This is a genomic window from Acinetobacter sp. BY419 (genome assembly GCF_019038395.1).
Lineage (GTDB): Bacteria > Pseudomonadota > Gammaproteobacteria > Pseudomonadales > Moraxellaceae > Acinetobacter.
This window is the reverse complement of the sequence record NZ_JAGFXZ010000025.1, coordinates 1-50,557: the sequence shown is the minus strand read 5'-3', so window position 1 is coordinate 50,557 and position 50,557 is coordinate 1. Positions and strand designations below refer to the sequence as shown.

Genomic DNA, 50,557 nt, shown 5'->3' with positions numbered 1-50,557 from the left:
TGTCTCCATCGGATAAGGGCCAGATCATTCCTGATAATAAACGATAAGAATTTAAACGCAATAAAAAAGCCCTGAACGAAAGATCAGGGCTTTTTTAGAATCTGGAGCGGGAAAGGAGACTCGAACTCCCGACCCCAACCTTGGCAAGGTTATGCTCTACCAACTGAGCTATTCCCGCGGAGTCTATAAAGTTTTTTAAATGAAAAAACTAAATGAAAAAATTTTGAGCGGGAAAGGAGACTCGAACTCCCGACCCCAACCTTGGCAAGGTTATGCTCTACCAACTGAGCTATTCCCGCATGCCGTGTATAATACAGCATGCAAAAATGTGGTCAACACCTTTGTTAAAAATCTTGCATCAATTGCATAAAATAAAAGCAAAATACTTTAGATTAGACAATAAATAGCCAATATTCATCTGGAAATTAATGAAACTTCGCCATAATCAACGGATTGCACTCATACAGATTACCAAAACCTTTAGCAGAACAAGGTATACTGAAACCATATTTTTGAAGATTGGAGTCAGGCCATGAGCTTAGAACAACAACTGAAAGACCGTTTGGCGCAATTATCCCCAACCCATTTGGAAGTGGTCAATGAATCTTCTGGTCATGGCGGTTATTTCCCGGGTAAAGAATCGCATTTTAAAACTGTCATTGTGAGTCCGGCTTTTGCAGGTTTACGTCCGGTCCAGCGTCATCAGAAAGTTTATGCTGCTGCGGGAGATCTGCTGTCGAAAGACAAGATTCATGCGCTGGCTATTCATGCATTTTTGCCTGAAGAATGGACAGGACAGGACACGAGCAGTCCTGCTTGTGCACATGCACCAAAAAACTAAGAGGAAATGATGGAAACCCAGCTTTTAGTCAAGATTATTCATATGTCGGCAGCAGGAGTGGTCATCGTTGCCATTCTTGCCCGTGCATTGACTTTGTTTGTAGGCACACAAGGAAATTTACCTAATCCGGTGGCGCGTACAGCGCTAGTGGCTTTACAGCATCTGGCCATCACGGTGATCGCACTGACCGGTATTGTGGCGCTCGTCCTCAAAGACTTTGATGTGCAGCCCTGGTTCTATGCCAAAGTCATTTTATTTCTGGTGATGGTGTCCTCTCTAGGCAAGGCGTATAAGAAAGATGATTCGATCTTGCTGACACAGCGTCGGGCTGGCTTATTTATTGCTATGGTTTCATTGGTGTCTATTCTGGTATTGGTGATGATCAAGCCGAATTTTGGCTAAAAGCAGACTGGCTATGACGATCAGCACAGCCAGTACATCTGAATAATTAAAAAATACAAATGTAGTAAAAGTAATTAGAAATGAGGAGGGGAGATGCGTACACGTGTAGTATTTAATCAAAAAGGTGGGGTAGGCAAGTCCAGTATTACCGTTAATCTGGCAGCCATCAGCGCACATCAGGGATTAAAAACCTTGTTGATTGACCTGGATCCGCAGGCCAATTCTAGCCAGTATGTGTTGGGCGATGATGCGACTTATTCCAGTGACAAGCCGGCACTTGAACCGAATATCGAAAACTATTTTGAAGATGTACTGGGTAATCAGCAAAGCAAGGGACTACTTGGCAATGCCATTGGCTCAATTTTAAAAAGTCGTAGCAAAGGTCTGGAGAGCTATGTCCATCAGTCTCCCTTTAAGCATCTGGATGTGATTCCGGCCAGTCCAACGCTGGGGACACTGGCGCATGCACTGGAGTCCAAGCATAAGATCTACAAGTTAAGAGATGCCCTGCAACAACTGTCAGGACATTATGACCGGGTGTTTATTGATACACCGCCTGCATTTAATTTCTTTACCCTCTCCGCACTCATTGCGGCGAATCGCGTGCTAATTCCATTTGACTGCGATGTATTTTCCAAACGCGCTCTACAGACTCTGATTGAAAATGTCATTGAAACCCAGGATGACCATAATGAAGGTCTGGAAATTGAAGGAATTGTTGTCAATCAGTTTCAGGCACAGGCCAAATTACCGCGTGAAGTGGTACAGCAACTCAAAGATGAAGGACTGCCGGTACTCGGCAGTATGCTGCCGCCATCGATTTTAATGAAAGAATCTCATCAGAAAAATCAGCCGCTGATTCATTTGGCTACTGATCATAAATTGACTCAGGCCTATCAATCGTTGTTCAATGAGATAGAGCAGAATTAAGATCGAGTGAGCTATGAAACTTGTGAAAATAAGCCTGAGTATTGCTGCACTTGCATTACTGAGTGCCTGTGCAACGACGGTAAAACCGACCTATGTGTCACCCACCCTGTATCAGACCTTAGACTGCCAGCAGTTGCAAGGTGAATACAACCGCATTCAGCAATATATCGACAATGGCGTTGAACCACCAAAACGTACCGGCGTGGGTGTAGGTGTTGGCCTTGGCGGTGGCTGGGGCAGTCGTGGCGGCTGGGGTATTGGTCCGAGTGTTTCAGTCAATATGGGACAAGCCTCCGATACCAAAAGAACTGAACTGGCACGGCTTTTAGGTGAGCAGGAGGCGATTGTTCAGGCTGCGACTTATAAGCGCTGTCCGATTGTGGTTCGGCAGGCGGCGCCTAATTAAATTATTCAACATAAAACGAATAAATGCTGACTTTAAGTCGGCATTTTTTATCGCTTTTACTCAGAATTTCGTGGTTTAAATCAAGATAAATCTCACTGGAAAATGACCTTAGGATAGAGAAATCTAAAATTTATAAGCTTGTTATGACCCTCATATATTGATTAAGCTAGAACATAGGCCCGGAATAGTTCATCGCGATGATTGAAAATTGGTTATTTGTTTTAGGACTTATTGCTGTGCTGATGGTTCCAGGGCCGGCCAATGCCTTGGTAGCTAGTTCCGCTTATCAGCAGGGCCGGCCCAAAACCAGTCTTTATCTTCCTGCCATTCTGATGGGCTATTTTTATGCCATTAATGTCTGGGCTTTGTTGATTCATCTGGCTTCACCGATCTGGCCAAATTTTAAAGGTGTGGTCTATGTACTGAGCACCATCTGTGTGGGCTGGATGACCTTGCATTTATACAAGGCCCAACAGTTAGAGCGCTATAATAAGAACCATCCCCAGATTCGTCCCTGGCAAATGTTTAGGGCTACATTAAAAAATCCTAAAGCAGCCCTGTTAGCCTCCGGAATTTTACCCATGGAAACCTGGCAAAGTCCGACCAACTTCGTGCTGGTTTTTGCTGCCTTTAGCTTGAGTACCATTCCTGTAGGGATTTTCTGGATGGTCTTTGGTCAGGCAATTTTGAGCAGTCATTCTGAAAAAATAAAAGCCGGCCTCATTTATAAAGGCGCGGCTCTGTTTGTCCTGCTTTGTCTGATCCCACTCCTGATAAAGCTATGGGATTAAATACGCAGGCTATAAAAAATATTAAGCTGTTTTACTTTTTTTAAGCTTTTGTTGAATAAAGCCAATTACACCTGGCAATACACTTAAAATAATGATACCGAAAATCAGATAGGTAAAGTTGTCTTTAACAATTGGCATATTGCCAAACATATAGCCCAGAATTACAAATGAGCTAATCCAGGCAAATGCTCCGACCACATTATAGGTCAGGAAATATTTGTAATTCATGCTGCCAGCACCGGCTACAAAGGGTGCAAAGGTACGGGCAAAAGGAATAAAACGCGCAAAAATAATGGTTTTACCCCCATGTCTGGCAAAGAATTGCTGAGTCGCCAATAAATGTTTTTGATTGATAAAGCGCGATTCAATCTCGAACACCCGAGGTCCAATATATTTACCAATGTGATAATTCAAGGTATCACCCAGCACTGCCGCAACAAATAGGAGCGGAATCAAAACCCAGGGATCCATCGCCCCTGTAGACGCTGCCAAAGCACCTGCTGCAAATAACAAGCTGTCACCGGGCAGGAATGGCATCACCACCAAACCTGTTTCCACAAAGATAATCAGGAAAAGAATGGCATAAATCCAGATCCCGTAATTGGTGATAAATTCAAGCAAGTGATCATCAACATGCAAGATAAAATCAATCAGTTCCATGAGCCCAGTACAAGCAAAAGTGTGCTCAAATCCTAACAGCGATCACCTCTAAAGTCAGTAATAAAAGTCGACTATTTTGCGGCTTATTTTTCTGCTTTCGGGCTAATCCTGTCATTTTAAAAATGGATGTATCAGCGTATCAGCAGATTTTTATTGGAGCTTTCTGAGCAGACTACACAAGGTCATCATGGTGTTACATAACTTCTGCGGCGTCTGCTCCAGCTTTCTGTTTAGATCATGGAATCATTATAAAAATAGAGGGTCAAAACACATGAAAAAATATATTTTTGCGACACTAGTTCTGGCAGTTGCCAGTCCGGCACTTTGGGCTAAATCCGATCAGGCAGTTCTGGCAGAAGCCAAAAAGAATGTGGTCAGTATTGCTCAGGCACACAAAATGAAAGATGAAACCGGCGTGACCTTAACGGGCCAGATCGTCAAACAGCGTGCAGCGCAAAGTGATGAATTTGAATTAAAAGATAAAACCGGCAGCATCATGATTGATGTAGATGACGACCACTGGAAAAGATTAAAACTCAAAGCAGGCGACCGGGTGAAAGTCTGGGGTGAGGTCGATACGCACCGCAATAAACCCACCGATATTGAAGTGATTCAGATTGAACACCTGAAATAAACCATTCATTTGGCTGGAACAGGAAAGCAGCGGAAGCCTGCTCTCCTGTGAACCAGCCAAAAATGAGGGCATTATTTTCTGAAATTCTTAACTGATTTCTTAACTGTTTAATATTTAAACCAATTGGAATAGTGTGCTTAAACACAAGAAAAATGCTAGAATACGGCGCTTATCTTTCGTTTGCCTTTCATAGTTGTTCGTCATGACTACCAATACTCAAATTACTGAAGATCGTATCCTGATTCTGGATTTCGGTTCTCAATATAGTCAGCTCATCGCACGTCGTGTTCGTGAAGCTGGTGTATATTCTGAAATGTATGCCTATGATATGTCTGAAGAAGACATTCGTGCATTTAATCCAAACGGTATCATCTTGTCTGGTGGACCTGAGAGCGTTCACCTTGAAGGCAGCCCGCGTGCGCCGCAAGTGGTATTCGAACTTGGTGTGCCGGTACTGGGTATTTGTTATGGCCTGCAAACCATGTGCGAACAGCTTGGCGGTAAAGTTGAGCCAGGTACTGTGCATGAGTTTGGCTATGCAGAAGTGGATATTGTCGTACGTGACAAGCTGATCGGTAATTTACAGGACCGTGAAAACCAGTTGCATGTCTGGATGAGCCATGGCGACAAGGTTGCCCGTATTCCAGAAGGCTTCCAGGTCACTGCACAAACTCCAAGCTGTCCAATTGCGATGGTGTCTGACGAAACTCGCCGTTTCTATGGCATTCAGTTTCATCCTGAAGTGACACATACTTCTAAAGGCGCAGAATTACTGTCGAACTTCGTTCATCAAATTTGTGGTTGTCGCGGTCTGTGGACACCAGAACACATTATTGATCTACGTGTAGAACAGCTTCGCAAACAAATTGGTGATGAAAAAGTATTACTCGGTCTTTCAGGTGGTGTGGATTCATCTGTCGTTGCAGCGCTGTTGCATAAAGCAATTGGTGATCAGCTGACTTGTGTATTTGTAGACAATGGTCTGCTTCGTTTGAACGAAGGCGATCAAGTGATGCAAATGTTTGCTGACAACATGGGTATCCGTGTTATTCGTGCTGCTGCAGAAGAGCGTTTCCTGACTGCACTTGCAGGTGAGGTTGATCCTGAAGCAAAACGTAAGATTATTGGCCGTGAATTTATTGCAGTCTTCGCTGAAGAAGCACGTAAATTAGATGGCGTAAAATTCCTGGCTCAAGGTACGATTTATCCAGACGTGATTGAATCTGCTGCAAGCAAACAGGGCAAGGCGCATGTGATTAAATCGCACCATAATGTGGGCGGTTTACCAGCAGACTTGGCGTTTGAACTGGTTGAACCATTACGTGACTTGTTTAAAGATGAAGTACGTAAATTGGGTACCACTTTAGGTTTACCACACAGTATGATTTACCGTCATCCATTCCCGGGCCCAGGTCTTGGTGTGCGTATCTTGGGTGAAGTGAAAAAAGAATATGCAGACATTTTACGTCTTGCAGATGACATTTTTATGCAGGAACTACGTGCCAGCGGTTGGTATGATAAGACTGCACAAGCATTTGCGGTATTCCAGCCGGTGAAATCAGTGGGTGTAGTCGGTGATGGCCGTCGTTATGCATGGGTGATTGCACTGCGTGCGGTAGAAACCGTGGACTTTATGACGGCTCGTTTCGCGCATCTTCCTTATGATTTAGTCGATAAAATCTCGACTCGTATCATGAATGAAATTGCTGAAGTCTCTCGCGTTGTGTATGACGTATCGTCTAAACCACCAGCAACGATTGAATGGGAGTAAAACTGGGCTTTCAAGCAGCACTGCTGCTTGCCAGTTTTACGCCAAAGGCTATGCCTGCGGCAGTTTAGGATTTCGGATAGTACCTCTGTCCGCCTAAATTACGCTAAGCGCTATGCGCGCGGCAGTTTCGTAGAAAAAACTAAGCTTTTCAAGTAAAAAGGACGCAAAAGCGTCCTTTTTATATATCTACTATTTCTAAATTGTCATAATTTTCTAATTGCCCATAGCGCATTTTTTGAATTTTAAGATGACTTAATGCAGGTTTATTTTTAATTTTTCGAGAGACTTCTTCTATCGTTTTTATGGGGGTATCCCAACCAAATGTTAATGTTTTAAACGCTTCGAAAGGAATTTTTTTTAGAAAAATATTTCCATTTCTTTGATCATGCTGCTGTAAATTGAAAATAATACGATGCTCATTTTCAGTCGACCATTTTGAGTTCTTAGTAAAAAATAATCTTGTCATCAAGTCACTTAGATTAATCTCATTAAGAAGATGATTCTGTACATCTAAAGGTGACTTATATGTATCTTTTAATTTAATACCATTTATACGAATACAACCTTCATAATAGGTAATTGAAGCTCGTTTTTCACTAGAATATATGACTTTTCTAGTAGGGTGTTTTTGAAAAAATTGATGTTGTTTATTAAGTTCTAAAGCTATACCTTTACCATGCTGCCCATATTTAATCCACATATCATGATTTGTTAGAGAGTCACTTAATGAAAAGATTCCAATCATACGGTTCATATGGTCTAACAATAAATTATTTATAATTTCAATTATTTGAATCGCTTGAGATCGGTCGTATTCATCTGTTGTTTCATAATCGACAAAGCCCCTCAGAGAGGGAAACATTTCGACTGTATATCTCATACCTGTAGGTAGAAGAAAGTTTTTTAGCAGAAAATTATCATCAGGAATGGTGCCATCATTTAGCCAAGAAGTTTGATATTTTTTTCGAGCGTATTCAAAATCAGCTTCTGAAAATCTATTATAAAATGGAGCAAATCTTGCTTCACCTGGAGGGTCATTTAAGTATTGAGGTTGAGTAATACGGAATAAACTATTATCTAAAAAGCCTAGGTGTTCTGCACTCATATATTTAATTAGCATGGATATTTTCTAAAAATTCATTAATTAATTAGTTTGTATTTTATTCGAATATTTTCTGTTCAAGGAGATTTTCCATATTTATAAAATCGACCAAGACCGTTTTGATGAAGATAATTTTTAACAAGTAATCTAAGCCTGCTTAACTTGTCAGGACTTCTGCATCTCTATAGCTACTCCTGATCCGGATCAGGAGCCGGGTAAAAACACTCTATTCTTTTATTTAATATTTTAAAAGTAGAGCAATTAAATTAATTTTATAAGATGGATGCCTGATCAAGGCATTCTAAGGATGATCCTTACTTAAAGTGCAGGCCAGGATAGATTATTGCTTTAATTTGTCGCTGACGGAGCAGGTTGATTATCTGGCTTGAATACACTCCATAGGTTTTCTGTCGCAGGCTTGGACTTGTCCAGTATGTCGGGATGGTAGACTTCAATCCGGTTTCGACCAGACTTCTTGGCCTGATATAAGGCTATATCGGCTTGTTTGATCAGATCTTCCAGAGTTTGGGTATGTGATTCCAGTTCTGCAACCCCAACCGAAATGGTGAACCGGATGGCATGATTGGAGTTAACGTACATAGACTGCTTTTGAATCGCACAACGGATTCGTTCTGCAATGACCAGGCTGTCTTGCAGCTGAGTATCTTCCAGAAGGGCAATAAACTCTTCTCCACCAAAACGTGCCAGTACATCGCTATGCCGCATTTCTTTACGGGTCACTTCCGCAATCAGTTGTAGCACCCGATCACCGACATCATGCCCATAGCTATCATTAATATTTTTAAAATGATCAACATCAAACATCAGCAGACAGCTACTGGCATGTTTCGGCCATTGATGAATAGAGCGTTCCGCCATATCGACAAAATGGCGACGGTTGTATAGCTGGGTCAAATCATCGGTATGCGCCAGATTCTTTAAGGTTTGATAGTTCCATTCATCGAGCAGGGAGCGCAAAAAAGAGCGCCGTACATTCAGCGTATTATTCCAGTTAATATAAATGCTAAAAAACCAGAGTGGGCTAAACACCACACTAAAAATAAAGGCCTGAGATGCACTCATTAACTGGGTCACCCCCAGCATGATAAACAGGGCAATCAAGATGGAACAATAGACCGCGACTTTAAACTGGGTCTGTATACACAGATTGGCGATCAGAATAAAGATGGCAGAGGCATAAATATAGGTAGCAACATGGGGACTGCCTGAAAGCACGAGCAAGCCAATCCAGGCAGCTGCAGCCACAGTGGTGGCGATCGGTAGGATTCTGTCCAGGATTAGAATATTTTTATATTTTTTAAATAAGTAATAACAGCAAAACATGGCCCCCAGAACCAGGATGACGCGCATCAGACCGGAAATAAAAAACATGTCTGGAATAATCAGAATATCGGCAAAGAAATACAGCAAAAAGGCAATTTGTGCCAGATAGTTAATTTGACGCAAATTAGCATGACTATGCGTATAGACATAATCGTGAAAATATTGCTGAAATGGAGCAGGAATACGGGCATGGGGATCCGTCAGCGCCTGTTCAATCAGCTGACGGTTCTGCAGATCACATTCAGATAATTTCAGCGATTTATCGGTCGTCGAATTTTGAAAAGATACATTCGTCGTTGAATATATATTCTCATTCTTAGAAGACATGTCCTAGTCCAGTATTATTTTTATAGGTGCCTATTATGCCGTTATTGGGTAAAAAATAACCTCCCTAAAATTGGGTATCCAGGAGGTTTTTAAGGCTAAATCGTAACAAAAATTATGTTTTGTAAATATAAAAGTCTTTGAAATACATGAAAAATCATCTTATTCATTGGGGCTTTTGCTGTGATTACTTCGTTTCACGTGAAACATGGGTTAATGAGATTTTTTTGTTATAAGTTCTTTTAATTTTATGCAAGCTATCTGTCCAGCTCATGATTTTCTTATGGTAACTCAAGTTTAGGCAATGCGAATATAGATATCCTCCGCCTTGCAGGGTTGAAACAGGTCAGAGTATGCGCGCATTTTATACGTATCTAAATATTTCCAGAGATAGATTTTGTACATAGACCCTGTACATTGTCCTGAACAGAGGGACATCCTGAATCGGTCAAAGGCAGGGCTGTCTCAAATCACTCAAGAAGTAGAATGAAAATGCCGAGGTAAGCTCAGACATGTCGAGTAATAGTGATATTGAACTGTCCAATTCTGATGATTGTGAAAAGTATGTAAACCAGTTTATTCAGGAGGTTCCTTTACGCCGTGCAGAAATCGGGCAGGGTACCGTGATTAAACGGGCCTTGCCGAGCCGGCATAAACGCATGATTGGCGCTTGGTGTTTTCTGGATCATGCGGGTCCAGCCAGTTTCCCGCAAGGAGATGGTCTGGATATCGGACCACATCCACACATTGGCTTGCAGACCTTTACCTGGATGATAGAAGGCAGCATGATGCACAATGACAGTCTGGGAAATCAGCAGCTCATTCGCCCCAAGCAGGTCAATCTGATGACTTCAGGTTATGGCATTTCACATACCGAAGTATCTCCAGAGAATGAAACCCAGATGCATGCAGCGCAGTTATGGATTGCCTTGCCGGATGACAAGATTAATATGGCGCCGGGTTTTGAGCATTATCCTGAATTGCCTGTATTGAACGAGCAAGGCATCGAATTTACTGTGCTGGTTGGAGAATATTTAAAAACAAGATCACCAGTTAAAGTACATAGCGAACTTCTAGGCGTGGACCTGTATGCAGCTCAAAGTACCAGTGCACGTTTGGCTCTGAATCCAAAATTTGAATATGGCTTTATGATGCTTGAGGGTACAGCCAGCATCAATGGGCATGAACTGAATGAAGATAACATGCTGATCCTTGAGCCGGGGTTAGAGCAGGTCAGTGCTGATATCCATGCCGGGAGTCGTGTGTTAATGATTGGTGGAGCACCATTTGAAAGCCCGATTTTACTGTGGTGGAATTTGGTAGGACGTACCACTGAGGAACTGAAACTGGCCCGGGAACAGTGGAGCGAAGGTCATGAACGCTTTGGTTTTATTCCAGCCTATGATGGGCCACGTTTAGAGGCTCCTGCATTTCCCGAGCGGATGCGTGCTTCCAGATAAATGATCAAAATGACAGGGGTGGATGGAGTCCTGTCTGATTTGATCTAAAAATGGCGAATCTACAACATCGGGAACATATCACTACAGTCATCAAAAACTGAGCTAAATTCCACTGCTTTTTGCTATGCTCCGTGAGCAAGAACAATAAAATCATGAGTCTAATATGCGTGTTTTACATCATCTCGAACAATCAAGATCGTTTCGTATCCTCTGGGCAATGGAAGAATTAGGACTGGATTACGAGGTTAAATACTATAAACGTCAGCCCAATCTCTCTGCGCCACCGGACTTAAAACAGATCCACCCATTGGGCAAGGCACCGATTCTGGTCGATCAGGGCCAGGTACTGGCGGAATCTGCGGCGATCCTGGAATATTTACAGGAAACCTATGATGAAAAACATCAGTTTCGCCCAGAAGATCCTGCCGACAAGGCTCAGTACCGTTACTGGATGCATTATGCAGAAGGCTCGTTGATGCCGCTGCTGGTGATGCAACTGGTGATGACCAATGTACCTAAACAGACCCCTTTGCTGATTCGGCCTGTCGCTAAAAAAATCTGTGATGGGGTAAAGAAACAGTTTGTACAGAGCCGTTTAAAAGACCATATCCAGTTTCTGGAAAGCTATTTGAGCGAGCATGATTATTTTGCCGGACATTTCAGTTTTGCCGATATTCAGATGAGTTTTCCTCTGGAGGCCATGCAGAGCCGGACTGGTCAAAGCTATCCGGCGATTCAGGCTTATCTGAAACGGGTATCGCAACGTGCAGCCTATGCGCGTGCGTTGACTAGAGAAAAACAGATCAGCTCTTAAAAGAAAAGGTACTGATGACACCTTTTTGATAACAGAATTAGTCCGGAAAGCTGAGACGTTCTTTGGGGAAAATCACCTTAAAGGTAGAACCCTGGTTTTCCTTGGACTCAATTTCCAGATGGGCCTGATGCTGCATCAGGACATGTTTGACAATGGCAAGTCCCAAACCGGTACCGCCAGTACGCCGGCTGCGGTCTGAATCGATTCGGTAGAAACGCTCGGTCAGACGTGGCAGGTGTTTGGGATCAATCCCGATGCCGTTATCTTGCACCACAAAATAGGCAGACTCGCCATCATCATGCCAGCCGATGGTGATGATACCGCCTTTAGGCGTGTACTTGATGGCATTGGTAATCAGATTGCTAAAGGCGCTGGCCAGTTCCATATCTGAACCGATCAGATCGCAATGACTGTCAATGTCCAGATTCAAGGTATGACCATAATCAATGTTATAGGCCTGTGCATCATCAAACAGCTGATTCATCAGACTCGGCATTTCAATGATCTGGTTTTTGGCAATATTCTTATCATTTTCCAGACGTGACAGCAGCAGCAGGTCATTGACCAGTGCATTCATGCGTCGGGTCTGCGACTGCATCTGATCAAAGGCGCGTTTCCAGCGTGGATTGATATCTTCTTGGTCGGTAAAGGTTTCAATATAGCCACTGAGCACGGTCAACGGGGTTCGCAGCTCGTGCGAAATATTATCGACAAAATCCTTACGCATCTGTTCCAGATTGTGCATCCGGGTGACATCATAAGCGACCAGTACCCGGCTTTCTCCACCAAAACGGGTCATTTTGACCTGTACATAATGGTCTTCAAACAGCGAAGAGCGCATTTTTAGGCCATCCGGTGCTTCGTCTATATGATGATAGTATTCGATAAAGCTGGGTTGGCGCAACAAGGTCAGGATATTGCGTTGACGATCGTCACTGGAGATTCCGAGCAAACGTTCAGCCGCCGGATTCCACCATTCAATCTGCTGGTTTTCATCAATTAAAACCACTGCTTCTTGCAAGGCCACCAGTGAAGATTGCGCACGGTCAATCAGTTCGACCATTTCTGCCTGAACAATCCGTTCCTGACGCTGGGCACGATAGACATTAAATAACAGTGCGCCCCAAATCCCGCCAATATTCGGTGGAACATCATAAGGGCGATTGGAAATCCATTCATTGACCAAATATAAGGAACGCATCTGGGTCGCAAAGAATGCCACGAAGGCAATCACGATACAAATCCAGAAATACCCAATCCCAAAACCGATCAAGCTGGCGATAATCAGGAAAAAAGCCAGCAGGCGTAAATCCTGCTTGGCAAAATCCCATAAACTGCTGTAACGGATTCTTTTATGTTCGCGTGCCAGTTCAGGGACAGGATAGGGTTCATACATAAAACAAGATTTACCTTAAAAGATATTAACCTAAAGCGACATCTGAACGCGTCGAGAAGCGATAACCCGTTCCACGAACAGTCTGTACGAAACGGTCTACACCATAGGGTTCCAGCACTTTACGCAAACGGCGGATATGCACATCGATGGTCCGGTCCTCAATATAAACATTACCGCCCCACACCTGATCCAGCAATTGCGCACGGGTATAGGCACGTTCCGGGTGGGTCATAAAGAATGCCAGTAAACGGTATTCGGTTGGCCCCATTTCCAGAATATTATTGCCAAAATTAACCCGCTGGCTGACCGGATCCAGAATCAGTCCGTTGGCATCAATGGTTTTTTCACCACTCAGGGCATTGGCACGGCGAAGTACTGCTTTGATCCGGGAGACCAGTTCCCGGGTCGAGAATGGCTTGGTCATGTAGTCATCGGCACCGGCATCCAGACCTTGGACTTTGTGGTCCTCTTCACCGCGCGCTGTGAGCATGATCACCGGAATTTCTGACAGGCTTTCATCACGTTTCAGACGACGACACAGATCCACACCGCTGACACCACCGGGCATCATCCAGTCCAGCAAAATCAGTGCCGGACGCTGATCCACAATCATCTGATGCGCCTGCTTGGCATCTTCTGCCTGTAAGCACTGAAAACCGGCCATATCCAGAGAGGTATGGATCATTTCCCGAATCGGGAGTTCGTCATCGACGATTAATATGTAGTCATCTTTCACAACGCAATACCCTATTTCATGTAAACGGTGAACCGTTTTATATTTATGACAGGCTTATTACAAAGACTAATTATGACAGTATCATTGCAGAAAGGGAAAATACGCTGAAATTCGCAAAGATTTGTGACAAATTTAGCAAAGAAATTTGTTAGAAAATCATAAATTAATTTTACTTGGTTTCATATCGAAGCAGAAATTTTTAATTTGCTACAAAATATGGAAAAACCTGTTAAGCACACGATTTAAAAGCTATTTTTTGTCGGAAAATGACTCTAATAATGCCAAAAAAACCACACTGCAGGATGATAAAACTTCCTCAAGCGAATGCTTAAAACCGCTCATCACCCAACGAATGGCAATTTGGGTGACATAACCATTTAAACCGGTCGAAACCAGTGAAATTTCCTGCTCACTGCGATTTAACTGCGGCATCATCAACATGACAAAGGCGTGAATCATGCGGTCGAAACGTAACATGGTTTCATGAATGGTGGCCTGATTATGTAGTTCCTGCACCAGCATGGCATCGATATAAATGATGCGTGCCATACGCGGATTATCACGCAAGGTAGTGAGTAGGGCAGTCAAACCAGCTTCGATCATTTTTTTCGGATCGGTGGATGCCTGCATCATGGCCTGCATGACATTCTGTTGCAGTTCATCAATCAATTTTAAGAAAATGGTCTGAAATAGATGTTCGCTTTTCTTGAAAGACTCATAAAAATAACGTTCAGTCAGCTTGGCCTCATTGCAGATGTCTTTGACAGTGACTGAAAAAAAACCGTGACTGCCATAGGCTTCAATCCCAGCTTCAATCAGTTTTTCACGTCGTGCCTGCTGACGCTCAGCCATCGACAAGCCTTTAAATTGACGTTCTTTGGTCTTGGGTACCACGGGTTTTTGTTCTGAAGCGATTGAATCTGTCATAAGGCCTGGCTGCTCATCTGCACGGAGATTTTGAATATCTTAACAATAAATCCCGCTTTGACCTATGCCGAAGATCGACACTAAAAATTGGCCTCTAAGGACATGGGATAATTATTGACAATCTATATTGTCAAAACTATATTGAAGAGCTGTGCTAACTCCTCAAACAACAGAATAAGATCCTGCTGTCATGGAATGGCAGTTCTCTATACAAGGAAAATAAATGAAAAATTTCAACAATAAAGTGGCTGCGATTACTGGTGCAGGTTCAGGCATTGGCCAGCAACTGGCAGTATTACTGGCCAAGCAGGGTTGTCATCTGGCACTGAGTGATATTAATGAACAGGGTCTGGCACAAACGGTTGAGTTGCTTAAAGAGAGTGATGTCCGTGTGACCATTCAGAGAGTAAACGTGGCTGAACTGGAACAGGTACGTAACTGGGCGGCACAGGTTGAACAGGAGCATGGCAGTGTCAATATGATCTTTAATAATGCCGGGGTCGCGCTAGGGTCAACCGTTGAGGGTGCATCTTATGAAGAACTGGAATGGATTGTCGGAATCAATTTCTGGGGTGTGGTGTATGGGACAAAAGAATTCCTGCCATTGATCAAGAAAACCGGCGATGGTCATGTGATTAATATTTCCAGCCTGTTTGGTTTAACCGCTCAACCGACCCAGTCTGCCTATAATGCGACCAAGTTTGCAGTGCGCGGCTTTACAGAATCCCTGCGTCAGGAACTGGATCTGGAAAACTGCGGGGTCAGTGCGCTCTGTGTACATCCGGGTGGGATCCGAACCAATATTGCCAATGCCGCCAAAATGAATAACAGCCTGCTTACTCTAGGTATGAATCCGGAAAAATCAGCGCGTAATTTTAATAAACTGTTGCGTTGTCCACCGGTAGAAGCCGCCCGTCAAATACTGGAAGCCGTACAGAAAGACAAACGCCGTTTATTAATTGGTAACGATGCCAAAGCTGTCGATTTGATTCAGCGGATCTTGCCAAGTGGTTATCAGCATGTCACCGCACTGGCCACCCAATTTGGCAAAAAGAAGAAAAAATCTGCTTGAAAAATTGCAAAACAGACCCGCGGAAGCGGGTTATTAATTTCTATTACGGATCAGAAGGAGCTACTGTAATGCCATAGGTATCTAAAATAATGAATCTAAACCAATACGTTAATAGTCTTTTTCTTCCAGACAAACTGATAATACAGGCCCTGCAAAATACACATGCTGACAAAGGCCAACGCATAGGCATACCAGATGCCTTTCAGGCCCCACCACCGGCTAAACAGATAAGCGGCGGGAACTTCAATGCAGAGAATGGCAAAAATATTGATCAGCATCGGCGCGGTCACCGTACCGCTTGAACGCATCATCGAAGCAAAAATAGCGCTGGCACCAAAGAACAGAATTGACCACAGCACAATGAACAGCAGTTGTTGACCGAGCACCACCACCTGCGGATCTGTAATAAACAGCGCCATCAGATATTTGGAAAACAGATAAGCCAGAATTACCAGACTACCGGTAAACAGGATATTCATACTCAGTGCAGTCCGGGTAACCTTATTGAGCAGATCTGATTTGCCTGCACCAATCGCTTGTGCCCCAAACACTGAAGCTGCAATCGCAATCGACAAGGCGGGAAACTGGATATAGTTTAATACCTGATTGACTGCACCATAAGCAGCCGTCGCTTCTGCGCCATAGCGGTTGACCAGTCCGACTATCACTAGGCCAGCCATGGAAGTGGTGACCATTTGTATACCGGTCGGTACACCCAGCCTAAGGATCATTTTGCTCAACTGCGGCTGATGACGAATATGTTTTAATAAGGCCCAGTCCACCTTGAGCGGATGCTGCCTATGATTCAAGTACAGGATTAAAAACAGCAGGACCGCCAGATTTCCTAGAATGGTAGCAATCGCCGGCGAGATAATGCCCATTTTGGGAAAGCCAAAATAACCGCCAATCAAGACGGGTGTCACCACCAAACCCACCCCAATAGTGAGTGCGGAAGCAAACAGGGGGGTAGTACTGTCCCCGACACCACGCAGGATTGAGGTGTAAATAATATAGATAAAAATTAGGGGGCTACCGGCCAGCATCCACTGCACATAGGGTAAGGATAAATGCATCACATCCGGATCTGTGCCGAGTGCCAAGAGAATATCTTCAGCAAAAATCACCCCAAAAAGCGCAATCACGCTACCACCAATCAAGGTCATGAATACAGTTGAACCGACCACACGGCGCACTTTATCTATATTTTTTCCGCCCCAGGCCTGTCCAATCAAGACGGTAGAGCCGGCAGATAAACCAATCACGAAAGCCATCAGACAAAACAGGATTGGAAAAAATACTGCAACAGCAGCAATCGCATTGACTCCTAGCATTTGCCCCACAAAAACTGTATTGATCGTGCCGGAGAGGCTTTGCAGGATATTAGTCACAATTAATGGCAACAGAAAAACCAGAAAGGCTTTCCATAAATTCTGTTGGTGAATCAGTGAGTGGTGTGCCATGCGACATCCTGTGATTGACTTGTTATCTATTTATTGATGTAACTATTATTCGGCAGATTGTAGAGAAATGCCTTAGCTTTTAAGTAAATAAGGCATTTATTTTATAAGAGTTTTAGTTAAAAGCTGACTTAAACCTTTGAAAGAATTTGACCTGCCTGTATCAAGGTTTGTTCTTTTTTTGCAAAGCAGAACCTGAGCAGACGTAAATCGGCAGGTGGTTGCTGGTAAAACACAAAGACCGGAATCGCGACAATCCCATGTCGTTCTGCCAGAAAGTGACACATGGACAAATCATCGAGCTCAGGTCGAATCTCCGAATAGTCTAGGTTTTGAAAATAAGTGCCTTGAGAGGGTACCCATTTAAAGCGTGATGTTTTAATGGATGAGTTGAATAAATCCCGTTTGTTTTGATAGAACTGCGACAGTTCGCGTATATGCTCAGGATGCAGTTGCATATATTCTGCCAAGGCGACCTGAACAGGGGTCACACCGCAGAAACTGGCAAACTGATAAATCTGTCTGAATATTTTCATTAGGGCGGGTGCAGCAATACAAAATCCGGTTTTCCAGCCGGTGACATGGAAAGTTTTACCAAAGGAACCAATCACGAAGCTACGCTCGCGAAGTTCTGGAAATGACCAGGCCGAATAGTGCTGAAGGCCGTCAAAAACCAGATGTTCATAGACTTCATCAGACAATACTACAATATTACGCTCGCGAATCAGCTCGATCAGTTGCTGCCAGTCGGCCTTGGACCAGACACTACCACTCGGATTATGCGGGGTATTCACTACAATCATGCGGGTACGGTCATTTATGGCATCTTTGACCTGATTCCAATCCACAGAAAAATCAGGATGCTGCAAAGCAATATGCACTGGCGTTGCTCCGACCAGTTGTACCGCAGGGCCATAACTGTCATAGCTAGGATCAAAAATAATCACTTCTTCACCGGCGCGCACTGTAGCCTGAATTGCACAAAAAATCGCAATCGTCGCCCCAGGCGTAATCGTGATTTCCTCTACAGGATCAATATTCAGCTGATCACGCTGTTGATACAGATCTGCGATCAGACCTCGCAAGACTGGCAGGCCATCTCCTGGGGCATACTGGTTAAATCCACCCTGACTGGCCCGGTTTAAAGCTTCAATCAATGCTGGTGGAGCAGGAAAGTCCGGAAACCCTTGAGAAAGATTCAAGGCGTCCAGTTTTTGTGCCAAGGCTGACATGGTACTAAAAATTGTCACGCCCAAATCAGGTAGTTTAGAGGGAAATTCCAGCATGTCCTTGGCCTTGAAGAATGGGATCTGAATTAGTGTAGCAGCAAGTTCCAGGCGAGATAATCAGAAAAATATGAAATATTGAGCACAATTTTGATTCGGGTTTGCATGATGCTATTCAATATTTGCAGTGGGGTGACTGTAAATTAAAGGCCTAATTATGTGAAATGCATCGTGAACTGGACGAAATGGGTAACTTTTCTTAAAATTTGCCGCACAATAATAAAGCTTAAAACTATAACTATAAAATGCCAAAACATATCCATATGCTGCTGGAGCAGCTCGGACTTAAGCTGCAGCATCGTGCGCTACATCTACAGTTTTCACATCCTGCTTTAAATCATCAGGTCTTGATTCAGCGGATTGAGGGCCAGCATCAGATCAATCAGGGCCTGCAGGCAGAACTGATCTGTCTTTCCACTCATGCTCATATCGCCTTGAAACAGTTTATCGGCTGTCGGGTAGCCGTTGATCAGGTCACAGACCGTGGTGAACTATTCCGGACTACAGGTATCATTACTGCAGCCAGTCAGGGGCAAAGTGATGGTGCTTTAACCCTGTATAAACTGACACTGAATGATGCGACAGCGCTCTGGCATAAGCGCCGTAATAGTCGGGTCTTCATGAACAAGACGGTGCGCGAGATCAGTGAAATTCTGTTTAGTGAATGGCAAAATAGAAGTGCGTTATTCGCGGCCAGTCTCAGCCTGGATTTGACAGGGCTCAGCCGGGACTATGATGTGCGGCCTTTTGTGATGCAGTCCAATGAATCGGATTATGATTTTCTGACGCGTTTATGGCGTAGTGAAGGGATTAACTGGCTGATTGATGAAAAGCAATTAACGGTTCCTTTATCAGCCAACGATATTCAAGCTCAGCTTTTAAAGTTGGTGGATCATTCCCAATATTTTTCAGCTTTAGAACGCCGTTCTATTCGGTTTCATCGCAGTCATGCCACCGAACAGTTGGATACACTGACCAGTCTGATTGCAGTACGTCATCTCAATCCGACCAGTACCCAGACCCAACGCTGGCACGCCCAGCAGCTTGCTCAGGATCAAAGCCAGCCATTATGGAGTAATCATCCGCAAAGTGGCGTTCAGGAAAATGCTTCTCTTCACCTTGAAGATGCCTGGAGTATCAGTCCGGCCTGGACCAGTGACTTAAATAGCGAGGATCAGGCGACGGCATCAAGTACGGCACAACTGGATCGACTCAATCAGCAGCTCAATGATTATCATGCTTTGCAGTCCAAATACTTTAAAGTCAGCAGTAGCGTGCGTGATGCTCAGGTCGGGTATTGGTTTGAATTGCAACAACATCCTGAAATTGATCAGCATCCGGCCCATGAGCGTGAATTTCTGATTTTAGCTAAGCGTTTTTATAACCAGAATAATTTACCCAAAGATATTTTACTGCAGCTGAACAGTTTGCTCAGTCAGAGTGACTGGCAATTATCGGAAGAGCGTCAAGCCAATGAGCTCTATATCGTGCGCCGTGATATTCCGGTCGTCCCTGAATATCAGCCTTTCATGCATCGGCCTGCAGCATATCCGCAGCGAGCTCGAGTAGTCGGGCCTGCGGGTGAAACGATTCATGTTGATGCATGGGGGAGGGTGAAAGTTCGCTTTCTATTTACCCGAACTGAGGATCATCAGCATGATGGGGGTGCAGGTAGCAATGATAATGACAGTGATTCTGCCTGGCTGGATGTATTGACTCCTTGGGCCGGTGAGGGTTATGGAGTCAGGTTGCATCCAAGAATTGGCGAAATTGTGGTGATTGATTTCTTTGCAGGAGATATTGATCGGCCCTTTGTGCTTGGACGGATTCATGAAGCGGAACGACATCCGGCCATGTTTGATGCCAAGGGAGAACTGCCCGCGACCAAAAAACTTAGCGGTATCCGTTCTCAGGAAATCGAGGGTGAGGGCTTTAACCAATTGCGTTTCGATGATACCCCTGACCAGATTAGTGTGCAGTTACAAAGTAGTCATGCAGCCAGTCAGCTTAATCTGGGAAATTTAAGTCATCCTAAAGAATGTGAAAGCAGCGAAGGTCGAGGTGAAGGTTTTGAGCTAAGGACAGATCAGTGGGGTGCAATACGAGCAGGAAAAGGCTTGCTGATTTCTACCTATCAGCAAGATTCAGCGGCAGGCAATCACCTGGATGCTTGTCCAGCCAAAGAACAGATTGAAGCGAGGCTCAATAATAGTAGAGCTTTGAGTGATATTGCTGAAAAACAGCAGACTGATCCGCTGGAATTTTTTGATAGTCTAAAAAACTTTCTGAAGCAGATTGAAGCTGAAGACCAAGCTAAGGCTGCCGCATTTAAACAGGCAGTGATGATCTTAACCGCACCCCAGTCAATTGCACTGAGTACAAATGAAAATATCCATTTATCAGCTGATCAGCAAATCAATCAGAGTGCCGGGGAGAATATTCATTTTTCCACACAGAAGTCTTTAGTTGCTCATGCACAGGACCGGATCAGTTTGTTCGCTGCTCAAGAGGGCGCAAGTCTTTATGCCGCTAAAGGCAAAATTGAAATACAGGCGCAGGATGACGCAATTGAAGCGATCGCCCGCAAGGTGATTAAGCTCATTTCGACTGAAGACAAGATCGAGATCACCAGTCCGAAAGAGATTATGCTGACTGCGGGAGGATCTCAAATAAAAATAAATAGTAGTGGGGTAATGGTCACGACTGGGGGGAAATTTGAATGTAAGGCGGGACAGCATTTATTTGCCAAAGGTCAAAATATAATTGAACAGAAAATAAGCCTTCCCAAAATGAAGACGTTATTTAGTAATAAAATTAATTATCAATGGACTAACTATTCTAAAGGAGAAAAAGAAATTTTTATTGTAGATAAGCTGGATGGAAAATTAATTAAAACCAATAAGTTTTTATTAAATGAAAATAATCAATTAAGTACACTGCGATTTTATACATCTCAACAAACAGATTTTGTAGCTTTGGGATTTAACTCTTTACAAACTCACCTTATTCAAGAGTTAGGTAATGAGAATATTGATGAACTACTGAGCGAAATAGAAGAAAGTGATTTAGAGGATGATGTGTATACTGAAGAGGATGTCGAGTGATGAGCAATTTAGTTACTATAACCTCAAAAATTTATGATGCTTCAGGAACATATGTCATTAATTTAAAAGTAAAATCGCGCTATAAAGGTTCATCTAGAGAAAACATAAATAAAACAGATAAAGATGGTCTATTTATATTTCAAGGTTCACCAAATCGAACTGTGGAAATTTTAGCAAAGCCACCGAATGTTAAAGATTATATAGTTATTAAAACTATTGATTCATCAATAATTTCTTCTAGAAAACATCCTGTGAAAGTATTTTTGCCCAAAAGTATAGAGGAATATCAACAAGAGAAAGCTCATCCTGATTCAAAAGGAACAGTAACGACTTTATTTAAAATTATAGATTGTGAAGATAAAATCTTAATAAATTTTCCGGTAAAATCTCGCCCTAAAGGAAAACAAAGTTCATTTGAGCGTCATACAAATGAGCAGGGCATTGTAGAAGTTTTATCTTCCCCTAATCGGGATATAGAAATTTTAGTTTTGACTTCGAATGATGGTTCTGTTTTGAAAGGGTCTATTAACTCTGAAAATGGCTCTCAAATACCAAAAATAATTAAACTAGATGAACCCTATGAAAGCTTTAAAAGTGAATCAACTGTACAGATTGTAGACAGAGAGGGGAATAATTATATTATTGAAAATACTAAAGTTGAAATATTCTATTTAGAAAGTGACCGAAAGGAGATTATAAAAACTTCTAATGGAAAATTCTCATTTCAAAGTATAATTGGAGAGAAAATTCAGCTCACAGTATTTAAACCAGATGGGACACCTTTAAAATCTGAAAATTATCTAGCTAAAAAAATAAAAGGAAATGCCCTAAAATTAGAATTAGATGTAGATATAATTAATGATAGTACTAAACAAAATAAACCGACCCTAGATAAGAATATAAAAGAATTTTGTAAAGCAGAATGTATTGTAGAAACATATACATTTGAAACTTCTTTAGGAGCAATGGTTATTTCAAAAGAATCTCTTGATTCAATTTTAAAATGGGAGAAATACGAATCTAAGCCTTATGTACCTAGTAAGGGAAAAGATGGTAAAAGCGGTGTTACATTAGGATATGGTTACGATTTGGGTCATCAAAATATAGAACAAATTAAAAAAGATTTAGCTTCTTATTATACTTCGAGTCAAATTCAACGTTTATTAAAAGCTCAAGGGAAAAAAGGTTTGGCAGCACAAACATTAGTAAATAGCCTGTCTGATATTATTATAAATAAAGATAAAGCTTACCAGATGGTAATGATAGTAAAAAAAAGGTATGCGGAAGATACATTAAAAATTTATCGAGATATTTTAAAATATCATCCTCATTGCCAAGGAGCTATTTTATCTCTTGTGTATAATAGATATATAGGTTTAAAAGGAGATCGTCGTAAAGAAATGAAAGAAATTCAAAATGATCTTAAAAATAATGGAAAAAAAGTTCCTTCATTGCTAAGAAGTATGAAACGACTATGGACTACAAAAGCTAATAGGGGGTTACAGGCTAGACGGGAAGATGAAGCAAAAATTTTTGAAAAAGGATTAAAATGTGAATGCTATAAGTAAACTATTTATTCTGAATATTTTGTTCATCTCTTTAAATTCTTATGCAGTTTCACCTGAAGAATTTTTGTATAAGGATGCCTTGAAAATACAGTGTAAAGAAGGAAGCCCTATGCAAGAAGATTTAATGTATTGTGTTTCAAGAAGTTATTTAGAGTCAGATAAGAAATTAAATATAGAATATAAAAAAAGAATGAAAATATTAAAAGGAATTAAAAAAGAAAGATTACTAGTAAGTCAGAGATTATGGTTAAAGAATAGAAAAAATAAATGCGCTTCTGAATATACAGCTGCAGAGGGGGGGCGTGAAGCACCGATTTATTTAATAGATTGTTATGCTCAAGAAAATTATAAAAGAGTTAAATTTATAAAAAATTATAAATAATTTAAAAAATAGAAAGCAGCTAGAAAATAGCTGCTTTTTTATTTTATCCTTCCAAAATCTCTTCCAGCAATTCCTCACTTGGCGCAAAGTAATAGGCACCATCCAGAGGTGTTACGAAATGCAATAGACGGTCATGAATCCCATCGCCAGAGGTACCAAACATACGTTCTAACATAGCGTCAATAATAGTAAGGTCTTTGGTATAGGCAATAAAGAATAGACCTTGGTCACCACGCCCATCCCCATAAGGTAGAGAATGACGCAGAATTTCCATTTCTTCGCCTTCTTCATCTTCCACTACAGTTCGCGCCACGTGTGCATTTGCTGGTTTGACCTCATCATCCAGTTCAATCGATTCAAGCTTGGTACGACCCATAACCTGTTCCTGAGTATCAACTTTTAGCTTCTTCCATTTTTCCAGGTTATGCGCATAACGCTGTGCAAAAATAAATGAACCATCTTGGAAAATGCCGGCATCTTCACCGAGTAAGGCCACCTCAGCACGGTCATCCGGGAATTGCGGATTTTCAGTTCCATCAATAAAACCGGTAATGTCACGACCATCAAAATAACGGAAGCAAATCCGTTCATCTAGAACTTCAACCTGCTCCTGAATGCCTTCAAAAAACGCCTGGCTGAGCGCAAAACAGATATCAGTACGGGCACTGGCAATATGAATTAACACATCTGCAGGAACAACCGGCATTTCAAATGAACCTTGAATGGGTTCAAGCTGTTTAAAGCCTGTCGGGCTTTGTGAATAAAGTCTTGACCAAAGCTCAGGGCCAAAAGCCACAGCTGTTTTAATTTGTGCTTGAGGATGCTGGGTAATCAGACGATCACGAGACGTAAAAAGATGTTCGAGTTGTTCTTTTAATTTTTCAATACTCAAATCTTTAAGACGTAAAACAATAAAGCGAGCATGATCTGAAGGAAGGGGCAAGATTACCGATTGGGCTGTCATTCATGGCTCCTGTAAGAATAGATTCTGTTATTTAATAAACATATTGTGCCTGAAGCTATGCAGAGTGAATAGTGCGATACCTTATGTTTAAGCAAGTTTTTAGCCTGATTTTATTGGAAAATTCATATAAAATTGGATAAGTTCTGCTGAGTTAAATGTCCATGTCCTATCAAATGTGGTTTGCCTATATGCTGGCCTGCTGGGTGATTAGTGTGTCGCCGGGCGCTGGGGCAATTGCCTCCATGTCGAGTGGTCTGAATTATGGTTTTCGGCATGGCTACTGGAATGCACTGGGTCTGCAATTGGCATTACTGGTGCAGATCGCAGTGGTGGCAGCCGGAGTGGGAGTGCTTTTTTCAACAACGCCATGGGCATTTTTAGCAGTGAAATGGTTTGGTGTCGGCTATTTATTGTATTTGGCTACCTTGCAGTGGAAAGCACCCGCACAATCCATCGAAATTAAACATGAATTGGCGCGTAAATCGGCAGGAAAACTGGTATTGCATGGTTTCCTGGTCAATATGAGTAATCCCAAAGCCATCGTATTTTTACTGGCTGTCTTGCCACAGTTTCTGGACTTATCCAAACCGCAATGGATTCAATATCTGATGATGGCTGCAACGATGGTCACGATTGATCTGATCGTCATGGCCGGTTATACCGGACTGGCTGCTAAAGTTTTAAGACTGCTAAGATCGCCAAAACAACAAAAAGTCATGAACCGTACTTTTGCAGGCTTATTTGCAGGAGCTGCATTTTTACTGAGTTTGGTACATCAGTAATAATACTTGAATAAATTTAAAGAGGTTATTTATTAATCTTTAAGCCTATTTCATCTAATTTGACAACATGAAAACAACACTAAGCAAAGCATCATGTCAACGCCGTTATGGATCGTTATCTATGTTTTACACTGCATCGTGACCAAGTGGATTATCTCTTGGGGTGGGGCAGCATATATTCAGGGCTGGAAAACATGGTTTATATTTAGTACATCCCAATCAGAAGAGTGGACGAAAGATCAGGTCATCATGATTCTTTTGGATTGCTTTTAGCATTTTATTTTTAATTGGACTGTTTAATCCCGAATTTCGATTTTATAAATTAAAAAATAGTCTTTAAGAATTCATCTTCCGTCATCACAATAATGCCATGTTGTTTAAATAATACAGCGGTAACACCATCACCCTGAATTTGATGTCCTAAAAATGAGCCATCATAAATTAAGCCACTGCCACACGAGGGGCTTTTGACTTTTAAAATGGCGTGCGTTGCTTGAAAGTCTTGAGCAACTTTTAAAGCTTGATATGCACCTTGTATAAAAGGTTCAGAAACATCGTTTTCGAGTATATTGATGACCAATGCTTTTTTTAGAAGTACCTCTGAACCTGAACCATCTTGAATTTCAGCGGGTAGGCGAGGAATAGACAGTCCGCCTGATACTTCAGGACAGAGACTGATATATTGATTTGGAATTAAATTTTCCAGTAGTTCTTTGACTACGCAATCCCTGCCATCGTATCGAACTTTTTGACCGAGTAAACAGGCACTGATAAAGTATCGTTCACTCGTCATGACTTAACTCAATTTCTTAAATTTCTGTAGGATAAATATCACGGCAAATAAAACTGCCATGGTCAGCACAATAGTTAAGCCAGTTGACGTATTGAGGCCTGCACTTGACCACAAGCCGACAGTTACGCCAATTTGTGCAATCACAAAAGCCCAGATCACCATCTGTTTTGGGGAGTGTGCCAGCAGTCGTGCCGTCAAGGCCGGGATCACCAGTAAGGCTCCCATTAATAGTGAACCCACTGCTTTCAGGGCAAGCACGGTAAATAGTGCCAATAACAACATGAAGATCAGGCGCTGCCATTTGGCATTTACACCTTCACTGACTGCCATATCCGGATCAATTGCGATTTGAATCTGCGCCTGCCAGCTCTTATACAGGACGGCTAAAGCCAGAATAATCACAATGGTGAAAGTCGGTAAGTCGGTCCAGGAAATCGTGAGTAAATCACCAAATAAATAGCTGAGCAGTTCAGGTCTTAAACTTGGTAAATGCTGAATAAATAACAATCCTGAGCAGAGCAGGGTCGCTGAACATAGCGCAAGCAAGGCATCATTGGGTAAGCGCGGGTCGTGCAGTACCCATAAAATTCCCACCAATAATAAAGCAATAAAGGTGACGCCCATCCACAGCGGTAAACTTAAGGCGCCTGCAATGGCCACACCAAGTAAAGTACCGTGTGCCATGGTGTCGGCAAAAAATGACATACGCCGCCAGAGCATGAGACAGCCCAGCGGTGCCGTCAGAAATACCAATAGCGTACCCATGATCCATGCAGGTAAAAGGAGTTGTAACCAATCCATCATGGTTTAAGCTTCCGGCTCGGGGTGAATATGGGGGCGTGAATCATGCTGGCAGGGTGTAGCAGAATCACCATGCGCACAATGATCATGATGATGCTGATAAAACACCCGGTTAGTGCCAAATATCGCCTGATATTCTGGATGCTGCTGCACACTTTCCGGCAGGCCACTACAACAGATATGTTTGTTCAGACACACGACTCGGGTCGTACCTTGCATTACCCATTGCAGATCATGTGAAACCATCAGTACGGCACAGCCATATTTTTCCGGCAAGTTGCGTACATATTCATATAGTTCAGCTTCGGATTGAATATCCAGACCTTGCATCGGTTCATCGAGAACCAGAATGTCCGGCTGGCGTAACAATGCACGGGCCAGTAGTACCCGCTGACGTTCGCCGCCAGACAATTGCTGAACCTTGGAGTCCTGCAGTTTGCTAATTCCGGTATCACGAATAATTTCAGTTTTAATCTTGGACGGACATTTTTCCAGTGCTAATAAATCTTTTACCCGTAGCGGTAAGCTATGCGACGGATTGAACTTCTGTGGCACATAAGAGAATTTGAGTTTGCGCGCAGTTTTGATTTCACCTGATTGTGGTTTCAAAATACCGAGCATGACTTTTATAAGGGTGGATTTACCTGCGCCGTTGGGGCCAATCAGCGTGACAATTTCTTTCTCCTGTAGCGAGAAATCAATGGCTTTTAAGATGTCGCGCTCATCGATGTTGACCCAGATCTTGGAGAGCTGAATCAGGGGAGAGGCACTTAAGCTTTGTTGCGGCACTGCTGACAGATTCCTGAAATTTCGATAATGCTGTGATGTGCAGTGAAGTCGTCCGAACTTGACAATGCATCAAGTTGATCAAGGAGGCTCTGAGCCGAGGCTTCTTTGACTGCTTTACATTCGGTACAGATTAAAAAAGCCGCCTGATGACCCTCGCGTGGATGACAGCAGGGAATATAGGCATTGATCGAAGTCAGGCGATGAATCAGACCTTTGCTTAGTAAAAAATCCAGAGTCCGATATACCGTTGGTGGTGCCGCAGGACGATCACTGGCATTTTTCATTTTTGCCAGCAAATCATAGGCACCCATTGGGCCATTCGCATTCAGAATGAGTTCCAGCACTTCTTTACGCAAAGGCGTAAGGCGTGCGCCGCTTGCTGCACAAAGACTTTCCGCTTCAGCAAGACGTTGTGCGACATTCGGATGGTCGTGCACGCCGTGCAATGCGTTGTGGTGTTCGTGCGAACAGGAACCCATAGTTCACCTCAAGTGCGAAACTGAAAATTAATAGATTTCAAATCTTAACATGAAGCGTTCTGAGTTTCGATTGGGCATAGGTATTTTTGTATTTTTGTTATATTATAACACTTCCTGATTTTATCGTTCTTAAGTGATTTCTGCTCATGTTCCGTCTCCTTGCAATAAGTCTGCTGGCGTTGTTCAGCACACTCAGTTGGTCACAAAGTCTGGTGGTTTCTACTCAGCCGATCTATCTGATTGCCAAGAAAATTACGCAGGGCGTGGAACAGCCGACATTATTACTGGCCAATCAAAGTGGTCACGATGTGAGTCTGACCCCGGCGCATCGTAAAATCATTCAGGATGCAGGACTGGTGATCTGGCTGGGTCAGGCACATGAAGCCCCACTGGCCAAAGTGCTGAATGAGAGTAATAAAGGCATCGCTATTTTAGAATCAGGTATCTTGACCACTCTGCCGATGCGTAATCCGCGTGGCGAGGCCTTAAAAAATACGGTAGACACGCATGTCTGGCTCGATCCGAATAATGCAGTGCGTATTGGCTTCTTTATTGCGGCGCTGCGTTCGCAACAGTTACCAGAGAATCGTGAGCTGTACTGGAAAAATGCCCGTGACTTCGCACAAAACATGTTTGCTACGGCCCAGCGTTATAGTTCCACCACTAATAAAGCTAAGCCTTACTGGTCTTATCACGATGCCTACCAGTATCTGGAACGCCCATTAAATTTAAAGTTCATGGGAGCGCTAACAGATGATCCGCATGTCTCGCCCACTGTGGCCCAAATCAAGTTTTTACAGGATCATCGTCCACAGCGCAAAATGTGTCTGTTGGCCGAAGGTCATGCCAGTAAAAATCAGTACCGTAAACTTAATCCGGTAGTATTCCAGCATGTCGATGAAAGCATGAGCGGGGCAGGGGACTTTGTGCAAGCCTGGCAGCAATTAGCAGCCCAAACCCAGAAATGCGTGTTAAATGCACGCTAATGATTTAAAAAATAGACAGATTTTGATTAGTTAAACAGCAATGGGCCGATTTAAAAAAACACGACTAAGGTAGGGAAAAGATTGCATGTTTAGGGGTGTAACTCTATAATGCCTGCGATTAAAAATAATCACCTGTTAAACTTGTCAAGCATGATTGCTGTGAGTGAATAAATAATGAGCCGAACTAGTCGCTTGATTGACCGACGATTAGCGAAAGCTTTGGTCCTCCTGCAAGCTTGTATGATCCCTGTTTCAGCCTTGATCGGCTGGGTCGTGAAAGACTCAACCGCAGCCTTGAGTGCAGCATTAGGTGCATTTGTATGTTGGCTCGCGACTTGTTATTTTTCGTGGCAATCGTTTCGAGCAGCAGGAGCCCGCGCGTCTAAACAAGTTCTTTCGAACATGTATAAAGGCTTGATGGGAAAGTTTGCTATCGTGATTGTTAGTTTCATTTTAATTTTTAGCAATGTCGAGCCGTTGTCAGCGGTGGCGTTGTTTTGTGGTTTTATACTTGTTCAAGCCATGTCGTGGGTCGCTCCGTTTTGGGCGTCACGTCTACAAAAATGAGTATAAGCGCAACAAGAAATTGAAAAGTTTTTCAGGAGCAGGCGAGATATCAAGCAGCACGCGATATTCGTTTGTTCTATTAGTTTTTTGACATTGACCAGGTGTGATTTATGGCTGCTGAAGAACATGCCCTTACTTCGACCGAGTATATCAAGCATCACTTGACCAACATGACTTATGGCAAGATGCCTGACGGTACATGGAAATTGGCCGAGAGCGGTGCTGAAGCTCAACAGATGGGGTTCACTGCTATTCACTTGGATTCAATGGGTTGGTCTATCGGACTTGGTCTGATTTTCTGTTTGCTGTTCTGGTTGGTTGCGAAAGCGGCTAATGCTGGTGTTCCTACCAAGTTCCAGTCAGCGATTGAAATGATTATCGAGTTTGTGGATTCAAGTGTACGTGATACCTTCCACGGGAAGTCTCGATTAATTGCACCCTTGGCATTAACCATTTTCGTGTGGATTTTCCTCATGAACTTGATGGATTTAATCCCTGTTGACTTTATTCCTTATGTAGCTCAACACGCGATTGCTTCTATGCTGGGTGTAGACCCTCATCAGGTTTACTTTAAAATTGTTCCGACTACAGATCCAAACATTACCCTAGGTATGTCTATTTCTGTATTCTTCTTAATTATTTTCTATAGTATTCGTGAGAAAGGGATTGGTGGCTTTGTTGGTGAGTTAGCACTTAACCCATTTAACCCAAGTAACCCAGTTGCTAAAGTGCTTTTGATTCCATTCAACTTATTGTTGGAATTGACTACTTTCTTGGCGCGACCGGTTTCATTGGCTCTACGACTGTTCGGTAACATGTATGCGGGTGAGTTAATCTTCATTCTTATCGCGTTATTACCGTTCTGGATCCAGTGGGCGTTGTCTGTGCCTTGGGCGATTTTCCACATTTTGATTATTACGCTACAAGCATTCATTTTCATGATGTTGACGATTGTGTACATGAGTATGGCAAGCGAAAAGCATTAATGGTATTGCCTGACTGTCATACGGATGGTTGGGCACACAATTTTTTAACTTAAATTTGGTATAAACCTAACCTCTGAGGAATTATCATGGAACTCACTTTAGGTCTAGTTGCAATTGCATCTGCTATCTTGATCGCTTTCGGTGCTTTAGGTACTGCGATTGGTTTTGGTCTTCTAGGCGGCCGTTTCCTTGAAGCTGTAGCTCGTCAACCAGAATTAGCTCCACAACTTCAAACTCGTATGTTCTTAATCGCGGGTCTTCTTGATGCTGTGCCTATGATCGGTGTTGGTATTGGCTTGTTCTTCATCTTCGCTAATCCATTTGTAGGTTAATCAGCTTAATTCCGAAATTCATTATTTGAGGAATTTGCAATGAATATCAACCTCACATTGTTTGGCCAAGCGATTGCATTTGCGATTTTTGTCGCATTCTGTATGAAGTTTGTATGGCCACCACTAATCAATGCGATTAGTGAACGTCAGCGTCGTATCGCTGATGGCTTAAATGCTGCTGAAAAAGCGAAGGCTGACCTTGCAGATGCGCAAGCACAAGTGAAAGCTGAGTTAGATGCGGCAAAAGCACAAGCGGCTCAATTGATTGAACAAGCGAACCGTCGTGGTGCACAATTGATCGAAGAAGCGCGTACTCAGGCAGCTGCTGAAGGTGAGCGTATTCGTCAACAGGCTAAAGAAGCTGTTGATACCGAAATCAATTCTGCTCGCGAAGAATTACGTCAACAAGTGGCTGCTCTTGCAGTGACTGGTGCTGAGAAAATTCTTAGCCAGCAAGTTGATGCAGAAGCTCACAATGCCATGCTGATTCAGCTGGCTGCTAAACTTTAAGAGAGGCGGATTATGGCTGAACTCTTGACGTTGGCACGCCCTTACGCAAAAGCAGCATTTGCTTACGCTTCTGAGCAGGGTGCAACTGACTCTTGGTCAACTGCACTTGAATTGCTCAGTGCTGCGGTGCAAGACGAAGCATTTTCAGCTTATCTAAATCGCCCAGAGCTTACACCTGCTGAGCAGGTGTCTCTTTTTGCTAAAGTTTTAGGTGAAGACCAAACTGCAGCAGTGTCTAATTTCTTGGCATTGCTTGCTGAAAACAACCGTTTGGAACTTCTTCCTGAAATTGCTGCAGAATATGAACAGCTCAAATCACAGAATAACAATACTGTGGATGTTGTGATTGAATCAGCATTCCCATTGACTTCTGTCCAAGAACAATTGCTTGCAGATGCGTTGAAAAAACGCTTTAACGCAGCAGTGAATGTTTCTGTGGAAGTGAAACCAGAGCTTATTGCTGGTGTAGTTATTCGTGCAGGCGACCAAGTGATAGATGATTCTGCACTTAATAAGCTTGAAAAAATGCGTACTCGTCTTCTTGCTTAATAAATAAGAAGACTGAACTTTAAAAAGATTGAGGTATAGCGCAATGCAACAACTGAATCCATCCGAGATCAGTGCGCTCATTAAACAGCGTATCGGCGATCTGGACACCAGCGCAACCGCTAAGAACGAAGGAACCATTGTTATGGTTTCCGACGGTATTGTGCGTATTCACGGCTTAGCTGACGCTATGTACGGTGAAATGATCGAATTCGACGGCGGCCTTTACGGTATGGCACTGAACCTAGAACAGGATTCAGTGGGCGTCGTTGTTTTAGGTAACTACTTGAACCTTCAAGAAGGTCAAAAAGCGCGTTGCACAGGTCGTGTATTAGAAGTTCCGGTTGGTCCAGAACTTTTAGGCCGTGTAGTAGATGCTTTGGGTAGCCCGATTGATGGTAAAGGCCCGATCGATGCTAAATTAACTGATGCTGTTGAAAAAGTAGCACCAGGCGTAATTTGGCGTCAATCAGTGGATCAACCTGTACAAACTGGTTATAAATCAGTAGATACAATGATCCCAGTCGGCCGTGGTCAGCGTGAGTTGATCATTGGTGACCGTCAAACTGGTAAAACAGCAATGGCGATCGATGCGATCATCGCTCAGAAAAACTCTGGCATTAAATGTGTATACGTAGCAATCGGTCAAAAACAATCGACTATCGCTAACGTAGTACGCAAGCTGGAAGAAACTGGCGCTATGGCGTATACCACTGTTGTCGCAGCAGGTGCATCTGATCCAGCAGCAATGCTGTATTTGGCTCCGTACTCTGGCTGTACAATGGGTGAATACTACCGTGACCGTGGTGAAGACGCGTTAATCATTTATGATGACTTGTCTAAGCAAGCTGTTGCGTATCGTCAAATTTCATTGCTTTTACGCCGTCCACCAGGTCGTGAAGCGTATCCAGGTGACGTGTTCTATCTACATTCACGTCTACTTGAACGTGCTTCTCGTGTATCTGCTGCCTACGTTGAGAAATTCACTAACGGTGAAGTTAAAGGCCAAACTGGTTCATTAACTGCATTGCCGATTATTGAAACTCAAGCGGGTGACGTATCTGCATTCGTACCAACCAACGTAATTTCGATTACTGATGGTCAGATCTTCCTTGAAACATCATTATTCAACGCAGGTATTCGTCCTGCTGTGAACGCGGGTATCTCTGTATCTCGTGTTGGTGGTTCAGCGCAAACCAAGATCATCAAGAAATTGTCTGGTGGTATCCGTACTGCTTTGGCGCAATACCGTGAATTGGCAGCATTTGCTCAGTTCGCTTCTGACCTTGACGAAGCAACTCGTAAGCAACTTGAACATGGTCAACGTGTAACTGAGTTAATGAAGCAAAAACAATATGCTCCATACTCAATTGCTGACCAGGCTGTTTCAGTTTATGCATCTAACGAAGGCTACATGGCTGACGTAGACGTTAAGAAAATCGTAGACTTTGATGCTGCGTTGATTTCTTACTTCCGTTCAGAACATGCTGCGTTAATGCAACAAATCGATGCCTCTGGTGATTACAACAAAGACATCGAAGCTGCAATCAAAGCAGGTATTGAAAGCTTTAAAGCGACTCAAACTTACTAATTTCAACCTCTGTTGAATTTAGTGTCGGTTTGGTTCACGGAATCAACCTTCGGAAGCTCGCAAGGGCTTTCGAATACTAGGTTAAGCGTATGGCAAATTTAAAAGAAATTCGCGCCAAAGTAGCTAGTATCAAGAGCACGCAAAAGATTACTCGAGCGATGCAAATGGTAGCAGCTTCTAAGATGCGTCGTGCGCAAGAGCGCATGGCTCAAGGCCGTCCGTATGCCGAAAATATGCACCGTGTAATTGCTCATTTGGTCCAAGCGAATCCTGAATACAAACACCGTTATATGGTTGAACGTCCTGTAAAGCGCGTTGGCTATATCATTGTTTCTTCAGATCGTGGCCTTGCTGGTGGTTTGAACATTAACCTGTTCAAGAAAGTGGTTAAACACGTTCAACAGCAACAAGAGCAGTCAATTGAAGTTCAATTTGCTTTAATTGGTCAAAAAGCGGTTTCGTTTTTTAAAAACTACGGCGGTAAAGTACTGGGTGCAACGACGCAAGTCGGCGATACTCCAAGTCTTGAGCAGTTATCTGGTTCTGTACAGGTGATGTTGGATGCTTATGATAAAGGCGAGTTAGATCGTATTTATCTGGTGTCAAACGGCTTTGTCAATGCCATGACTCAAAATCAAAAGATCGAACAACTTGTTCCTTTGGCTGCTGCTGAAGAAGACAAGACTCTTAACCGTCAATACGGTTGGGATTATATCTACGAGCCTGAAGCTGAAGAGCTTTTAAATGGTTTGTTGGTTCGCTATATCGAGTCTGTGGTGTATCAAGGCGTGATTGAAAACATCGCGTGTGAGCAGTCTGCACGTATGGTCGCTATGAAAGCAGCGACAGACAACGCAGGCGAGATCATTAAGAGCCTACAACTTATTTATAACAAGCTGCGTCAAGCCGCGATTACTCAGGAAATTTCTGAGATCGTTGGTGGTGCCGCTGCCGTTTAACATATATTTTGAATTGAGGAGACAGCAATGAATAGCGGTCGTATCATTCAGATCATCGGCGCGGTTATCGACGTCGAGTTTGAACGCAATAGCGTTCCTAAGATCTATGACGCTCTCCAAGTAGATGGTACTGAAACTACTTTAGAAGTTCAGCAACAGCTTGGTGATGGCGTAGTTCGTACTATTGCAATGGGTTCTACTGAAGGCCTTAAGCGTGGTTTGAACGTAGTTAACACTGGTGCGCCGATTTCTGTACCTGTAGGTACAGCGACTCTAGGCCGTATCATGGACGTTCTTGGTCGCCCAATCGACGAAGCTGGTCCTGTTGCGACTGAAGCACGTTTACCGATTCACCGCGCAGCGCCTTCTTATGCTGAACAAGCGGCTTCTACTGATCTTTTGGAAACTGGTATTAAAGTCATCGACTTACTATGCCCGTTTGCGAAAGGTGGTAAAGTTGGTCTGTTCGGTGGTGCCGGTGTTGGTAAAACTGTAAACATGATGGAATTGATCAACAACATCGCGAAAGCTCACTCAGGTTTATCTGTGTTTGCTGGTGTTGGTGAGCGTACTCGTGAAGGTAATGACTTCTATCACGAAATGAAAGATTCTAACGTTCTAGACAAAGTAGCAATGGTCTACGGTCAGATGAACGAGCCACCGGGTAACCGTTTACGCGTAGCGTTGACTGGTTTGACCATGGCTGAATATTTCCGTGACGAGAAAGACGAAAACGGTAAAGGCCGTGACGTACTATTGTTCGTAGATAACATCTATCGTTATACACTAGCGGGTACTGAAGTATCAGCACTTCTAGGCCGTATGCCATCTGCAGTAGGTTACCAGCCTACACTTGCAGAAGAGATGGGTGTTCTTCAAGAACGTATTACATCGACTAAGTCTGGTTCTATTACGTCTATCCAAGCGGTATACGTACCTGCCGATGACTTAACAGATCCATCGCCTGCGACAACGTTTGCTCACTTAGACGCAACTGTTGTATTGAGCCGTGATATCGCATCATCTGGTATTTACCCAGCGATCGATCCACTAGACTCAACTTCACGCCAACTTGATCCATTAGTAGTTGGTGCTGAGCATTACGAAATTGCTCGTTCAGTTCAAAACGTTCTTCAACGTTATAAAGAATTGAAAGACATTATCGCAATTCTTGGTATGGACGAGCTTGCTGAAGAAGATAAACTGGTTGTTTACCGTGCGCGTAAAATCCAGCGTTTCTTCTCTCAACCGTTCCACGTAGCTGAAGTATTTACTGGTGCTCCTGGTAAATTAGTATCTCTTAAAGAAACGATTCGTGGCTTTAAAGGTCTTCTCGCTGGTGAATACGATCATATCCCAGAACAAGCGTTCTACATGGTTGGTGGTATTGACGAAGTTATTGCTAAAGCCGAGAAACTTTAATTAGCGACTCTAATTTAGGAGATTCTCATGGCGACTATGCAATGTGATGTTGTAAGTGTTCAGGAGTCTTTGTACTCAGGCACTGTAACGATGCTAATTGCAAAAGGTGCTGGCGGTGAGTTGGGTATTATGCCTGGCCATGCTCCGCTGGTAACTTTGCTCCAACCTGGCGCAATCCGCGTTATTTTGGAAAACGGTACAGAAGAGTTGATCTATGTATCTGGTGGTGTTCTAGAAGTTCAACCGCACGTTGTTACGGTTCTTGCAGATACTGCAATCCGTGCTGACAACTTAGATGAAGCTGCAATTCTTGAAGCGCGTAAACACGCTGAAAGCTTGCTTGCCAATCAAAAGAGCGATTTGGATTCTGCTGCTGCATTGGCTGCTCTTGCAGAAACTGCTGCACAGCTGGAAACGATCCGAAAAATCAAAAACCGCGCTCAATAAGAGACGGTTCGAGATTGAAAAGACCACCCGAAAGGGTGGTTTTTTTATGGGAGAAAATTCTTAATATTATTTGTCAAAGAAACAAAGCTATCTGATGTGGTTACGACAGTGCTAATAATTAATAAATATTCTTTCCAGATAGTGCTTTGAGCATCTTTTAAAAAATCTTCGTAATTCTTGTTAGTAAAAGCATGCCCAATTGATTCATCAAGTATTTCGATTAAACCCTCATTACCATAAATTTGATAATGATCAATTGCTTCAATAATTTTACGAAGTTGCTTAATTAGAAATGCCCTTACATTTGGTGCCAAATCATTATTTACAATAAATTCTTCTATCAAAGCTTCGGATTTTTGTTTAATAGAAATCATTTGATCTTTATCTAAATTTTTTTGATTCCCATGTATTATGTTCCAAAGACGAATTTGTGACCCTATAAAGTTTTTAACATGAGGAAATAATGAATTAACGTCTAGTGTAAATAGGTCAATATTTTCTGAAAGAGGAAAATTTAGAATTTTGATAACGTCATTAGCCCAAGAATGATCAAGTTCTGGTTGATCTATTTCTATAACATCTGAGAGTTTATATACATGATTTGATAAATGTATTCGTAATTTATTTATTTCATGATCGCTTATATTATTTAAATTAAATGCCTCAACAAAGAAACTACTAATTGAACGATGTTTATTGTTAATATTTTGGGCCTTATCTAAAAAATTATAAATGATTTGAGGTGTATTCATTTTTACTAAGTATATCTGACAGCTATTAGGATAATTTTACATTCAAAGTTTTCTAAAACAATGAATTAATAGAAAAAAGCTCTGTTTCCTATAATCTTTATATTAAATATTTCATCAAAGCCTTCATCTAAATTTGGAACTTAAAGTTCTTATAGGTTGTTCGAGCGCTCACTTCAGCAACATTAGCTTTATTAGCATTTATTGTAAAACGTACAATTTGTACCACTCGATATAACGTTTACCCACTCTCAGTAATGTTTTGAACCAATCTGTAAGCAGATGCACGCCATAAAAAAATCAATGATAAGTTAAATGATACGTACAAATATAAGCTCGTTTGAGTCCAAGTTAGCAGGTCGAGAACAAGCAAAACTTATAATTTGAAGAAAGGGAAAATCATGGCGTATCAATCAATTAACCCATTTACCAATCAAAAATTAAAAGATTATCCATCTCATAGCGACCAAGATATTCAAAAAGCACTCGATAGTGCAGAACAGATTTTAAAATCAGAATGGTCAAAGCAGGCTGATTTAAGAGTCGACGTATTAAAGAACATGGCCACGCTTTTAAGAGAGAAAAAGCCTGAACTGGCCAAGCTCATGACTCAAGATATGGGCAAACTGATTAAGCAGAGTGAAGGTGAAATCGAAACCTGCGCCAAAATTGCAGAATATTATGCCGATCATGCCAAAGAATTTTTAGCGCCAGCCTCTTATGAAACCGATCTCGGTGAAGCCTGGGTGGAGCATCATCCACTGGGTATTATCATGGCGGTTGAACCGTGGAATTTCCCGTTTTATCAGCTGATGCGGGTTTTTGCCCCCAACTGTGCAATTGGTAATCCGGTTCTGGCAAAACATGCGGGCATTGTGCCGCAATGTGCCGAAGCGTTTGAAAAGCTGGTATTAGAAGCTGGCGCACCCAAAGGTGTCTGGACCAATCTGTTTATTAGTTCCGATCAGGTTAAAGATGTAATCGCAGATAAGCGTGTGCGTGGTGTGGCATTGACTGGTTCAGAAGGTGCAGGTAGTGTGGTGGCTGAACAGGCAGGGAAACATCTTAAAAAATCTACACTGGAACTGGGTGGTAATGATGTGTTCATCGTACTCGATGATGCAGATCTGGAACGTGCGATTAAGTTGGGCTGTCAGGCGCGGGTCAATAATGCCGGCCAAGTCTGTACGGCGGCAAAACGATTTATTTTGCATGAAAAAATTGCCGAGCAATTCAAAGCCGGTATGCTCAAAGCCTTTGAACAATTGAAACTGGGTGATCCGCTTGATCCTGAAACAATGTTAGGGCCACTTTCTTCAAAAGATGCGTTGCAGAAATTGACCGGACAGGTGGAAAAAGCGGTAGCGCAAGGGGCGACTGTGGTCACCGGCGGCAAAGCTGTAGAACATCAAGGCAATTTCTTTGAACCGACCATTTTGGAAAATATCAGCCGAGATAATGAGGCCTGGTATGAAGAATTCTTTGGCCCGGTGGCGCAAATCTATGTAGCGAAGAATGATGATGAAATTGTCGAAATCGCCAATGATTCTAATTATGGCTTAGGTGGCGTGATTCATGCGCAAGATATTGAGCGTGCTAAAAAACTGGCGTCACGAGTGGAAACCGGCATGATCTGGATTAACTGGTTTACCGATAGCACGCCAGAGTTGCCCTTTGGCGGAATTAAAAATTCCGGTTATGGACATGAACTCTCAATTGATGGATTTAAAGAGTTTGTACAAAAGAAACTGGTGGTCGTCAAAAGCCCGAAAAAATAAGCCCAATATCCAATTAGAAAGTCACTGTTGAAGTGGCTTTTTTAAATTAATATTGATTAAAATCATTCTGATTTGATTAATAGCGCCTCATTATAAAGATACAGATTTAAGAAAATGCAGGCTAAAATCTGGAGCTAACTGATTTTAATGAAAATATTGTATCTGCTAATAGAGTGAATTCGATTAAAGCCTTATTATTCTTATATTTATGTGCAAATCCAAATATTTATTTGGAGCTAGTCGAGCATAATTTAAAAATAACAGTCAAGAGAATTTTAAGAATTTGTAAAAGATGGAGGAGAAATACAATTCTATTATTGTTGCGGTTTTTCTATTGTTTATAGTTAAGGAAATTATTCAAAAATAATCTGAAATTATAATAATAGAAGAGAGAATTAAGATGCCAACAACAATGAAAGCAGCGGTCGTAACTGCATTTAACCAACCCTTAGAAATCCAAGAACTCAACATCCCTCAAGTTAGCCCGGGCAAAGTCCTGGTCAAGATCATTGCTACTGGTGTTTGTCATACCGATCTGCATGCCATGCATGGCGACTGGCCTGTGCAACCGAGCTTACCTTTTATTCCCGGGCATGAGGGAGTAGGAGAAGTGATTGAAATAGGTGAAGGCATTGACCATTTAAAAATAGGAGATATTGTCGGTATTCCATGGCTGTATTCGGCTTGTGGCCATTGTGAATATTGTTATGCTGGCTGGGAAACACTGTGTAGAAAGCAGCAAAACTCAGGGTATTCGGTCAATGGCAGCTTTGCTGAATATTGTCTGGCCGATGGGGATTATGTAGGAGTGATCCCGGAGGGGGTAGACTTGCTTGAAATTGCACCTATTCTCTGTGCAGGCGTCACAGTCTATAAAGGTCTGAAAATGGCCGATGCCAAAGCAGGAGACTGGATGGCAATTTCTGGCATTGGCGGTTTAGGTCATATCGCTGTTCAATATGCCAAAACCATGGGATTTAATGTCATTGCCATAGATATAGATGACTCAAAACTGGAACTGGCAAAAAATCTGGGTGCTGATGTAGCTGTGAATGCACTGAAATCTGATGTGAAAGAAGAAGTGATGAAAGCCACCGGAGAAGGTTGTCATGGGGTGTTGGTGACTGCAGTCTCTCCCAAAGCTTTTGAACAGGCAGTCTCGATCGTGCGTCGGGGGGGCACTATGGTATTAAATGGTTTACCGCCAGGCACGTTTGACTTGTCGATTTTTGACATGGTACTTGACGGCATTACCGTGCGCGGTTCGATAGTGGGTACACGCCTGGATCTCAAGGAAGCATTGGATATTGCTGCCCGGGGCAAGGTCAAGGCACATATTAATGTTGAGCCACTAGAAAATATCAATGATATTTTCCAGCGTATGGAGCAGGGGAAAATTGATGGCCGGATCGTGATCGATATGCGACTTTAATTCCTTATTGCGGTGCAATAAAAAAACCAATCTGCTTCTTGCTAGATTGGTTTTTTTAATCAAAGGGATGTAATGATTTTTAACCTTGTTCCTGCTCGGGATTCTGGATTAACAAGCCTGCCAGTTTGACCATTTCGGCTTGAACATTAACCATCTGAGATTCAATCTTTTTTAAGTCTACTTGGCTGAAATCCACCTGACCGTTCAAGAGGGGAGAAGCCAGAGCTTGCTGGTTCGCAGTCATAATATTGTTACGAATCTGGTCAATTTCCTGGCTTTTTAAGTTTAGGCCAGTCAGTGCCTGATTAAACCCGGTCAGTTGTTGTTTCAGGGTTTTGGCAGTGGTTTGTAGCTGCTGTTGGTCTTTATCATTGATTGCAGTTTCTAAATCAGTTTGAGTCTGCTTGAGCTGTTCCACATAATCGCCAGCTTTCAGCTGCATGTCTGCAACGTCACGCACGATATAAAACATGTTGCCGCTTTTCAGTTCAGCCTTAGATGTTTCTGTTGAATCTTTTGCTGATTCTGAAACCTGTGCAGATACTTCGCTTGATTGTGAAGTTTGGTCTTCCGTTGAATCAGGAGAGTTGGCTTGCTCGCAACCAATCAACAAAATGCCCGCACTAAACATCACAAAAGGAGAAACCACATTTTGGATGAATTTTTTCATAACCAATTCATATCTTTACTTTAATTCTGCCTAATATAAGGGTGAAATATGTAGAAAAAAATGATTGTTGCAAAGCGATAACAAATTTATTTTCAGGTATTAAAAAAGAGCACCGAAGTACTCTTTTTTCACCGAGATTGTTGGGATTAGCCAGCAATGATTTTGATAATGTTATGATTCATGGCATTGGTTAAAATATAATCACCATTCACTTTGATCCATTGCTGATTTTTACCAGGTTTACTCAATTTTTTAAATTTTTTGTGATCCACTTTGTAGCTTTGACCATAGTATTGACTTGGTACTTTTTGCCCTACTCTCCAATCATGCGAAGGATTAACCGCTTTTTTATGTAAAGCATTATGGTGTTGCTGAACAGGTGCTTTATGGTGATTTTGAACAGGTTGGTGGCCATGTTGCTGGTGATGTTGTTGTGGATTATGATCTTGTGGGGCAGCCATTGCAGGTGCAGCAACTAAAGCAGTAGAGAATGATAAAACAATTGCTTTGACTAGAGTATTCATACTTCACCTTGTGTTCATGGCGGTTGGTTTATGCGTTCACTATATTGCTAAGTAATTGATAAATCGCGGATGAAGTGTTGTTGAATAATTAAAATAAAGGATGAAATATGAAGTAGGGAAGGTAGATTTTCATTAATTTAAATTAATGTTTTTAATTTGAAAAAGTAAGCATCTACATTATGTGTAGATGCTTATATGACTTTTATGGATTATTTGGCAAGTTCTGCATTCACGGCATCAACAATGCGTGCATCATCTGCAGTAATGTCCGGTGCGAAACGCGCCACCACTTCACCCTCTTTATTCACTAGGAATTTTTCAAAGTTCCACAGCACTTCAGGTTTAGGATTTGGGGTTAAACCATAATCAACCAGATCTTTCCACCACGGACCTTCACCAATACGTTCTGGTATGGCTTGAGTCAAGGTTTGATAAAGCGGGTGCTTATCTTCACCGGCAACCGAAATTTTAGAAAATAGCGGAAAATCCACTTGGTAATTGAGTGAACAGAATTCCTGAATTTCTTCGTCAGAACCCGGTTCCTGAGCCAAGAAATTGTTAGCCGGAAAACCTAAAATCTCAAGTCCTTGGTCTTTCTTTTCCTTATACAGTTTTTCCAAACCTTCATATTGTGGGGTAAGACCACACTTTGATGCAGTATTTACAATGAGCAAAACTTTGCCTTGATATTGGTTCAGTGTGATGTCATTGCCTTGAATGGTTTTGACCGGAATGTCATATACAGAGCGAGTCATTAGATTTCCTGTTTATTGCGACTGAATCGGTATTTGTTTTAACGGGTATTCGGTTGCAGTACAAGTAGTAACAGGTGAGCGCATTTACTTAAAGCTGTAAATTGCCTCAATATTATGTGAAAAATCTATTATGCTAGAATGCGCGAATAGGCACAGCTGAATAACAAGACCAGCGACTCATGGATGAAGGTATGACACAGCAACAAAAGGTAGTCTGGTGGGCAATGGCTTTGCCACTGGCAGCGGTTTTGATTTGGTCTCTGAATATGACGGTCACCCGTTATGTGGCAGATTATATTTCTCCCATCAGTATCAGTTTTTACCGCTGGGCCTTGGCATTATTGATTTTAACCCCATTCATGCTGCCCCGAGTCAAAGCCGCCTGGCCGCAGATCCGGCCACACCTCGGGCATTTTGCCATTTTAAGTGCGTTGGGAATGGTGCTGTATCAGGGGTTGGCCTACAGCTCAGCACACTATACCACTGCGACTAATATGGGCCTGATCAATGCCTTTATTCCTATTTTTACCATTATTGTCGGAATTTTCATTTTAAAAATTCGTCCCACCCAAGCTGCGGTGCTGGGCAGTATATTGTCTTTTCTAGGCCTGATGTATGTCATGGCACAAGGACAGGGCTTGCAGTTTTTAAGTGTGGGTGAAAGCTATATCGGCGATCTGCTGATGTTAATTGCGGTATTTTTCTATGCCTGCTATGGCGTATTGCTGAAAAAATGGCAGATTCAGATTCCACTCTTACTGAGTCTGTATGTCCAGATTTTTATAGCCTTTCTTTATCATATTCCTTTGGTACTTTATTTAGGTCTGGACAGCATCAATAGCGATAATGCGGCCAGTATTATTTATGCGGGCATTTTTCCTTCTATTGCCGCACCCTTGTTCTGGATGATGGCGGTACAGCAACTGGGTCCCAACCGCAGCAGTATTTTTATGAACCTGATGCCGGTCTTTACCGCAGTGGTGGCGTATTTATGGCTGGGCGAAGCCTGGACCATGTATCACAGTATTGGTGGCGGTATCATTTTACTGGGCGTTTTATGGGCGCAATACCCCGGGAGAAGCCAGGTAATAAGAGAGTAAATCAGTTTTTAAAAACCTTAATTGTTTAAATATTGATCAGTCGAACGGGTATTTTTAATAGAAATCACCTGTTAAATATGAATTTTCAACTGAGAAAATAAATAGAAAATTATCGCTTTATTTTAAAAACAGAATGGAATGAGCAAGATATTTTGAATAGTGGTTAAAAGTTGTTGGTTGTTAATAGTTAATATGTATTATTCGATTGTTTTATTGTACTTGTTGTTATACCCGGTTTCTTTCATAATGCGCCCATCGAGAATGATCAAGCAAAATAATCCTTGTTTTATCAGACTCCCAGAGATTTTCTGAACCCTCTGGATGTGATTTATGCACATCCTTTTTATGCTCAACCATCCCTATATGGCTGAGCTTTTTTTTGTCTTAAAACTTTAGTCGGGCTTGAGTGTTCCGGCTAAATTTGACAGGACTCAGTCACGAATAACTGCACCACTTACCGCATCAATAATCCGGCTCGGTTGCTGGCTTAAACCAAGATCGCCATTCAGATAATTCAGCTTTTGATCAAAATAGCGGATTGCTTCCTGAAGTGAACGGGCAGGTTCCATACCGGCAGGATTGGCACTGGTTGAAACAATAAAACCCCCAAAAGCCTGACACAATGCCACGCAGAGTGGGTGATTCGTTACCCGGACAGCCACTTTGGGATGTTGACCTTTAATCCAGTCAGGAATTTCTTTATGGGCGGGAAGTAGCCAGGTAGTGGCGCGTTCAGCGGGTCTGTCATTGCTCCAGGATGCAATCACTTTTTCACGTATTTCTTCGGTCAAATCCTGCAACAGATGTTCTACCTGTGAAAGATGCGCTGCCAGCAGAATCACGCCTTTTTCAATCGGACGCTGCTTCAATTCTAAAATCTGATGAAATGCCTGTTCATTATACGGGTCGCAACCCAAGCCCCAAACAGCCTCTGTGGGATATGCCAAGACTTGTCCGTCTTTAAGCCATGCTGCTGCTTCGGCAACAGAGGTAGTGATCATGTGAATACCTTATATCAAACAACAAAGCGCTATTGTGAACCTTATTTAAGAATACGACAACGTAGATACAGACCGGCCTGCTGGGTACAAAACCCGAGTAATTCGAGTTCCATCAGTTGGCTGGTCAGAGCAGACACCTCCTGTTGCAACTGCGTACCCAACTGATCCAGGCTCTGTCCCACCCAGTCCAGCTGATTATAAAGACTGAGCAGATGCGGTGGAATCTGCGGCGATTCTGTTTCAGCAATTTCTCGTCTGGTGGTGTTTTCCAAAGCTTGCCACTGTGTGGCCAGTGCCAGTTCTTCTATCACCTGCTGCGGGTGGTCAATCAGGATCGCGCCTTCACGAATCAGTTGATGGCAGCCCTGATGATGGTCGCTGTAAATATGTCCCGGAATGGCAAAAACAGTTTTGCCTTGCTCAGCCGCCAGTTTGGCGGTAATGAGGGAACCACTTTTTAACGCAGCTTCTGCCACAATGACGCCTAGGCTTAAACCGCTGACTATTCGGTTACGTCGTGGAAAATGGTGTTGCAAAGGAAGCGTATCTGGCAAAAATTCACTGATAACAGCACCGTCATGCTCAATAATTTGCTGGCGCAGTGACTGGTGTTGTGACGGGTAAGTTTGATCCAGACCAGTGGCCATCACCGCAATAGTCCCTTGATGCTGTAGAGCAGCCCGATGCGCAGCTTCATCAATGCCATGGGCCAGACCGCTATTGATATAAAAACCCTGTTCACTTAAATAAAAAGCAAAATCATAGGCCACTTGCCGGCCATGCGGGCTGGGCTTGCGACTACCCACAATCGCAATCTGTGCCTGAAGCAGGGTATCGGGTTTACCCTGACCAAAAATGATCGGTGGTTTATCTGCATAAGGATGTAACTGCTGCGGATAATGCGGGTCGCTGTGCAACAAAATAAAATCGCTATCCTGCTGGATCTGCTGCAGACAACGCTGAAATTTCTGTTGTGCTTCCGGTAGATGTAACTCTTTTAAGCGCTGCACATGATTGGCATGAATGCCGAGCGCCTGCCAGACGGGTACTTGGTCCGGCTGAATGGCATTCTCCAGTTCGGCATAGTGTTGACTGATTTTATGGAAACTCGAAAGAGAATGCTGAACCAGATACCATAACGTAATTGTTTCCAGTTGCGCGCGTGATAACGGGTTCAGCATATTGAGACCTATAATATGGGTGTCTTCTTATTATTGAGTTTTTTACTTAGACAAATATTTTATTCATCTAAAAGGGGTGGTTGAATCCCTGCACCAATCTTGATGGGTAATTCACTTTCCAGCACATAGGCATAGCTTAATTGATCGAAGGCTTTAAAGACCATCACCTGACCAATACGCTCACCTGGTAATTGCACACGTTCTTTAGTCTTCGGATCAGTCACTACTTCACCTTTCTGGTTTACACTAAAGACATGACCCGTCTGAACTCCATGTGTCGTACCACGGTCAATGGTAACTACACTATGACGTGCTGCTGTACCAATCGACCCCAGTACACGCACAATCTGACCACCAGACACAATATTTTCTGCATTGGTTGGATAGAACAGAGTCGGTAACATCGGGTCGTATTCAGCTAATACGCGGTCACCACGACGCACTTCTGCATTGTAACTGTCAGTCAGTTCAAGTGTGGTCACATCACCTTCGCTACGTACTGCAATACCAGATGCCACCTGTTGCAGCTCGAGTGCAGCAGTATATTTCTTGCCATTCGCATCCGTAAATACATAAGGTTCAGCTTCACGATAAACGGCATAGCGTTGACCCACGACCAGACCGTTACCACGTACATACACTTTTTGGCCTTTGCCTGCCAGTACTCGCTGATCTGCAGTTCCAAGAATGTACGGGGTGCCTTGAACTGAACCAGGTGCCATCAAGGTATAGCGTTCTAGCCATTGCTTGATATGTTCTAATGGAATCACTGGAATGGTATTGTTTAAAGATTCAACCCGAATCTGAGGTTGCAAAGAGGTGCTGCCCAGATAGCGGCTGATAATACCTTCACAACCATCACCTTCATCTTTACCAATAATCGGACGGCCCTGGTAATCACACATTAACAGGCGGTCGCCCGGGAAAATCCAGTGCGGATTTTTCACGTGCTTGTTGCTGGCCCAGATTTCTGGCCAGCGCACCGGATTTTTCAGGAAGCGTTTTGAGATATCCCAAAGCGTATCACCTTTTTTCACCACATAAACGTTCGGTGCATTGGCTTTCAATGCTGGTGGATTGACGTTGCGTGCAGGTGCTGCTTCGGCAGAATGAATGGTCCCCATACTGACGCCAACACAGACGGCAAGTGCCAGCATCTGATTTTTAAACCCCAAGGCACTAAAAAATGGCATGCCTTTCAAAACCTTTTTCATTATCATAATTCCTAAAATTATGTGCGTAGTTGCGTTATAATAACGATCTTACACACATTTTTTTGATGAAGCATTCCCTTCATTTGGTTTTTTGATCAATGGCATAATTGAGGACGCAGTATGGCCTTATTACCTATTTTAAGTTTCCCGGATCCCCGTCTTCGTACCATTGCACAACCTGTCGAAGAAGTGACTGATGAAATTCGTCAGCTCGCTGCAGATATGTTTGAAACCATGTATGAAGCACCAGGTATCGGACTTGCCGCGACTCAGGTGGATCGTCATATTCAGCTGATTGTTATGGATCTGTCTGAAAATAAAGATCAACCGATGGTGTTTATTAACCCCAAAATCACACCATTGACTGAAGAAACGCAGCCCTACGAAGAAGGCTGTCTATCAGTTCCTCAAATATACGATAAAGTTGATCGTCCGTCACGTGTAAAAATTCACGCAATTAATCTGGAAGGTCAAGCATTTGAGCTAGAGGCTGACGGACTTCTCGCTGTGTGCATCCAACATGAAATGGATCACTTAAATGGTAAATTGTTTGTCGATTATTTATCGCCTTTGAAACGTCAACGTGCACGTGAAAAAGTTGAAAAGCTGGTACGCCAGCGTAATAAAGAAAAAGTTGCGATTAAACGCTAGGATCTACTTCTTTAGTCCATTTTCATGATTAACAAAGCCCAATTGTGATTGGGCTTTGTTATACTGGGCGCGAGCACATTTTAGGGTTGATCTGTGTTGTTACGAGGTGGGCTGCTACTGGCATGTGCAGCTGTGTTTCTACAGATTGCTGTATTTTTACAGCCTTTGTTACCGCTGCAATATCAGGTTGCGCCGGTCTGTGAAACCATCACGCGTGCACTTTTTATAAGCACAGATACCCACGCCCATCATCATAGTGCTGCCGAACATGCCACGCCGTCTGTACAGGCGATGCATACTTCACATGACCATCATGATGCCAATCATCAGTGTCAGTACTGTACTGTCTACGCAAATCTGGTGTTGCCACCTGACCTGGACATCAAGCAGGTACTTGATCGGATTCATGTACGTTTAATTGCTTATCAAAAAACCTTCAAGCATGTCTGGTTTGTTCTACAGCAACTTTTCTTAATTCCTCAGGGGCGAGCGCCACCACTATCTGCATAAATCTGCATTTTTCAGTTTGGGTCTTGATTGACTCAAGCCGTGCTTAGTTTTTGTATTTAGTGAGATAAAAATGGCTCAGCCTCAATTTTTTTTACAGCCTCTTGCGGCTGCGATTTGTGTTGCTTGTTATTCTTCGGTGGTGATGGCCAGTGATGCTATCCCGGTACAGACGTTGGCCCCGATTGTTGTGACCTCGGCAGCAGGCAATGATGCCAACGGACTGATTGTCCGCGCAGATCCTAAACAGCCGATCCAACCCATTCCTGCTAGTGATGGTGCTGATTATCTGCAAAGTATTGTGGGTTTTAGTTCAGTCAATAGTGGGGCTGGAACCAATGGGGATGTAACCTTCCGCGGTATGTTTGGTTCAAGGATTAAAATCCTGACCGATGGCACGGAAAACCTGGGTGCCTGTCCAAGCCGGATGGATTCGACAACCTCTTATATTTCACCGGAAAGTTATGATCAGATCTCGGTAATTAAAGGCCCGCAAACGGTTCAGTATGCCAATACCGGCTCTGCTGCAACGGTTATTTTCGAACGTACTCCGGAACAGTTTGATGCAGATCATCACTATCGCGGTCAGGCCAGTGTCTTGATGGGTTCCTTTGGACGTCTTGATCATAATGTCGAAGTCGCAGCAGGTGATGCGCAGAAATATATCCGGCTGAATACCAACCGTTCGGTATCGAATAGCTATCAAGATGGTGATGGTACGACTGTGCCTTCAGATTGGGAGCGCTGGAATGCGGATCTGGCTTTGGGATGGACGCCGGATGCAGATACCTGGGTAGAGCTGACCGGGGGCAAGGCAGATGGTGAAGCTGTGTATGCCGGCCGTGCAATGGATGGTTCCAAGTTTGCCCGTGAAAGTCTGGGTTTGCGTGTTGAAAAGAGAAATGTTGCCGATGTGATCAAGAAAATTGAAGCGCAGGTGAACTACAATTTTAATGACCATGTCATGGATAACTATAGTCTGCGCGAATTCAAGCCAGGCGGTATGATGAGTATGCCTATGGCCACCAATGTGGCGCGTAAAACATTGAATGCTCGTATGGCAATGACCAATGAATGGGATAGGCTACAGCTGATTACCGGTGTCGATAGCCAGAATAATCAACATACCAAACGTAACGGAAATCTGATGACACCATATCAAGATAAGCCCCGTACTAAAGATATGGAATTCCAGTCGATTGGTGGTTTTGGTGAGCTGAGTTATCAGGTTAGTGATAATAATAAGCTGGTTTCTGGGCTGCGTCTGGATCAGGTCAAAGTAGAAGCAGTCGAGTCAAACCAGGAGCGTAAAGAAACTTTACCAAGCGCTTTTTTGCGTTTTGAAAATCATCATCCAGATCATGATGATGGCAAGACCTATATTGGGCTTGGTTATGTCGAACGTATGCCGGATTACTGGGAGCTGTTTAGCCCAAAATCAGGCAATGGTAATCCAAATACCTTTAAGAGCATAGATACTGAAAAAACTTTACAGCTTGATATTGGGTACCAGCATGAACATGGTAATTTCAGTTCATGGGCATCTGCATATGCTGGCGTGATCAATGATTACATCCTCACGACTTACTTGCCAACAGGCAATATGGGAATGCTAGAGGCACATAGCCGAAATGTAGATGCGACAATAGCAGGAGCAGAAGTCGGAATCGGGTATCAGTTTACTGATGCGATTCAAGCTGAGGTGAGTGCGATGTATGCCTGGGGTGAAAATACCACTGATAATACGCCGTTGCCACAGATTTCACCTTTAGAGACTCGGGTGAATTTACGTTATATCCAGGATAACTATACTTTGGGTGCTTACTGGCGTTTGGTGGATGGCCAAAACCGGATTAGTGAGCGTGAAGGAAATATTGTTGGTTATGATCTTAAGAAAAGTGCAGGTTTTGGTACTCTATCTTTAAATGGTACATATCATGTGAACGACAGCATGGATCTTTCTGTGGGTGTCGATAACGTACTGGATCGCACCTATGCCGAGCATTTAAACAAGATGGGCAGTTCCGGTTTTGGATTTGCTGCTAATGAGCAATTTAATAATATCGGACGGAATTACTGGGCAAGAATCAGTATGAAATTCTAATTGTTGTCCACTATTTTAAAAAAGCCATTGCTAAGAGCAGTGGCTTTTTAATTTTTCACTTTGGAATTTATTTAATCCCATTTAAATAGACCGTCTATCTGTGGACAGAAGACCAAATAAAATAAATTTCGTGTATATAAACGCCAGCTTGGTGAAGAATAATACAAGAATTGAATACACCTTAAGCAATAAGAATAATGTGATCAATACTTTTTTTAAATAAATTTAATTAAAACAATGTTTTATGGTTGTTTTAGTGGTATTTTTTATCTCAGGTACATAAAAATAAAAAATAATTAAAATAATTTTTTTATAAAAAACAATTGTTTATGTTTTTGTCGGTTTATAAAATAAACACACGATAAAAAACTTTTGCAAGAAGTGTTGCAAGCCCTCTGAAATACTGTAGAATGCACATCCATCGGCGGTGATGAAGATTAAAACTTCTGATAAAACAGCAACTTAGCACGAAGTGTTGAGATTGGGTTTTAGCAGGAAAGTTTAAAAATAGTCTGCATTACTGGTTGACT

General features: G+C 42.7%; 50 protein-coding genes and 2 tRNA genes. 30 read left to right on the top strand and 22 right to left on the bottom strand.

Annotated elements, in window-relative coordinates:
* Window positions 1-102: 102 nt before the first annotated feature.
* Window positions 103-178: transfer RNA gene (locus KUG37_RS10730), tRNA-Gly, on the bottom strand.
* Between the two features lie 48 nt (window positions 179-226).
* A tRNA-Gly gene (locus KUG37_RS10725) sits at window positions 227-299 on the bottom strand.
* A gap of 233 nt (window positions 300-532) precedes the next feature.
* On the opposite strand from KUG37_RS10725, the gene KUG37_RS10720 reads away from it, so the two are divergent.
* From KUG37_RS10720 to KUG37_RS10700, 5 genes are all read left to right on the top strand, one after another.
* Window positions 533-841 carry a BolA family transcriptional regulator gene (locus KUG37_RS10720; protein ID WP_216935912.1) on the top strand — a complete coding sequence of 103 codons (309 nt, stop codon included), beginning with the start codon at window positions 533-535 and terminating at the stop codon, window positions 839-841.
* A 9-nt stretch (window positions 842-850) separates the two neighbouring features.
* A complete protein-coding gene (locus tag KUG37_RS10715) occupies window positions 851-1,243 on the top strand; it encodes a SirB2 family protein (protein WP_216935913.1) in 393 nt (130 codons plus the stop codon).
* Between the two features lie 93 nt (window positions 1,244-1,336).
* Window positions 1,337-2,173 carry a ParA family protein gene (locus KUG37_RS10710; protein ID WP_216935914.1) on the top strand — a complete coding sequence of 279 codons (837 nt, stop codon included), beginning with the start codon at window positions 1,337-1,339 and terminating at the stop codon, window positions 2,171-2,173.
* A gap of 13 nt (window positions 2,174-2,186) precedes the next feature.
* Window positions 2,187-2,579 (top strand): hypothetical protein, encoded by a 393-nt coding sequence (locus KUG37_RS10705; protein ID WP_216935915.1) that lies wholly within the window; start codon window positions 2,187-2,189, stop codon window positions 2,577-2,579.
* A gap of 197 nt (window positions 2,580-2,776) precedes the next feature.
* Window positions 2,777-3,370, top strand: coding sequence for a threonine transporter RhtB (locus KUG37_RS10700; RefSeq protein ID WP_216935917.1), 594 nt, complete (start codon window positions 2,777-2,779; stop codon window positions 3,368-3,370).
* A gap of 21 nt (window positions 3,371-3,391) precedes the next feature.
* Here KUG37_RS10700 and KUG37_RS10695 read toward each other — a convergent pair whose 3' ends face one another.
* Window positions 3,392-4,030, bottom strand: a complete 639-nt coding sequence (locus KUG37_RS10695) for a DedA family protein (protein WP_064096932.1) — start codon at window positions 4,028-4,030, stop codon at window positions 3,392-3,394.
* 271 nt (window positions 4,031-4,301) lie between these two features.
* On the opposite strand from KUG37_RS10695, the gene KUG37_RS10690 reads away from it, so the two are divergent.
* Window positions 4,302-4,664 (top strand): NirD/YgiW/YdeI family stress tolerance protein, encoded by a 363-nt coding sequence (locus tag KUG37_RS10690; protein ID WP_216935919.1) that lies wholly within the window; start codon window positions 4,302-4,304, stop codon window positions 4,662-4,664.
* Window positions 4,665-4,866: 202 nt separating this feature from the next.
* Entirely contained in the window at window positions 4,867-6,435 is a 1,569-nt protein-coding gene (gene guaA, locus KUG37_RS10685; protein WP_216935921.1) for a glutamine-hydrolyzing GMP synthase, read from the top strand.
* A gap of 178 nt (window positions 6,436-6,613) precedes the next feature.
* Here the strand turns inward: guaA and KUG37_RS10680 are convergent, their stop codons facing one another.
* Both KUG37_RS10680 and KUG37_RS10675 read right to left on the bottom strand, forming a co-directional pair.
* Entirely contained in the window at window positions 6,614-7,555 is a 942-nt protein-coding gene (locus tag KUG37_RS10680; RefSeq protein WP_216935923.1) for a DUF2971 domain-containing protein, read from the bottom strand.
* A 330-nt stretch (window positions 7,556-7,885) separates the two neighbouring features.
* Complete coding sequence (locus KUG37_RS10675; protein ID WP_216935925.1) at window positions 7,886-9,208, bottom strand: GGDEF domain-containing protein; 1,323 nt, start codon at window positions 9,206-9,208, stop codon at window positions 7,886-7,888.
* A gap of 509 nt (window positions 9,209-9,717) precedes the next feature.
* Between KUG37_RS10675 and KUG37_RS10670 the strand changes: the two genes are divergently transcribed.
* Window positions 9,718-10,665, top strand: a complete 948-nt coding sequence (locus KUG37_RS10670; protein ID WP_216935927.1) for a pirin family protein — start codon at window positions 9,718-9,720, stop codon at window positions 10,663-10,665.
* A gap of 163 nt (window positions 10,666-10,828) precedes the next feature.
* A complete protein-coding gene (locus KUG37_RS10665) occupies window positions 10,829-11,479 on the top strand; it encodes a glutathione S-transferase family protein (RefSeq protein WP_216935929.1) in 651 nt (216 codons plus the stop codon).
* A 37-nt stretch (window positions 11,480-11,516) separates the two neighbouring features.
* Here the strand turns inward: KUG37_RS10665 and phoR are convergent, their stop codons facing one another.
* The 3 genes from phoR to KUG37_RS10650 all read right to left on the bottom strand — a co-directional run bounded on the left by phoR (window position 11,517) and on the right by KUG37_RS10650 (window position 14,538).
* Window positions 11,517-12,875 carry a phosphate regulon sensor histidine kinase PhoR gene (gene phoR, locus KUG37_RS10660; RefSeq protein WP_216935931.1) on the bottom strand — a complete coding sequence of 453 codons (1,359 nt, stop codon included), beginning with the start codon at window positions 12,873-12,875 and terminating at the stop codon, window positions 11,517-11,519.
* Window positions 12,876-12,900: 25 nt separating this feature from the next.
* Window positions 12,901-13,611, bottom strand: a complete 711-nt coding sequence (gene phoB, locus KUG37_RS10655) for a phosphate regulon transcriptional regulator PhoB (protein WP_004280972.1) — start codon at window positions 13,609-13,611, stop codon at window positions 12,901-12,903.
* Between the two features lie 249 nt (window positions 13,612-13,860).
* Entirely contained in the window at window positions 13,861-14,538 is a 678-nt protein-coding gene (locus tag KUG37_RS10650; RefSeq protein ID WP_216935933.1) for a TetR/AcrR family transcriptional regulator, read from the bottom strand.
* Between the two features lie 223 nt (window positions 14,539-14,761).
* On the opposite strand from KUG37_RS10650, the gene KUG37_RS10645 reads away from it, so the two are divergent.
* Entirely contained in the window at window positions 14,762-15,610 is an 849-nt protein-coding gene (locus KUG37_RS10645) for an SDR family oxidoreductase (RefSeq protein WP_216935935.1), read from the top strand.
* A gap of 95 nt (window positions 15,611-15,705) precedes the next feature.
* Here KUG37_RS10645 and KUG37_RS10640 read toward each other — a convergent pair whose 3' ends face one another.
* Together KUG37_RS10640 and KUG37_RS10635 are read right to left on the bottom strand one after the other, a co-directional pair.
* Entirely contained in the window at window positions 15,706-17,070 is a 1,365-nt protein-coding gene (locus KUG37_RS10640; protein WP_216935937.1) for an MATE family efflux transporter, read from the bottom strand.
* Window positions 17,071-17,198: 128 nt separating this feature from the next.
* Window positions 17,199-18,353 (bottom strand): methionine aminotransferase, encoded by a 1,155-nt coding sequence (locus KUG37_RS10635; RefSeq protein WP_216935939.1) that lies wholly within the window; start codon window positions 18,351-18,353, stop codon window positions 17,199-17,201.
* 245 nt (window positions 18,354-18,598) lie between these two features.
* Here KUG37_RS10635 and KUG37_RS10630 point away from each other — a divergent pair, with 245 nt between their 5' ends.
* From KUG37_RS10630 to KUG37_RS14750, 3 genes are read left to right on the top strand one after another with little or no spacing between them, the layout of a single operon-like run.
* Window positions 18,599-21,457 (top strand): type VI secretion system Vgr family protein, encoded by a 2,859-nt coding sequence (locus tag KUG37_RS10630; protein ID WP_216935941.1) that lies wholly within the window; start codon window positions 18,599-18,601, stop codon window positions 21,455-21,457.
* Window positions 21,457-23,025 (top strand): pesticin C-terminus-like muramidase, encoded by a 1,569-nt coding sequence (locus KUG37_RS14755; RefSeq protein WP_254202679.1) that lies wholly within the window; start codon window positions 21,457-21,459, stop codon window positions 23,023-23,025. The genes KUG37_RS10630 and KUG37_RS14755 overlap by 1 nt, the downstream gene beginning before the upstream one ends.
* Window positions 23,009-23,407, top strand: a complete 399-nt coding sequence (locus KUG37_RS14750; RefSeq protein WP_216935943.1) for a lysozyme inhibitor LprI family protein — start codon at window positions 23,009-23,011, stop codon at window positions 23,405-23,407. Before KUG37_RS14755 ends, KUG37_RS14750 begins: the two co-directional genes overlap by 17 nt.
* Window positions 23,408-23,450: 43 nt before the next feature.
* Here KUG37_RS14750 and KUG37_RS10610 read toward each other — a convergent pair whose 3' ends face one another.
* On the bottom strand, window positions 23,451-24,371 hold the full coding sequence (locus tag KUG37_RS10610; protein ID WP_216935945.1) for a Dyp-type peroxidase: 921 nt from the start codon (window positions 24,369-24,371) through the stop codon (window positions 23,451-23,453).
* Between the two features lie 161 nt (window positions 24,372-24,532).
* Between KUG37_RS10610 and KUG37_RS10605 the strand changes: the two genes are divergently transcribed.
* Window positions 24,533-25,153: a LysE family transporter gene (locus KUG37_RS10605; RefSeq protein WP_216935947.1), complete on the top strand. Its 621-nt coding sequence runs from the start codon at window positions 24,533-24,535 to the stop codon at window positions 25,151-25,153.
* Window positions 25,154-25,475: 322 nt separating this feature from the next.
* On the opposite strand, the gene KUG37_RS10600 is transcribed toward KUG37_RS10605, so the two are convergent.
* The 4 genes from KUG37_RS10600 to KUG37_RS10585 are packed head-to-tail and all read right to left on the bottom strand — an operon-like array spanning window position 25,476 to window position 28,015.
* Window positions 25,476-25,946, bottom strand: coding sequence for a DUF523 domain-containing protein (locus KUG37_RS10600; protein ID WP_216935949.1), 471 nt, complete (start codon window positions 25,944-25,946; stop codon window positions 25,476-25,478).
* Between the two features lie 3 nt (window positions 25,947-25,949).
* Entirely contained in the window at window positions 25,950-26,750 is an 801-nt protein-coding gene (locus tag KUG37_RS10595) for a metal ABC transporter permease (RefSeq protein WP_216935952.1), read from the bottom strand.
* A 3-nt stretch (window positions 26,751-26,753) separates the two neighbouring features.
* Entirely contained in the window at window positions 26,754-27,545 is a 792-nt protein-coding gene (znuC, locus tag KUG37_RS10590) for a metal ABC transporter ATP-binding protein (protein WP_216936001.1), read from the bottom strand.
* Window positions 27,518-28,015, bottom strand: a complete 498-nt coding sequence (locus tag KUG37_RS10585) for a transcriptional repressor (RefSeq protein ID WP_216935953.1) — start codon at window positions 28,013-28,015, stop codon at window positions 27,518-27,520. The genes znuC and KUG37_RS10585 overlap by 28 nt, the downstream gene beginning before the upstream one ends.
* A 146-nt stretch (window positions 28,016-28,161) precedes the next feature.
* Between KUG37_RS10585 and KUG37_RS10580 the strand changes: the two genes are divergently transcribed.
* The 10 genes from KUG37_RS10580 (at window position 28,162) to KUG37_RS10535 (ending at window position 36,361) form a co-directional block, all read left to right on the top strand.
* Window positions 28,162-29,001: a metal ABC transporter solute-binding protein, Zn/Mn family gene (locus KUG37_RS10580; RefSeq protein ID WP_216935955.1), complete on the top strand. Its 840-nt coding sequence runs from the start codon at window positions 28,162-28,164 to the stop codon at window positions 28,999-29,001.
* A 174-nt stretch (window positions 29,002-29,175) separates the two neighbouring features.
* Window positions 29,176-29,568, top strand: a complete 393-nt coding sequence (locus KUG37_RS10575) for an ATP synthase subunit I (protein WP_216935957.1) — start codon at window positions 29,176-29,178, stop codon at window positions 29,566-29,568.
* Between the two features lie 110 nt (window positions 29,569-29,678).
* Complete coding sequence (atpB, locus tag KUG37_RS10570) at window positions 29,679-30,554, top strand: F0F1 ATP synthase subunit A (protein ID WP_216935959.1); 876 nt, start codon at window positions 29,679-29,681, stop codon at window positions 30,552-30,554.
* 86 nt (window positions 30,555-30,640) lie between these two features.
* Window positions 30,641-30,886 carry a F0F1 ATP synthase subunit C gene (gene atpE / locus KUG37_RS10565; RefSeq protein ID WP_000424060.1) on the top strand — a complete coding sequence of 82 codons (246 nt, stop codon included), beginning with the start codon at window positions 30,641-30,643 and terminating at the stop codon, window positions 30,884-30,886.
* Window positions 30,887-30,925: 39 nt separating this feature from the next.
* Window positions 30,926-31,396, top strand: coding sequence for a F0F1 ATP synthase subunit B (locus KUG37_RS10560; protein ID WP_216935961.1), 471 nt, complete (start codon window positions 30,926-30,928; stop codon window positions 31,394-31,396).
* A 12-nt stretch (window positions 31,397-31,408) separates the two neighbouring features.
* The gene (locus KUG37_RS10555) at window positions 31,409-31,945 is read left to right on the top strand and encodes a F0F1 ATP synthase subunit delta (RefSeq protein ID WP_216935963.1); all 537 of its coding nucleotides are present in this window, start codon (window positions 31,409-31,411) and stop codon (window positions 31,943-31,945) included.
* Between the two features lie 43 nt (window positions 31,946-31,988).
* Window positions 31,989-33,533: a F0F1 ATP synthase subunit alpha gene (gene atpA / locus KUG37_RS10550; protein WP_216935965.1), complete on the top strand. Its 1,545-nt coding sequence runs from the start codon at window positions 31,989-31,991 to the stop codon at window positions 33,531-33,533.
* Between the two features lie 89 nt (window positions 33,534-33,622).
* A complete protein-coding gene (gene atpG / locus KUG37_RS10545; protein ID WP_004280996.1) occupies window positions 33,623-34,492 on the top strand; it encodes a F0F1 ATP synthase subunit gamma in 870 nt (289 codons plus the stop codon).
* Window positions 34,493-34,519: 27 nt separating this feature from the next.
* Window positions 34,520-35,914, top strand: coding sequence for a F0F1 ATP synthase subunit beta (gene atpD, locus KUG37_RS10540; RefSeq protein WP_216935967.1), 1,395 nt, complete (start codon window positions 34,520-34,522; stop codon window positions 35,912-35,914).
* Between the two features lie 27 nt (window positions 35,915-35,941).
* Complete coding sequence (locus KUG37_RS10535) at window positions 35,942-36,361, top strand: F0F1 ATP synthase subunit epsilon (protein WP_216935969.1); 420 nt, start codon at window positions 35,942-35,944, stop codon at window positions 36,359-36,361.
* Window positions 36,362-36,405: 44 nt separating this feature from the next.
* On the opposite strand, the gene KUG37_RS10530 is transcribed toward KUG37_RS10535, so the two are convergent.
* A complete protein-coding gene (locus tag KUG37_RS10530) occupies window positions 36,406-37,113 on the bottom strand; it encodes a hypothetical protein (RefSeq protein ID WP_216935971.1) in 708 nt (235 codons plus the stop codon).
* 398 nt (window positions 37,114-37,511) lie between these two features.
* Between KUG37_RS10530 and KUG37_RS10525 the strand changes: the two genes are divergently transcribed.
* Window positions 37,512-38,888: an NAD-dependent succinate-semialdehyde dehydrogenase gene (locus KUG37_RS10525; RefSeq protein ID WP_216935973.1), complete on the top strand. Its 1,377-nt coding sequence runs from the start codon at window positions 37,512-37,514 to the stop codon at window positions 38,886-38,888.
* A 400-nt stretch (window positions 38,889-39,288) separates the two neighbouring features.
* Window positions 39,289-40,320 carry an alcohol dehydrogenase AdhP gene (gene adhP, locus KUG37_RS10520; protein ID WP_216935975.1) on the top strand — a complete coding sequence of 344 codons (1,032 nt, stop codon included), beginning with the start codon at window positions 39,289-39,291 and terminating at the stop codon, window positions 40,318-40,320.
* 79 nt (window positions 40,321-40,399) lie between these two features.
* On the opposite strand, the gene KUG37_RS10515 is transcribed toward adhP, so the two are convergent.
* The 3 genes from KUG37_RS10515 to KUG37_RS10505 all read right to left on the bottom strand — a co-directional run bounded on the left by KUG37_RS10515 (window position 40,400) and on the right by KUG37_RS10505 (window position 42,269).
* Window positions 40,400-40,990: a hypothetical protein gene (locus KUG37_RS10515; protein ID WP_216935977.1), complete on the bottom strand. Its 591-nt coding sequence runs from the start codon at window positions 40,988-40,990 to the stop codon at window positions 40,400-40,402.
* Between the two features lie 146 nt (window positions 40,991-41,136).
* Window positions 41,137-41,514 carry an RcnB family protein gene (locus KUG37_RS10510; protein WP_216935979.1) on the bottom strand — a complete coding sequence of 126 codons (378 nt, stop codon included), beginning with the start codon at window positions 41,512-41,514 and terminating at the stop codon, window positions 41,137-41,139.
* 209 nt (window positions 41,515-41,723) lie between these two features.
* A complete protein-coding gene (locus KUG37_RS10505; RefSeq protein WP_216935981.1) occupies window positions 41,724-42,269 on the bottom strand; it encodes a glutathione peroxidase in 546 nt (181 codons plus the stop codon).
* 191 nt (window positions 42,270-42,460) lie between these two features.
* Here KUG37_RS10505 and KUG37_RS10500 point away from each other — a divergent pair, with 191 nt between their 5' ends.
* Window positions 42,461-43,369, top strand: a complete 909-nt coding sequence (locus tag KUG37_RS10500; RefSeq protein ID WP_216935983.1) for a DMT family transporter — start codon at window positions 42,461-42,463, stop codon at window positions 43,367-43,369.
* 431 nt (window positions 43,370-43,800) lie between these two features.
* On the opposite strand, the gene KUG37_RS10495 is transcribed toward KUG37_RS10500, so the two are convergent.
* From KUG37_RS10495 to KUG37_RS10485, 3 genes are read right to left on the bottom strand one after another with little or no spacing between them, the layout of a single operon-like run.
* On the bottom strand, window positions 43,801-44,370 hold the full coding sequence (locus tag KUG37_RS10495) for an L-threonylcarbamoyladenylate synthase (protein WP_216940421.1): 570 nt from the start codon (window positions 44,368-44,370) through the stop codon (window positions 43,801-43,803).
* A 41-nt stretch (window positions 44,371-44,411) separates the two neighbouring features.
* Window positions 44,412-45,551, bottom strand: coding sequence for a DNA-processing protein DprA (gene dprA, locus KUG37_RS10490; protein WP_216935988.1), 1,140 nt, complete (start codon window positions 45,549-45,551; stop codon window positions 44,412-44,414).
* A gap of 59 nt (window positions 45,552-45,610) precedes the next feature.
* The gene (locus KUG37_RS10485; protein ID WP_216935990.1) at window positions 45,611-46,765 is read right to left on the bottom strand and encodes a LysM peptidoglycan-binding domain-containing protein; all 1,155 of its coding nucleotides are present in this window, start codon (window positions 46,763-46,765) and stop codon (window positions 45,611-45,613) included.
* Window positions 46,766-46,885: 120 nt separating this feature from the next.
* On the opposite strand from KUG37_RS10485, the gene def reads away from it, so the two are divergent.
* From def to KUG37_RS10470, 3 genes are all read left to right on the top strand, one after another.
* On the top strand, window positions 46,886-47,416 hold the full coding sequence (gene def, locus KUG37_RS10480; RefSeq protein ID WP_216935992.1) for a peptide deformylase: 531 nt from the start codon (window positions 46,886-46,888) through the stop codon (window positions 47,414-47,416).
* 93 nt (window positions 47,417-47,509) lie between these two features.
* Window positions 47,510-47,926, top strand: a complete 417-nt coding sequence (locus KUG37_RS10475) for a DUF2946 family protein (RefSeq protein WP_216935994.1) — start codon at window positions 47,510-47,512, stop codon at window positions 47,924-47,926.
* Between the two features lie 70 nt (window positions 47,927-47,996).
* Window positions 47,997-50,027, top strand: a complete 2,031-nt coding sequence (locus KUG37_RS10470) for a TonB-dependent copper receptor (RefSeq protein WP_216940419.1) — start codon at window positions 47,997-47,999, stop codon at window positions 50,025-50,027.
* Window positions 50,028-50,557: the final 530 nt, after the last annotated feature.

Coding starts and splice junctions, on each gene's coding strand:
- KUG37_RS10720 (WP_216935912.1), top strand. CDS start 533: ATGAGCTTAGAACAACAACTGAAAGACCGTTTGGCGCAATTATCCCCA.
- KUG37_RS10715 (WP_216935913.1), top strand. CDS start 851: ATGGAAACCCAGCTTTTAGTCAAGATTATTCATATGTCGGCAGCAGGA.
- KUG37_RS10710 (WP_216935914.1), top strand. CDS start 1,337: ATGCGTACACGTGTAGTATTTAATCAAAAAGGTGGGGTAGGCAAGTCC.
- KUG37_RS10705 (WP_216935915.1), top strand. CDS start 2,187: ATGAAACTTGTGAAAATAAGCCTGAGTATTGCTGCACTTGCATTACTG.
- KUG37_RS10700 (WP_216935917.1), top strand. CDS start 2,777: ATGATTGAAAATTGGTTATTTGTTTTAGGACTTATTGCTGTGCTGATG.
- KUG37_RS10695 (WP_064096932.1), bottom strand. CDS start 4,030: ATGGAACTGATTGATTTTATCTTGCATGTTGATGATCACTTGCTTGAA.
- KUG37_RS10690 (WP_216935919.1), top strand. CDS start 4,302: ATGAAAAAATATATTTTTGCGACACTAGTTCTGGCAGTTGCCAGTCCG.
- guaA (WP_216935921.1), top strand. CDS start 4,867: ATGACTACCAATACTCAAATTACTGAAGATCGTATCCTGATTCTGGAT.
- KUG37_RS10680 (WP_216935923.1), bottom strand. CDS start 7,555: ATGCTAATTAAATATATGAGTGCAGAACACCTAGGCTTTTTAGATAAT.
- KUG37_RS10675 (WP_216935925.1), bottom strand. CDS start 9,208: ATGTCTTCTAAGAATGAGAATATATATTCAACGACGAATGTATCTTTT.
- KUG37_RS10670 (WP_216935927.1), top strand. CDS start 9,718: ATGTCGAGTAATAGTGATATTGAACTGTCCAATTCTGATGATTGTGAA.
- KUG37_RS10665 (WP_216935929.1), top strand. CDS start 10,829: ATGCGTGTTTTACATCATCTCGAACAATCAAGATCGTTTCGTATCCTC.
- phoR (WP_216935931.1), bottom strand. CDS start 12,875: ATGTATGAACCCTATCCTGTCCCTGAACTGGCACGCGAACATAAAAGA.
- KUG37_RS10650 (WP_216935933.1), bottom strand. CDS start 14,538: ATGACAGATTCAATCGCTTCAGAACAAAAACCCGTGGTACCCAAGACC.
- KUG37_RS10645 (WP_216935935.1), top strand. CDS start 14,762: ATGAAAAATTTCAACAATAAAGTGGCTGCGATTACTGGTGCAGGTTCA.
- KUG37_RS10640 (WP_216935937.1), bottom strand. CDS start 17,070: ATGGCACACCACTCACTGATTCACCAACAGAATTTATGGAAAGCCTTT.
- KUG37_RS10635 (WP_216935939.1), bottom strand. CDS start 18,353: ATGCTGGAATTTCCCTCTAAACTACCTGATTTGGGCGTGACAATTTTT.
- KUG37_RS10630 (WP_216935941.1), top strand. CDS start 18,599: ATGCCAAAACATATCCATATGCTGCTGGAGCAGCTCGGACTTAAGCTG.
- KUG37_RS14755 (WP_254202679.1), top strand. CDS start 21,457: ATGAGCAATTTAGTTACTATAACCTCAAAAATTTATGATGCTTCAGGA.
- KUG37_RS10610 (WP_216935945.1), bottom strand. CDS start 24,371: ATGACAGCCCAATCGGTAATCTTGCCCCTTCCTTCAGATCATGCTCGC.
- KUG37_RS10605 (WP_216935947.1), top strand. CDS start 24,533: ATGTCCTATCAAATGTGGTTTGCCTATATGCTGGCCTGCTGGGTGATT.
- KUG37_RS10600 (WP_216935949.1), bottom strand. CDS start 25,946: ATGACGAGTGAACGATACTTTATCAGTGCCTGTTTACTCGGTCAAAAA.
- KUG37_RS10595 (WP_216935952.1), bottom strand. CDS start 26,750: ATGATGGATTGGTTACAACTCCTTTTACCTGCATGGATCATGGGTACG.
- KUG37_RS10585 (WP_216935953.1), bottom strand. CDS start 28,015: ATGGGTTCCTGTTCGCACGAACACCACAACGCATTGCACGGCGTGCAC.
- KUG37_RS10580 (WP_216935955.1), top strand. CDS start 28,162: ATGTTCCGTCTCCTTGCAATAAGTCTGCTGGCGTTGTTCAGCACACTC.
- KUG37_RS10575 (WP_216935957.1), top strand. CDS start 29,176: ATGAGCCGAACTAGTCGCTTGATTGACCGACGATTAGCGAAAGCTTTG.
- atpB (WP_216935959.1), top strand. CDS start 29,679: ATGGCTGCTGAAGAACATGCCCTTACTTCGACCGAGTATATCAAGCAT.
- atpE (WP_000424060.1), top strand. CDS start 30,641: ATGGAACTCACTTTAGGTCTAGTTGCAATTGCATCTGCTATCTTGATC.
- KUG37_RS10560 (WP_216935961.1), top strand. CDS start 30,926: ATGAATATCAACCTCACATTGTTTGGCCAAGCGATTGCATTTGCGATT.
- KUG37_RS10555 (WP_216935963.1), top strand. CDS start 31,409: ATGGCTGAACTCTTGACGTTGGCACGCCCTTACGCAAAAGCAGCATTT.
- atpA (WP_216935965.1), top strand. CDS start 31,989: ATGCAACAACTGAATCCATCCGAGATCAGTGCGCTCATTAAACAGCGT.
- atpG (WP_004280996.1), top strand. CDS start 33,623: ATGGCAAATTTAAAAGAAATTCGCGCCAAAGTAGCTAGTATCAAGAGC.
- atpD (WP_216935967.1), top strand. CDS start 34,520: ATGAATAGCGGTCGTATCATTCAGATCATCGGCGCGGTTATCGACGTC.
- KUG37_RS10535 (WP_216935969.1), top strand. CDS start 35,942: ATGGCGACTATGCAATGTGATGTTGTAAGTGTTCAGGAGTCTTTGTAC.
- KUG37_RS10530 (WP_216935971.1), bottom strand. CDS start 37,113: ATGAATACACCTCAAATCATTTATAATTTTTTAGATAAGGCCCAAAAT.
- KUG37_RS10525 (WP_216935973.1), top strand. CDS start 37,512: ATGGCGTATCAATCAATTAACCCATTTACCAATCAAAAATTAAAAGAT.
- adhP (WP_216935975.1), top strand. CDS start 39,289: ATGCCAACAACAATGAAAGCAGCGGTCGTAACTGCATTTAACCAACCC.
- KUG37_RS10515 (WP_216935977.1), bottom strand. CDS start 40,990: ATGAAAAAATTCATCCAAAATGTGGTTTCTCCTTTTGTGATGTTTAGT.
- KUG37_RS10510 (WP_216935979.1), bottom strand. CDS start 41,514: ATGAATACTCTAGTCAAAGCAATTGTTTTATCATTCTCTACTGCTTTA.
- KUG37_RS10505 (WP_216935981.1), bottom strand. CDS start 42,269: ATGACTCGCTCTGTATATGACATTCCGGTCAAAACCATTCAAGGCAAT.
- KUG37_RS10500 (WP_216935983.1), top strand. CDS start 42,461: ATGACACAGCAACAAAAGGTAGTCTGGTGGGCAATGGCTTTGCCACTG.
- KUG37_RS10495 (WP_216940421.1), bottom strand. CDS start 44,370: ATGATCACTACCTCTGTTGCCGAAGCAGCAGCATGGCTTAAAGACGGA.
- dprA (WP_216935988.1), bottom strand. CDS start 45,551: ATGCTGAACCCGTTATCACGCGCGCAACTGGAAACAATTACGTTATGG.
- KUG37_RS10485 (WP_216935990.1), bottom strand. CDS start 46,765: ATGAAAAAGGTTTTGAAAGGCATGCCATTTTTTAGTGCCTTGGGGTTT.
- def (WP_216935992.1), top strand. CDS start 46,886: ATGGCCTTATTACCTATTTTAAGTTTCCCGGATCCCCGTCTTCGTACC.
- KUG37_RS10470 (WP_216940419.1), top strand. CDS start 47,997: ATGGCTCAGCCTCAATTTTTTTTACAGCCTCTTGCGGCTGCGATTTGT.